The organism is Paenibacillus sp. NRS-1781 (assembly GCF_050467745.1).
Taxonomy (GTDB): domain Bacteria; phylum Bacillota; class Bacilli; order Paenibacillales; family Paenibacillaceae; genus Paenibacillus; species Paenibacillus terrae_A.
The window spans coordinates 1-57671 of sequence record NZ_JBITPI010000023.1 but is presented as its reverse complement, the minus strand read 5'-3'; the positions used below and the strand labels follow the sequence as shown (position 1 = coordinate 57671).

Here is a 57671-nt window from a genome sequence, read left to right as displayed (position 1 = left end):
GTGTAATATCATTTTGGGCAAGCATAGTGAGCTCGGCCACTGTAAATTCTGTAACTCCTGCCTGCTTGAAGGCTTCCTGTACAGCATGGAACTGGTCAGGCTCTGCATATACGATAACTGCTTCATCTTCTTCGATGATGTCACGTACCTCTACATCTGCCTCCATCAACAGCTCCAGCACTTCATCTGCGGTTTTACCTACCAGTCCAATAACCGCCGTTGAATCAAACATATAGGCTACAGATCCGCTTACACCCAGACTGCCGCCATTTTTAGTAAAAGCAGAGCGTACATCAGATGCCGTACGGTTTACGTTATTGGTGAGTGCATCTACAATGACCATGGAACCGTTCGGTCCGAAGCCTTCATAGCGAAGCTCAACATAGTTTTCATCCCCGGCACCTTTTGCTTTTTCAATCGCCCGGTCAATAATCGCTTTCGGTACATTGTACGTTTTTGCACGTTCTAGCACGACTCTGAGAACACGATTAGATTCAGGATCAGGCTCACCCTGTTTGGCTGCTACATAAATTTCTACGCCAAATTTAGCATATATGCGACTCGTATTAGCATCCTTGGATGCCTTTTTTTCTTTAATATTGTTCCATTTACGTCCCATAATATCCCGCTCTCTTTCTATATGAATATACACAACGGTATTCATTATATCCTTGTATATTATATCTCCTAAAGAACACTTCAACAAGTTCAAAGGATTTAGTTATGAAAAAATAAACAATTCCACCTCATTTAGGCTGCTTGAGGTGGATACTTTTACTCTCATGAATCTATGGACAACAGGCTCATAAATGTCTAATATGATGGTGGAGTATGACTTGAAGGAGATAGATCCATTGGATGTACTATATAAAAAATTGAGCAATAATCATGAAATAACGGTATACGACACCACAGAGCTGTATGGTGAAAAGGGATTATTCCGGGTGATGCAGTTTTCAAATGCAGCCGTGCAAGGCGCGGTGGATTTGAATCATCCGCAACGTATTCTGTTCGAATATCCGAGAGCCATCATCCATCTCATGGAGCTGAACGATCCGTCATTTGAAGACGTGTTTGTAATTGGGCATGGTATAGGTACGATTGCGGGGCATTTTACAGATAAACGCTTTAAGATTGCCGAGCTGGATGCACAAGTCGTGGAGTTCAGTCGAACATTCTTTGGATACAATAAGGACAATGTGACTGTTGGTGATGGACGCCGCATTTTGGAGAAGGAAGCGCCAGATGCATATGATTATATTATTTTAGACGCCTTCACAGATCAGGGAACGCCGCCGCATTTAATATCCCTGGAATTTTTCAGGATGGCCAAAAAAAAGCTGGATTCCGAAGGCTCCATGATTATGAACTTAATGGGCAAAAGTGAGCACGATCATCTAATGAATGCCATTCATACAACGTTGCGTGAGGTATTCGCTTATGTCACAGCTTTCTCCCTCCCCTCGGAAGGAGCTGCCGACATTCAAAATATTATTATGATAGGCAGGGACAAGCCCATCCGGTTTCAGGCACGCCATATGGCAGGCTTTGATGAGATTGCGCTTGGAGAAGGTCACATTCTACAAGACACAGTTACTTGATGATATATAGTAATTGTTGTTAAAGATACGCCCAAACGATTATAGTCCGGGCGTATTGGATTGGATATGGGGCTCCAGTCGCCTTTGACACTATATCTGAACTTGCTATTTCTAATTTTTCACTACCTAAAATATGTTTAACTTTCACTTCGTTGACCTCATGATCTCCCCTGACGACTACAGCAATGGATTAATACACTCCGGCTGCAAGTTGCCGGATAAACCCTGCACGCAACATAAGCTGATGGCTGATTACTTCGGCTTCTGCGGGCGATTCACGTAATGTTGTCAGTAATAATCGACTTTGGCGCATATGCGGCTGGCTCCCTTGTATGGACGATAAAATGTACGTAAAAAAACACATCCGTCAGGGACGAATGTGTCGTGGTACCACCCTTAGCTACAGCTCGCAAGGCAGGGAAACGTTCATTCGCGGCGAGAAACCTTTCAGCCCATGGATTTCTTCTCTGTACAGCGGTTATTGATCCTTGGTCTACACTATTCCTGTATATTACAATTTCCATTACTTTACACAAAATGGAAGCCGTGGTCAAGGAGATAATTATCTATCTGGGTTCATCCAGAGAAATGCATGATATTTTGATTTCAAAATAATTAAGCTTCGTTGGTTGCTATATTGCATAATGAATGGCCAAATTTTAGGACGTATACGCCTGCGAAAACCCAAAACAAAGCGGATAAAGCGAGGCGAAATGTCCCAAATACGAATCGCTTCCTGCTTTACTCCTTTGGGCAACTCATTGGAGAAAAGAAAACGGTTAAGTGATCGTGTAATAACTCCTGTTATCGCTTCAACCGTGCTGACATCCATCACAATGATCGTATCAGAGCACTGGAGCCGCTCCGTAAAATAATAATCATGATAATTCCCTTCGATAATCCATTCTTCCTTTTCGAGTACTTCGCCCAGCTGTTTGAAAAATTGTTCATCCGTGCTCCGCCTCCACTCCGGTCCCCAATACAAATCATCCAGAGAGATGTACGGCAAATGAGTCCACTTGGATAGACGTTTGGCAAAAAAGGTTTTGCCGCTCCCCGGCGAACCGATCACAATAATACGTTTGGCGTGCTGCACATCAAAAACTTCATCATTCACTCTCCGATGTAAGGGCAGCATTGTATAGATCAGTCGAAAAAGGGAACCTACCACGAAAGAACCTCCCTTTAAAAACATATACAGGAGGAACAGCGGCATAAAAACGATAGCGTATTTTACACTGTTCATCAAGCGACCTGCTCCCTTTACAGTTTCAGCAACAAAATGTAGGTTAGGCTCTCTTCTTTATTTATGTATCTTTCTCCTTAAAATACATTCCCTTAAAAAACACAAAATTTTGCGGATGCATGCCGTACAGCTCCTTGAACATGGAATGAAGATTATTTAGAGAAATAGTCTCTGAAACCGTCCGATCCGTTTGAACAGTTAAGGCGACACAGCTAATTCCGAATTGACACACTTGCTCCATAGGGTATCCTTGGATAATTCCATATATCATTCCGGCAATAAATGCATCATCTGCGCCCGTGACATCCATAACTTCCTGAACCGGGTGCATCAAAATTTGTCCATGAGATCCATCCTGCGAGGCAAACAAAACACGGTCTGCTCCCCGAATAAGAATTACATTTTGAACCCCGAGCTGATGAAAAATTCGGGTTCCGTCCAGCATTTTCTGATCATCCGTAAGCTCTATTCCCAAATAGGATTCAGCTTCTACCTGGTTACATACCAGCCAACTCACCCCATTCAAATTTCGAGGAAGCCGTCTCATTTTGGAAGCGGACACTGAAGAAACGACGAGCGGAATCCGATGTTCATGGCATAGCCGTATAATGGAAGCAATGACGTTCATAGAGAAATTCGTGTCCAGCAGCACCAGTCGGGATGAGGCGATCAAAGGAGTATTTTCAATGATTACTGAAGGACGGATCTGATCATAAATCTCCATCTCTGCTGTCGCTACAATCAGCTCCCCACGCTCATCCAGCAAGGCAGTGTAAACCCCGGTTGACGGTTCACCTTTGACTTGCAGAGGAATCACTTTCATATAACGTCTAGACTGCTCGACTATAAATTCACCTTCCGCATCATCCCCAACTGCGGTTAACAGACTGACCTGTTGGCTTAGCCTCCCCAAATTTTCGGCTACATTGCGAGCCACCCCACCGCATGATTGCTGTCTGGTGCTGCTCGGATTGGAGGTGTGAAGCTGAAATGTACCTTTAATCATAATTTTACGATCAAGATTAGCCCCCCCGATACATAGTATTTTTTGTCTAGAGGGCCAAGGCTCGTCCAGTTCATTTTTGTGAATCTGCTTTAATTTCATCATTTGACTCCTTTCGCAAGTCTATGGGCATTGGATGTTTTAAATTTGTACAGAAATAGGTACTATATCAAATTAACATGTTCCCAATGTCAAATGCTCAAGAATAATGTCGATTGCATTAAAAAATCACCTATTCGTATAAATACCAGCCTTTTACGAATAGGTGATTTGATTAAAAATACAGCCTAAATCCTTCGTTACAATATGCTATTTCAAAATAAATAGAGCAGCTCCATGAGGAGGTACCTCAGCGGACAGCTCTTGCTCTAAAGTACCCAGATTCACACGATTCCATAAGTCTCTGCCACTTGTCTGTCCTTCAATGCCCAGGTCTTGCAGCGATACACAGACACGCGAGGCTACGTCTCCAGCATTAAATAAAGCCACATATACATGACCTTCTACGTTATGCGAAGTCCAGACGATATGTTCACCCTTTCTGTACACCTGCCGGGCATCCAAACCGTTGCGGTGAGCATCCAGCACCTCTTCATTGGTCAGCAGAGAAAGTGTCCACGCATCGTTATCCCGCAGTTCTCCCCCAAACATTAGAGGGGATCGGAAAATACTCCACAAGGTCATCATGGTCAGTTGCTCATCCTTCGTAAAGCGTGTCCAGCGGTCATGGCTACCGGAATCTACAGTATCTACCGAGCGAATCCCCAGATGGCCCAATGGCAGCATGTCGCAATCCGGCCAATGGCCGGGACCCACGTGCTCTGCCCATTTCTCGCAGCGCTCAAACATGCCATGCAGCAAAGGCCATACATCCCAGAAATCGTCGGTCATTCGCCACATATTGGCGTTGGCGATTAATTCGGATGCATGCTCCAGCGGTGCCGGACCGGGCGACAAACTCAAAACCATCGGACGCCCGCATTGGGCGATGGCCTGCCTGATCAATTCAATTTCCGCCAAATGAGTACCATAGAGTCGGGAAGCTGCAATGTCATCCACTTTTACAAAATCAACACCCCATTCCGCATAGAGGTCAAACAGCGAATTATAATATTCCTGTGCGCCTTCCTTGGTAGCATCTACCCCATACATATCTGTATTCCAGGGACAAATGGAGTTGGGATGTGCAATCTGTCTCGCAGTTGCCTGGGTTCCCAAAATCGGCGTATCCTGATGTACCGCCTGTCTCGGAATGCCTCTCATAATATGTATACCGAATTTCAAGCCCAGACTGTGTACATATTCCGCAAGAGCCTGGAAGCCGCGTCCATCCGCTGCGGAAGGAAAACGATTCACTGCTGGAATGAGACGTGAAAATGAATCCGTTTCCAGCGGAACAAATGAGCGATATTGTGAAGAAACAGCTCCCGGCTCATACCACTGAATATCTACCACAACATATTCCCAACCGTACTCCTTCAAGTGCTCTGCCATATACTGCGCATTTCCCCGAACTTCTTCCTCGCGCACCGCTGCGCCGTAGCAATCCCAGCTATTCCACCCCATAGGTGATGTATGCGCTACCAAATGATGTTTCATTCCGATTCATCCTTTCATCATAAGAATACTCATCCTGCTGCCAAAATCCACCTCGTCACTTACGTATATTATTATAATGTAAACCCTTACTTTTGTCGCTCGTCACCAGCCTCTTTATTTTCCATTCCCACTTTCCATACAAATTAGTTGACTAACTTAAAGAATGTGGTAATATTTAAAATTGATTGTTAAAAAACTTTGACTTGAATCAGAGGGTGATTTTACGTGTGCGAGCATGCTTATCGAATTTTGTTGTTTTACAAATATGTCAATATTGAAGATCCTGCCACCTTTACGGCAGAACATCTGGCTTACTGCAAGGAGCTGGGCGTCAAGGGAAGAATTTTGATCGCTCAGGAAGGAATTAACGGAACACTGTCTGGTACGGTAGAGCAAACCGATCAATATATCCGTGATTTGCGCGACAATCCGAAATTCCACGATATCGTTATTAAAATAGATGAGTCTGACGGTCATGCGTTCAAGAAAATATTTGTACGCCATCGTCAGGAGTTGGTTACGCTGCGGCATGAGGATGAGCTGGACCCTAACGAAATCAGTGGCAAGCGTTTGTCACCGAAGGAGTTTTACGAGCAGCTTCAAGGTGAAGATGTGGTTGTGCTGGACGGACGCAACGACTATGAATATGACATCGGTCATTTCCGTGGCGCCATTCGTCCGGAAGTCGAATCTTTCCGTGAGTTTCCACAGTGGATTCGCGACAATATGAGTCAGTTCAAGGACAAGAAAATACTGACGTATTGTACGGGCGGAATCCGGTGCGAAAAGCTATCCGGTCTTCTGATCAAAGAAGGCTTCGATGATGTGGGCCAGCTGGATGGCGGCATTGTAACCTACAGCAAGGACCCGGAGGTCCAAGGTCGTTTGTTTGACGGTAAATGTTATGTGTTTGATGAACGCATCTCGATCCCGATCAACCATACGGATGAAGACGTCATTGTTGGCAATTGTTTCCATTGTGAGACACCAAGCGATCACTATATCAACTGTCTGGTGTGCAATCTCCAGTATATCGTATGTCCGGACTGCGAAGAGCAGCATCAACATTATTGCTCTGACGATTGCCGGACCAAAGCGGAAGCCGTTGCTTCTGCTTAGCTCAGCAGGACAATCTGTTTTCATCATAACAAAAGGGATGTTCCATCAGCCGTTCAACATGGCTGTGGACATCCCTTTTGTTGTACCTCGGTGCTTCATATAGAATAACTACCACAAGATTCATAGTATATGCCTATAACCTTGATCGTATTTTCATCTTGGACGGGCTCAAAAGCTGCGCCTTATAATGAAAAATGTCATTACAGAAAGGATTGGTGGATTTCATGATTCAAATCGTACTTTCAACCCTTCTATCCGTTATTGTTCCACTGTCCATTCCGGTGATCGCCGGATTTTTACTCGGCAAATTCATGAAGCTGGAAACGAAACCGCTCTCGACGTTATACTTATATTTTTTAAGTCCCGCGATGATTCTGGACACGCTGCTCAAGGCACAGCTTTCCTGGCATGATGTGGCCCAAACTGCCGCCTTTTCGATCTTGAATCTGCTGCTGTTATGGGGAATTGCTCAATTGGCAGGGAAAATGTTCAAGCTAAGCGCCCCTGAAACGGCCGGACTCACCTTGATCTCCACGCTGACCAATAGCGCAAATTATGGCCTCCCCCTTATTTTACTTGCCTTTGGACAGCTTGGGTTGGATAAAGCCTCTGTGTATGTTGTTATCCAGATCATTCTGGTCAATACCCTTGGAGTTTACTTTGCAGCCCGCTCTGAATTTTCCGTTCAAAGCGCAGTCAAGTCGGTATTCTCGCTGCCTGCGATCTATGCGGCATTACTCGCTCTGGGGCTTCGAGTGCTGGATTGGCATCTGCCCTCCGGCATACAAGCGGGCGTTTCGATGATTGCTGCCGCCTATTCACCAGTCGTGCTGGCAATCCTTGGCACCCAGATGGCTTATGTAAAAATATTCAAGCTGGAGCCGTCTATTAAAAAAGCCAGCTACGCAGGACTCATCATCCGGCTTCTGCTCTCTCCGCTTGCAGCCTGTCTTGCCATGCTGATCCTGGGGATATCGGGTCTTTTGTTCTCCGTGCTCTTTATTCTTGCTTCCATGCCGGTTGCTGTGAATGCTGTCATCTTGGCAGAAAAATTCAATGCATCGCCCAAGCTCGTGTCCACCTGTATCCTGTGGAGCACTTTAGCCTCATTCCTGATTTTGCCTATCCTCATTATGATCGTAGCAGGATAGCTAGAAAAAAAGGCTCTCTACTCCATAGAGAGCCATGCACGTTCCTGTCTCCACTCTACCTGCACCGGTGTTTCAAAAAAATCGCTAAGCGTTTCACTGCTCAGAATATCAGTCGTTTTGCCTTTGGCAAAAACAGTGCCACGGCGAATCAGAATGGTATGCGTGTACATGGGTAGAATTTCTTCGATATGATGTGTAACATACAGCAAATTCGGTGCACCAGGAGACTCGGACAGCTGACGGATGCTGGTTAGTAAAGCTTCCCTGGAAAAGAAGTCCAGTCCGTTACACGCCTCATCCAAAATCAGCAGCTTGGGTGAGGCCATCAGCGCGCGGGCAATAAGCACTTTTTGCTTTTCCCCCTGTGAGCATCCCTGATACAATCGGTCCACGAGGTGAGCACAGCCCAGTTGGGTCATGAGGAGTACGGCCTGCTCATAATCCGTATCCGTTGTTTGATCATAAAGTCCAATGGAGGCAAATTTGCCGCTAATGACAACATCCTGCGTACGCTGACTACCATTGATTCTTTCCTGTAAAGAGGAACTGACCCAGCCGATGGATTTGCGCAGCTCCCTCAGATCCACATCCCCGAAGGTATGACCCAGCACACCGACACTGCCTGTAGTTGGCCATATGTAACCATTAATCATGTTAAGCATCGTTGTTTTGCCTGATCCGTTCAGGCCGAGTACAGCCCAATGCTCTCCTTCGGCTACTTGCCAGTTAATTTGATCCAGTATGGTGCGATTGTCCCTTTTCCAGCTTACATTGTTAAGTTCAATGACAGAATTCATGTTTATCCTCCTATTGATCATATCATCTGATGTTTATGGGCATAGTAAAAAACACTTTTACTACGTTAATCTTCACTTTCGTATTAGAATAGCACAGGGTTGCAGGTTGTTCAATTCTAAATTCACTGTATAAAATTTTTAATGTAACTGAAACGAAACTATGACTAATAGCCCGCTTCTGGCTCCCCCATACATACAAGAACCAAAAGTGGGCTTTTTCGTTGTTTTATGATTTGGATTTTGGAGCGATAAATACCGATTTGTGCGGCAGTTTATTCGCTATTTCTCTAGGAAGGTGCAGATTCGTTGCTAATACATCAACAGGGTTCCCCGCCAGCCATTCACTCAAATCAATGGCTTCGTAATGACCGCTGTTAAAGCCAATCAAAATGCGGCATACCTCCGAACCGGTATTTTTAATATAATGTCCGGCTCCCATGGGTACATACCCCACATCTCCGGCTTCAAACTCCTCTGTCACTGCATTCCCTTCAGCGAGAAATACAGTCATTTCTGCATTACCATCCAAATAATATTGCCATTCATCCGCATTGGGATGCCAGTGCATTTCTCGTAATCCGCCCGGCTCCATCTCAATTACAGATCCTGCCATCGTCGAAGAAATCGGGAAATCTTCTACCGTAACCGTCCGCTGTGTCCCTCCGCCCGGTGCCAATCTGGGCTGTTTGGCCATTAAAGGATACCGATGTTTAGTGACTAGATCGGAAGAAACGCGAGGATATGCATGATGAGAATCGTTAGAAGGTACAGGTCCTTTTACAAAATAGGCTTCCTTATCTGGCAAAAGAGCCAGTTCGTCGGCTGCAAGTCCCAGATTCTGCATGACAACCTCCGCAGGAGTCTGAGCGATGAAATCCGTTATGCTAAACGTGTGGTCCTCCGAAAAATCTCCATTATCAAAAATCAGTATAAAATGACACTCTCCAGGACCAAGACCTTGAATGGAATGACCATAACCACGAGGAAAATACCAGACATCACCAGGATTGAAAATATCAACATATGAAGAACCGTCCGGATGGATAACCGTTGTCCGACAGGAGCCGCTAATCACATAGGCCCATTCAGCCGCATTGGCATGCCAGTGAAGCTCACGCATTCCACCCGGCTCCAAACGCATAGAAACCCCTGCTATTCCTTCCGATACAGGAAAATCATGGACTGAAGCCCCACGTGTAATACCTCCCGGTCCGGTTCTGGGTTCCTTTTTCTCCAAAGCATACTTAAATGATTTCATAGCCGATTCCTCCTCTAAATCATTTTATATGTCTATATTTACTTATTTGAACCTATCTATTATATACCTTAAATGTGAATAAAATCAAATCCATTCCTTCATTATCGTCTATGACTAATTCAATGGCAAAAGTATGTTCGGAATGTTTTCGATCAGCCATAAAACAGGTAAATCGAGTATGTAAAAAGGATGAATCGACAAGGCACTCATCCTTTTATTTCTCCATTCAGAGCTACAGTCACCGAAGTAATTCCTCGCTCATGAACTTTTTGCTTTTTTAGAGTCTATTTTTTTAGCCTTAGCCTCACTTTTATTTTTATCTTTATCCTTATCTTTGCTTGGAACTGTAGCCTTTCTCTTTTCATTGGCCAGTCGCCAATAGCTTAAAACTTTGCGGTACATCGACTTATCCTTTAATTGATTAAAAATGTATGGATCAGGCTTCGTATTCACCTCAATAATCCATGGGGTAAAGCTGCGATCCAGTCCAATGTCCACTCCAATTTGCCGGAAATTCGGATATGTTTTTTGCAGCTGTACGGCAATGGTAATGCCCAGGGCATTCAGCTTCTTTATCAGCTCAGCCTGTTTTCTTTGGGATAAATGGGACTTTAGCAGCTCCTCCAGTGCCATCGGTGTACCACCGCTATGATAGTTGGTTACGATTTTGCGGGGATGACCGAGCCGGCCAATAATTCCGGTAGATTCCCATGGCCCTTTTGCATTGCGCTGCACCATGACCCGGATATCAAAGTAACGCTTCTGATGGCGCAGTAAATGGATTCCTTTTTGAATGAGATAGCTTTTCTTCCCCGTTTTCTTCGACAGGCTGGCATATAGTGCCTCTACATTTTTGAACTCCACACGCTTTTCCTCATGTTGATAGGCAAACCGCTGACCTTCCTCCTGCTCTACTCTCATTACACCTTTACCGAATGTTCCTCGCTCGGGCTTTACATAGACCATACCGTACTTCTCCAGCATTGACTTCAAATTCGCTTTGGTATATCTTCGGGTATCCGGCACAAACGGCTTGATGCCGCGATGCGGGAGAAGCAATTGGGTTTTACGCCACTTGCTGAGCAAAGCTTGTGCTTGTGAAGAATTCACTTGCTCCTCTCCTCTCCAATCTCAGGGTAGAATGCTCCTGTAAAAAAAAGATCAATCCATCGTATGCAACAACTCCCTAGCCGAAAGCTACATCAGCCCTGTGCTGCTTAGAAATGGACGATTGGCCTTGCCCGGTCGAAGTTGCCTGTCCAGGCATACGATAGGATAAGACGCCGGATGCGTACATTTACTTATATAAGGAGTGAATAACATGTCAGTGCAATCGGATGGGTCACAGAAGGGTTCCCTTACCATCGATGTTCTGATTCCTGCAATTGATAAAGATATTGCCACATTACCACTGGTGATAGACAGTCTGCGCCGTCACGTACAGCATCGAATTGGAACGATTTATATTGTTTCACCGCAAAGCACTGGAATTCGTCGATTGTGTGCCAGCAAAAGCTGTACATTTGTAGACGAAAAGACGGTACTGCCCATTACAAAAAAACATATTCGTTATGGTACAGCGCGCTGGGATCGCTCAGGCTGGCTATATCAGCAATTGCTCAAAATGAACGGTGATAAAATTAGTAAAGCTCCTTTCTTTCTCGTCATGGATGCGGATACGATTTTGATTCGTCCACATGCGTTTCGGAAGGATGGAAAAACGATATTTTACTATCGGAGCTGGAGCCAGCCTGAGTATTTCCGCACCTACCGCAAGCTGATGGGCGTGAAGGCTCCCTCGCCAAAGTCTTTTGTTACTCACTATATGCTGTTTGAAAAAGCGCAGCTCACCCGGCTCAAGCAGGTTATTGAGGCCCGGCATGGGAAACCCTGGTACAACGCAATTATCCAAAGTATAGACCGAAAAAAACAGTTTGGTTTTTCCGAATATGAGACGTATGCCAACGATCTGTACAGTAAGCAGCCCTCTCGGATGATTTTACGCAAGTCACTTAATAAAGCGCTTCATTGTCGGGCTTCTTCCCTCTCGCAAAAACAATTGGATGCCTTTGCTAAGAGCCATCGTTCTTTATCCTTTCATCAACGTAAGGTTTATCAGATCATTAAAAAGCAACAAAATTCCGCAAAATGATTCGTTTCACAATGAATCTGTATCAAAGGAGGAAGTGCCTGTGCACATCGTATTGTTATGCGGTGGTGCTGGAAAACGGCTGTGGCCATTGTCCAACGATATCCGCTCGAAGCTGTTTCTAAGGCTGCTGCCTGCCCCTGACGGGCAAAAGGAATCCATGCTCAGTCGGGTGGTTCGACAGCTTACTGTAGCGGGGCTGGATTCCTCTGCCCTGCTGCTGGCTCATCAAAGCCAGGTAAATTTAGCCTTCCGTCACACGGAAGGTCGTCTGCCTGTACTAGGCGAGCCTGCCAAACGGGGAACCTTCACCGCAGCTGCACTGGCGGCCGCTCATTTTCACGCCAAAAGCGTGGGGCTGGACGAAATTGTTTGTATCGCTCCAGCGGATATGTTTGCGGGGGAGGATTTCTTCCACCATGTAGCGGCACTCTCCAGTCTGTTGCTTGATCGCGGAACCGATCTGGCCATGCTTGGGACAAGGCCCACTCATCCCTCCGACCAATACGGATATATCGTTCCGGGTCAGGAGAGGATCATGAAAGGAAACATCTCCTATGCGTCAGTTGCCCGCTTCACAGAAAAGCCGGATCATCTGGGGGCGCAACAGCTTATCAGCCAAGGTGCGCTCTGGAACTGCGGCATTTACGCTTTTAAGCTAGGATATATGCTGGCCTGCATGGAGCGTAGTCATTTGCCGCTGGATGACAAGGCATTATGCGCGATGTATGACTGCCTCCCTGTTCGCAGCTTCGACGAGGAGATCGCGGAGCGTGCCGAACATGCTGTCGTGCTGCCCTACGAGGGTGAATGGCGTGACATCGGCAGCTGGCAAGCATTAACGGAGCAGCTCGGCAACCGAGTGATTGGACGCGGACAGATCAGTGGCCCCGCTCATGGTACGCATATCGTCAATGAGCTGCCCTATCCGCTTCATGTCATTGGCGTGGAGGATATTATTGCTGCTGCCAGCCCCGACGGCATCCTCATTGCTGCCAAAAGTCATGCCCACGCGATCAAGGAGAAGCTGGGAACTCTTCAGCTACACCCTATGCATGGTGAAACCTCCTGGGGCAGCTACCGGGTGCTGGACGAATATGATCATCGGAGCTTGAATGATATTCTTGCCATACGCTTAACGGTGCTGCCAGACCATCGCTTAAACGGCCATTGTCACGGCAGCGGGCTAAAGGTGTGGACGATCGTTTCCGGCCGGGGTGAGGTCATGCTAAACGGAGAACGCTTTGCAGCGGCAAGCGGTTCAGTCTTTCGTATTCCGGTTGATATGTATCACACGATCCGTGCCGATCTGGATACACCCTTGGAGCTGATCGAGGTTCGTCTGGGAGAAAGTTTGGTGAGCGCCTTCTTTAAGTCCGAAGCCTGACTCATATAGATGCCACTAATTATGTATCCATTTATGCACCAAAATTACAATTAAAAAATCGCTTTTGAGTATGGGAAATGAGAATCCCTTGCTCAAGAAGCGATTTTTATTTTGTAATGTTACATTTTCATTAATACACGCCCTAGGTAACAGCTCTAACCTTGGCAGATAGATATACCTCGTTGGCTTTGATTATCCCGGCTTCTCTTAAAAAATGCCGCACGATCTCCAATTGGTACTTGATACGTACATTCTTGGGCAGACTCCAGCCTGTTTCCACAGTGACCGCGCGTGCGCCTAAGATACGGGCGGCCGCTGTACGGGAGGAACCTGGAAGCTCATGCAACCGAAGATTAAAATGGCGGCCTTTGTCCTTGATGGAACGGTTCATTCGCTTTATAGTTCGACGCACCGCAGGGACTACCGGATTTCCTTTATTGGAAATTAGTGTTTGGCCCAGTACCTTGGCATCCTTTTGTGACAATCCGTTGGCTTCATGCAGGTCAAGATACCACTCGGGTTGATGTCTTTGTGTTAATTGGAATACCGCAGCGGAAAGTGGATTGGATGCCGCCTGCTTTTTTGTGCGTGGAAAGGTTCGGTTGAGATCCGGTAAGCCCCTGATTCGTTGGCGGTAAGCCGCCTGGCTCACAATGGGTACGATAATCAGCTTGCCTTGACTAATTTGCAGCTTCTGCTGCTTCAACTGCTCCACCAGCTTCTCAGCCGCGCGGATGCTTGCGATTTCCTTGCCGTGGATGCCCGCGACCACCATCACATGCGGACCGCGCTGTTCCCCAGTGGCTATATAATAAGGAGTCGCCCAAGAATAACCCTTTCCAAGCATATGCTTTGTTACCTTCATTCCCTTCACCTCCGTTTAGGCTCAGGCTTTTGATGCCCTCTTCTCATCTCCTTGCCGTCGGATCATTTCACGATATAGCTTCACGTATTTGTCGGTCATCTGTTTGTTAGTAAATCTGTGCGTGACATACAGGCGAAGCTTGGCTGGTGTCGGGTAATTTTTTTGCTGTACCTTTCGTGCCATTTGACCGACAGAATTGCAAATCAGCTCTGGAAAGCCTGAAAGCACCTCGGGAACGGAACCATTTTTTAATGCCAGTACGGGTGTTCCACAAGCCATCGCCTCTACCATCACAAGTCCGAAGGGCTCTTCCCACAATGTCGGGAACAACAGACACTCCGCATGCTTAAGCAATTTCTGCTTCTGATTACCTCCCACCGCCCCAACATAGCGAATTTTGGGATTAAGCTGAATTCGCTTTTGAATCTCTGTGCGAAAAAATAAGGGTGCTTTGATCGGACCAGCTATAAGCAATCTTTTTCCTGTTTGTTCTGCAACCTGAATGGCTTGCAAAACGCCTTTATTACGTATAATCCTGCCCATGAACAGCAAATAGCCACGCTTCTCGCTGCTGAACTCGTATTCATGTGTGTTGATACCATTATAGACATAAAATCCTTTGCCCCCGCCCATAACCTGGCGTGCCCGTTTACTGACAAATACCGGGTTTTTACCATGTTTCTTCACAGGAAGATGAACTGTACATACTGATGGACAAGGCAGCTTCCTGCGTCCCAGAGCAGAGCGGAAGGTATGATCATGAATGATTTGTGTGCCAGGAGGCATCTGCTGAAGGACGTACTTGGGGATCTGATCGTGCTTTAATCCCTTGGGATAGGTAATCAGCCTTGCACTGCTCTTGCTGCCACGGGCGGCAAACAAAGATACATGATGACCTCGTCTTACCAGTTCCTCCGTTAGTTCATACACGACCTTTTCCGTTCCGCCCTTGATGGAGGGTACCGGCTGTGCATTGGGATAGTTGGAGATGACCTGAACAATGGTTAGACGTTGGCCTTTGGACGTTTTAATCTGCTTTGAAGCCATACGAATTCCCCTTCCTGAACAGAAATACGGTGTGATCTTCATGGTATGAACGGGAACCTTAGCTTACTCCCGTACAAGTTGTAAACTGTAGTATATAGGTATGTATATTTTTCGTGATTGCTTGTGCGAATCATCTCCAGGTCATTTTGTTGTCATAGGTACCCAGTGATAAGGGGGAACTGCATATTTTGTCAATCCAAAATGAAGGTGAAAATTCTCATCGTTTTCTAATAATAGGGGGAAAAGCATTGAGGTTACAGGACTGTAACCTTGAGTGGTAAATTCAGGATATTTTATTTGTGTTATTGTCATCTCAAGACATCACAACAAGATACAAAATACGAATTAATGGAGGAATATTATATGAAACATACTTCAAAAAAACTTTGGATGGGCGTTTGCTTTACGATGACTTTGGCATTTGGCGCAGGGAGTTTCGTTGTTGGACCAACCACCACTCATGCTGCTTCGGTAAATAAAGCTGATCAGATTATTTCCACAGGTTCCCAGTTTATGGGTGTACGCTATCAGCATGGAGCACCTGCAGGAAACACAAGCTCTTTTGATTGCTCTTCATTTACTCAATATGTTTTTGGACAAAACGGTATCAATCTGCCGCGCTCTTCCAGAGAGCAATCGACCGTCGGCACTTTTGTATCACGTAGTCAGCTACAAAAAGGAGATCTGGTCTTTTTCTATGCGCCCATTCACCATGTAGCGATTTATATGGGGGACGGCAAAATTTTACACACATTCGGTAAAGGCGGCGTAACGATTACGGATCTTAAATCAGGCTGGTGGAATTCCCATTACACTACAGCACGTCGTGTCCTCTAGGACAAATGTAGATGTATCTCGATCCATATGTAATCCCTTACAAAATATCAACAAATAAGGGCTGTTCCGCGAGTAGATATGTCTACTGAATGGACAGCCCTATATTCGAGGCAGTGTGACGGTCACCTCCGTACCTTCTCCTTCTACGCTTTCCATACCTATTGTCCCCTGATGGGTGTCTGTAATAGCCTTGGCAATTGGCAGCCCAAGCCCGGTTCCTCCGGTTTTACGATGTCGAGAGCTGTCTACCCGATAAAATCGTTCAAAAACTCGCTTGACCTCGCCCGCTGGTATCCCGATTCCATAATCCTTGACCCGGATGTACACATCCTTTTCATCAGTAGACAGCAATATTTCGATGGGAGCCGAGCTATACTTTAAAGCATTATCAAGCAAGATAACTAGTAGCTGGTTGATTTTTGCAAGGTTGGCATCAATCCAGATTTCTTTTTTATCTGTAAAAATAGTGATTTGACGATCATGTACAGGCTTGAAATGCGCTATTACCTGTTGACAGCAACCGATCAGCTCTATCCGTTCATACGGCTCGGGCTCTTTTTGCTGTGAGGAAGCCAAAGTCAGTAATTGCTGTGTCATCGTTCGCATGCGCTGAGTTTCTTCATAGATGGATTCAATGGATTCCTTATAGATGTCCTCATCACGCGTGCCCCACCGCCGCAGCATGTTAGCATAGCCCTCAATGATCATTAATGTCGTATTCAGCTCATGCGAAGCATCTGAGACGAATTGTTGCTGGCTTTGAAAGCTCTCTTCCAATCTGTCCATCATTCGATTAAAGGTCGCGGTCATTTGAGACAATTCATCTTGATTGTGAGTACGAGCCGGAATTTTTTTGAATTTAAGGCTTCTTTCAATTTCCTGCATTGTCTGTATACTGCTCGAAATCGGTAGCAATATCGCATTCGCTAATATCGTGCTGCCTACCAGACTAAGCAGCATAGCGCCTGTAGTTGAGGTGACCAAAATCGCATCTAAAATATTGAGATTATTTTCAAGCGCATCCCATTGTTCTACGATCTCCAGCGTTCCCTCCTGATTGCCTTCCGGTGAAAGCACTGGGAGATGAATGACTAAAATTTTATGCCCCTGTACATCTGTCAGATATGAGCTTTGAGAAGGGTTAAAACGTATATCGCCCAGCTTAAAGCGGGACTGACGACGTACTTCATACAGAAGACGGGATTGCTGGTCAAAAACCCTCAGGATTGTGTCTCCTGAAAGCTCATCCTTCAACTCGGGTCCCCATGCATTTTTTAGAATCATAGCAGAACCGGTTTCGTCAATGATTTCAGTCCACTTATTTTGCAGCACTTCTCTTTCATTGCGGGTGGCGATTTTGACAAATAACAGATGAACGGTGACGTCCACAAACAGGAGAATGGTCATCACCAGAACCGAGCTGAGCAGAGTAATTTGGGTCCGCAGCTTCAATGGTCTTCCTCCCTGATGCAATACCCTACGCCACGCACGGTTTTAATCAGCTTTTTTTTGTAGCCATGGTCGATTTTTTTACGAACATATCGGATATACACATCGACTACATTCGTATCGCCGACAAAATCAAACCCCCATACGTCCTGAATCATTTGATCTCGCTGCAATACTTGATTTTTGTGCTCCATGAGGTAGTGAAGCAGATCAAATTCTTTGGGCGTCAGTTCGATTCGCTTTCCTTCCCGCATCACAGAATGTGTCTTGGGTTCCAGCATCAAGCTATCGACCTGAAGATACGGCGGCTTGTTCTCTTCTTGTGAAGAGGTTGCTTTGGACTCCAATTGATGTCTCATACTGGCGCGCATCCGTGCTAATAACTCCTCAATTTCAAAAGGCTTCGTAATGTAATCATTTGCACCTTCATCCAGACCGGAAACCTTATCCGTCGTCGCGTTACGTGCAGTGACCATAATTACGGGCGTATGCTTGTCCACTTTTCGAATCTGCTTGAGCACCTCGACCCCGTTAATTTCCGGCAGCATCACATCCAAAATAATGATATTCCATGTGTGTGCCAAAGCCTTTTCTAATCCTTCTTTGCCCGTTTGAGCAATTTCAACTGCATATCCTTCGTGGGATAACTCCAATTGGAGTAATCTGGATATTTTCTCTTCATCATCAATGACCAGTACCGTTTTTTCCACCGCAAAACCACCTAATTTCTATAGAAAAACAAATGGAGTAATGGAGAAGACAGGCATTTTTTATTTGATTTTAAGCTTTTATTGTCGGGACGCTCTATAATGTAATTTTGTAAATCATTTTTTGATGTTATGGAGTAATTTATTCATGTTAATTACTGTAGACTATATTTTGTTTCACTGGATCAATGAACTGGCTAATATACGCTGATAAAACCAAATACAGGCCGCCATCCAGCAGCCACTCATAAAATAGCCACCTACAACGTCGCTCGGATAATGCACGCCCAAATAAATGCGGCTTGTCCCGATCGCTATAATCAGCAGGCTACTGAGCACAATAAGAAGGATACGGCCCAACCTCGAAGGAACATGCTTCCACACTAAAAACGTCAATGCCGCATACATACTAAAAGCGGTCATGGAATGTCCGCTCGGAAAGCTGTACCCATTCGCTTCAATAATACGGTTAATTTCGGGTCTCGCACGCTGAAATAACCATTTCAAAACCGCATTCAGCAGCGTCGATCCCAGCACAGCAATCGCCAAAAACAGCAGTTCTCTGCGATGTCCCAATACTCTGTGCAGCACAAACATAGCGATTAAAATAATAATCACAACCGGAATTCCGCTGCCGATCATAGTGAAAAATTTCATTAGACGGGTCATGGCAGGCGACTCCAACTGCTGAATATCCGTAATGATTTTCTGGTCAAAATGCCGCACTTGATGGTCGCTAACCCATAATGCGATTAAACCGAAACCAAGCGCACATACTACACATGTAAGCAGGGCTAAGGAAATGGGTAGCTTTGTTGATGTTTGTTTCATATCTTGTTGGTCCTCCGTAATATTCATTCGTGTCTTTACTTTACCCATAGGTTGAAGTTTTCAGAAAAAAAGGGTGCCTCTCAAGCCTTATAACAGCTCGAAGGGCATCCTGTTATTACATACTACAAACTATAAACACAATTCCCGTATTAAACTAACATCATCTTCTTTTTAGGTTGCCGTAGCTTCTCCAAGCTTAACCTTATCCTCTGCTTCCTCCGTTGGATAGCGTCTACGGAACCATAGTGACTGGAGCAGCAAAAAGGTGCCACTTACCGTCCAGTATAACGGCATGGCAGCAGGCGCATTAAAAGAAAAAACAGCCATCATAATGGGCGAAAGATATCCCATGATCGCAAACTGCTTGCGCTGGTCAGTCGTCATTTGAAGCTGGGATAGCTTAGCCTGTGCCAAATAAACGACTGCGACGATGATCGCCAAAATCCAGTCCGGCTGCCCCAGTCGGAACCACAGGAATGAATGAGACGCCAGCTCCGGGGTAAGCCGGATGGCTGTGTACATACCACTCAATATCGGAAGCTGAATAAGAATAGGCAGACAGCCAATATTGAGCGGATTAAATTGATGCTCTTTGTATAACGACATCATTTCCTGCTGCATACTCTGCTGGCTGGCAGTATCCTTCTTATTTTCGTATTTTTTCTTAATGCGGTCCAAATCAGGCTGCATAGCGCTCATTTTGCGCTTCATCCCCTGTTGGGCGCGCGTTTGTCGCATCATAAGAGGTAGTAACGCCAGACGGACGATTAACGTCAATGACATGATCGCCAGTCCAAAGCTTCCGCCAAACCATTGCGCTAGTTGCTGTATGAGCCAGGATAGCGGGAACACCACGTAATGATTAAAAAATCCGGGTGTCTGTGCATTAATTTCCGCAGCATTCGCACCGCAGCCGGAAAGCAGCATAACTACCGCCAGCGCTAATATGATTCCGAATATCCGTTCTTTTTTACCCCAAAAGGTGAATCCCTCGAATTGTTTCATATGTTCCTCCTCGTTGATTGGCTGTGCCAGCGTTCAACGAGAGGGAACAATCTGACGCGTCTTCATCCGGCGCTTCCTTTCGTCGGATATGACGCGCCAGCCGGACAGGCATGTCCTGCCCACGGGCAGTCAACGGCATCAGAGGAGAAGCAAGCGACCGCACGGCCCCGCCTTCTATCCAGCATTCAGGCACATTGCCATACAAATGAGCGAGATATGCGTAGGTTACCGTACACAGCAAGCCGATCGTAAATAAATAAGGGAGCAGGTCTTGTAGCTCAAACAAGGGATTCACCTCCTTCGGTTCGTCGCTACGATTATAGCATGAAACGAGGCAAGCGACTAATCTTTAAATAGAGATACAGGCTGGAAAAACCTTAACGAATAGCAAGCATACGGTTCAGGGCCAGCACAGCATCCTGTCTAACCTGATTGCTCACACGAATCACACCCACAGGCTCTCCACGGTCAATCTGCTCCATCGCCCACAGCAGATGTGGAAGATCAATCCGGTTCATCGTCAGGCAGGGACACATATCGGGATTGAGCGATTCAATCTGCTGTTCGGGGTACTGCTGCCGGATACGCTGCACGAGATTCATTTCCGTGCCAACGGCCCATTTTGTCCCCGGCTCTGCCGCATGGATCGTGTCGATGATGAATTTCGTGGAACCTGCGCAATCTGCAAGCTGAACAACCTCATGTGAACATTCAGGGTGAACGATGACCCGGATGTTTTCGTCACGCTCACGGATACGATGGATATTTTCGACTGTAAATTTTTCATGAACAGAGCAATGCCCTTTCCATAAAATAATTTTTACGGCTGCCGGGTCACGGTCCGTCTCCAGTTGATCGGTCATTGGATTCCACACCGCCATTTCATTCAGCGGAACTCCAAGATCGGAAGCTGTGTTGCGGCCCAAGTGCTGATCCGGCAAAAACAAAATGCGCTCCTTCTGCTTCAGCGCCCAATCCAGCACTTGCTTGGCATTCGAAGAGGTCACCGTAGCCCCGCCATGTCTCCCCACAAAAGCTTTAATTTCTGCCGTGGAATTCACATAGGTCAGTGGGATAATCGTGTCGCCTACCATCTTCTGCAAATGCTTCCAGGCACGCTCTGTCTGCTCCATATTCGCCATATCTGCCATCGAGCAGCCTGCGCGCATATCCGGCAGCACGACCGTTTGCCGATCCGTAGTCAGCATATCCGCTGTTTCTGCCATAAAATGTACTCCACAAAACACAATAAATTCTGCTTCCTGATTTTGTGCCGCCATTTGAGCAAGCTGAAGGGAATCCCCTGTTATATCTGCAAACCGAATAACCTCATCCTTCTGATAGTGATGGCCTGGAATAAGCAGCTTTTGTCCCCATTTTTGCTTCAATTGGGCGACACGCTGCTCCATATCAGCAACCGTCAGTGTCTTATAGTACTCTGGCATGAGTCCACGATTTCCTTGTAAAACGTCAAGTATAGACATTTGAATCCCTCCATTATCTCTGCGGCTTGTCTGCCCGTCTTCCCCCGAACAGACAAGCGCTATGTGTACATTTATATTTACAAGTGTCTTGACACTTATATTTACACATGCCTACAATAATCTCAAGGCTTTTTGGATGGAATTATTTTTAACAGGGGGAGATCCGCCATGATTTATCTGGACTATGCCGCTTCGACACCGATGTGTGACGAAGCTTTGAATATGTATAACACATTAAATAAGGAAATGTTCGGAAATGCGAGCAGCCTCCATGATGCGGGCGGTCACGCGGCTTATGCACTGGATTATAGCAGACAACGGATCGCAGACATGATTGGAGGTCAAAAGGAAGGGGTTTATTTTACAACAGGGGGAACGGAGTCTAACATGCTGGCTGTACAGTCCATCCTGAACGGACTGCCACAGCATAAAAAGCACTGGATTATAAGCGCTCTGGAGCATCATTCGATGTACAATCTGGCTGCTTTGCTGGAGCGGCAGGGCTATGAGCTGACCATTGTACAGCCGGACAAGGCAGGACGAATCACCCGTGATATTCTCTTACCTTATCTAAGAGAAGACACCGGGCTTGTATCCGTACAGCACGCCAACTCGGAAACCGGGCTTATTCAGGATCTTGCCGCCTTGTCTCCCCTGCTGCGAGATCGTGGTATTTTCCTGCACAGTGATGCAGTACAGACCTTTGGAAACATTCCTATTGATGTTGCCGCCTTGGGGGTGGACGCTATCTCTATATCAAGCCATAAAGTGTATGGTCCCAAGGGTGTGGGGGCGGTATATCTCAGGCCGGGAACGCCGTGGCGCCCTGTGTATCCTGATACACTGCATGAAAACGGGTTTCGCCCCGGAACGGTCAACGTTCCTGGCATTGCGGCGTTTGTTGCGGCAGCGGAAATGATGACCCAACAAATGGAGCTGCATCAGGAACGATATGCCGCACTGAGACAGTATTTTTTCAACAAAATTCAGCAAAGATCAATTCCATTGCGTTTGGCCGCACAGGAAAACAATATGATTGAGAGACTCAGTCATATACTGGGATGTTTTTTTCACGGTTATGAGGGACAATATGTTATGCTGGAATGTAACCGTAGCGGTGTCTGTATATCCACCGGAAGCGCCTGTTCTGCCGGACATCACGAGCCTTCTCCTGCCTTGCAAGCGCTTGGAGCATCCGGTCGTGAAGCATTGCAATTCATCCGTATTTCCTTCGGAAAAACGACAACCGCCGGGGATCTGGATGTGTTGGTGGATATTTTAACAGACCTGACAAGCAGACAAGAAAGGAGCTTATCCCGTTGACTGAACCTTTAAAACGGATGGGCACGGAACGCCGCGAACAGCTACTGCTGTGGCTTAAGAACGAGTCCCCGCTGACCGGGAGCGAGCTGGCACGCAGGGCTTCCGTCTCCAGACAAGTAATCGTACAGGATATTTCCCTGTTAAAAGCTAGCCAAGAGCCTATTCTTGCAACGAGCCAAGGATATATTTATATGGAGCCTGCAGGTCAGACCGCTCCCCCGGCCTCACGCATTATCGTATGCAAGCACCGACCTGAACAGACAGAAGAGGAACTAAAGCTGATCGTCGACTATGGCGTAAGTGTACAGGATGTTATTGTGGAGCATCCCGTATACGGTGATCTGACTGCTCCGATTCGGGTCGGAACCCGCAAGGAAGTGGACGATTTTATCCGCAAAATCAGCTCCACCCAAGCGACTTATCTGTCCCAGCTGACCGGAGGTATTCACCTTCATACCTTGCATGCCCCTGATGAAGCTAAAATGAATGAAGCCTGTGCCGCATTGGAGAACGCTGGTTTTCTAATGACGGACTAGCTTGCAGTGTTATAGCGGATACTATGTAACCCCTGTCTCACATGTGGAGCGCACCCTGCGCTCCGGTGGGACGGCTATAGGCTTAAAAATGTGCTCATAAAAAAGTAAAAATCCCGGCCCCCTCATAAAAGGGAATCGGGAACGGATTACGTCAGCTTAATTTCGAGCAGTTCGTATTTGATGACAGCCATGGGTGCATTCACATGAATGATACTGCCTACTTCTTTACCCAAAAGTTCCTTTCCCAGAGGGCTTTCGTAGGAAATTTTATTATCCAGCACGTCCGCCTCAGCAGGGCTTACAATTTTGTACTCCATCTTCTCAGAAAATTCGATGTCATTCAGAATGACTGTCGATCCGATACTAACGGATCTAAGATCCAAACTGCTCTCATCCACGACCCGAGCTTTGGTCAGCATCTTCTCCAATATGAGAATACGGGTTTCCATAAACGCTTGGTCGTCCTTGGCTGAGTGATACTCACTATTTTCTTTCAAATCGCCGTAGCTGATAGCTAGTTTAAGCCGTTCGGCGAGTTCCTTGCGTTTTACGGTCTTTAGTTCTTTAAGCTCATCCTCCAGCTTGGCCAATCCCTCTTTAGTCAACAAAACTTCTTCATTCGACATATTTTATCTACAACTCCTATTTCAGCATTTTTCATCATTCGATTACCAACGCATTTGGCTTTCTTTATTGTAGTTTACTCTATATTGAGCCAACATGCGAAAAGAAATTACAGGGTAATAGGAGTCGGGTTCACTCAGACAGGGTTATTCTTACAGTAACCAACGCTTTCTGGTTCGCATATCATATGAAAATAACGGCATTTTGAATGAGCACATGCAGTTCCGTTGTCCTTGTCCCGCAATGGCAAGGACAACATATGGCGGGAGGAAGATTCAATGACTTCCTTAGGAAAGAATGGAAACCAAAATCGCAATCAAAAATCCAAATCATCCCCTAACCCCAACGGACAAAAGAAAAATGGGTTAAATAGTAACTCGTCTATCTTCTCCGCCCTGCAAGGAAAAAATGTGGAGGTCATCGTAGCAGCCCTGTTATTAACAGGAAAGCTGCATGTCGATTCCGTTACTTTATACAGACAAGCAACGCTGCTTGTGGGATTAACGGGAAAATACAAAACATTAGCAGCAGACCCTTCCAACGTCGATAACATGGTGAAATTTTTAAATGATAACGGGAATATGACGCTGGATCAAGTAATACAAGCCTTTCAAAAGAAAATGCAAAAGTAATATGCCGATTACGAAAGGGGTTATTTGTGGTGAGTGAGCTTGCGCCAAGTGAGTTTGATGGAGAGCATTTTGCAGAGTTTGTTATCATTACAATTCTGATTGTTTTATTCTTCTTTGGCTCCACCGATATAGACAATCTCTCGGCTCAACCAACTCAATCTTAAATGGGCAGGTCCCCGTCTCCGGGGGCTTTTTTGTAATAATACCGATATACAATAGGAGAAACGATGGTCAGACATAGGAGCAACAGCCTGAATAAAAAAAAGGAGCATCTATTGACTCTGTAAAGTCCATAGATGCTCTTACGATTTAACGGTCCTTCACTTCGACGATTATCGTTTTGCCAAAAGTTTCTCCTGAGGCATTGACGAGCTCGGCCCGATACTCATAAGTGCCCGATTTGCGGCCTTGGATATCGGTGACTGCGCTTTGAACCTGCGGCGTTTGGTTTGGCAGCTCTTGCGTGTCGATCAGCTCGCCATTTTCATATAAATGGTATTGGGTCGCATTCGTTCCCCACCACATGTTCATAGCAACGGTGTAATTGCCGTCACCATCCCAGTTGTTGTGAGACAGCACTGGAATGCCGGGCAAAGCATCGATCACTTCGACGATTAACGGGTCACTCACCGTTTTACCGGAAGCATTGATCAGCTCGGCGGTGTACGTATAAGTGCCATTTGCCTTGCCCGTTACCGGGATGACAGCGTTCTGTGCCCCAGGGGAGGCGGATTTCAACGGTTGAGTCCCGATCAGCTCGCCGTTTTCATACAGCTTGAGTTCATCACCGTTCGTACCCCACCATAGATTCATGGTGATATTATAATTGCCGTCCTTCAATCCGGTATTCTGCCCGTTATCATGGGACAGTACAGGTTTGCCCGGCACTTCGCCTGTAATAGCTTTCTGGACTGTAACGGTTACTGGATTGGATACGATGGTTTTACCTTCAAGGGTTACGCTGGCCGTAATTTCGGCGCTCCCCTCTTTTTCTGCCTTAATTTGTCCATACGTATCGAGGGTAACAGACTCCTGACTGCTGGCATACTGAACGGAAGCATGACTTAAATCGGCTTGGCTGCCATCCGTGAGCGTACCACTGAGATGTGCTACTGCTGTATCTCCAACATTGAGAGTTGTTTGATCCAGTGAAAGCTTCACTTCTTGCAATGTCGCGCCTGTCTGAGCTGTAAAATCACCAAGACCACGCGGCTTTAACTGGTAATTCCCTTTGAAAATCGCTGAAATTCCCTTAATCTTCACTTGCTGTCCTTCTTGATATGGAAAAGAGGTCCGTGTTACGCCTGTACGTGCATCCACACGCACATGGTGGCTTACTTCGCCGGACACCGCATCAAATTCAAACGAACCGATGGGAGTCGCGTCTGCTACATTACGAATGATGGCCTGTGGAAGCTCGACCAACTGCCCGTGGTTAGCATCGCTTAGTTCGGTGATCTGTAGAGCTTCCGGAAGCTGTCCTTCTCCTGTTTTTTCAATAGCCACCGGATCGGTCAGCTCCAGCTCGCTGTTATACAGCGCCAAGGTTGCCGTAATCTTCACCTGATCGCCTTGGTGAAAACCGCTTTGGTTTTGATATACATAAATACCGCCGCTTTCATCCTGCATATAAAAGGCTTGACCGCCAAATGCACCCGGCTCGGTCGTCACCGTACCTGCCAGTGTAACCACTTTGCCAGCCGGGAGGCTCCGTGCTTCTGCAACACGGATACGAGCCGGAACAGTATTCCCTTCCTCTGGCAACGGCTGGGCCGGAACATCTGCCAGCACGACCGATTGGGTCAACAGGTTACTGCCGTTTTGTCTCAACCTAAGACTGGCCGAACCGCTGGTTCCCGGCTTAATCCTTACGGTGAGGTCTTTGTAGGCATGTCCCTTGCTGTCGGACTCCAGACTGAATGCTCCGCTATAGCCGTACGAGGTCGGCCAGGTGCCATCCTGGTTTTGAATCTGGGCAACCTGATTGCCGCCCGCTACATAAATGCCTGTGCTGAATCCACTAATCGTGGTATTCGGAGCCAGTTGGTCCGCAGTAATTCGAATTTGAAAAGGCTCTGCATTCGGTAGCTGATCCTGACGAACGATGCTGTACGCAGGCTGCGCACTGGCAGTAGGTCCGCCATAGGCTCCGGCTTTAAAAGTTTGCTGATCCCACCATTTGTAACCTGCTGCAGGAGCAGACCAAGGCTCGGCTTGTGGCTCCGTCGAAGCCTGCGGCTCCTCAAAAGGCAGCATTGCTGTCGGCTGATCAAGCTGCAAGCTTTTCACATCCGTCAGGCTGGTGTAGTTCTCCTTCTTGGATAACCAATCGACGATATTAACCAGCAACACGGCATCATCCTGCTCCTTAAAGCCGTCATACGTCGTCTTCTTGGTTCCTGTCTCTTCGCGCAGATATTTTGGCGTCGCATCTTCAACAGGAGATGAGTCCCCCAGAAAGGCAGCTTTACCGAGTCCTACTTTGGATACGGCTGCATAGGGTCCTTCTGGTATGCCGCCTCCGTTATAGACGCCCTGATCTACCGCGTTGCCCCAAGCCTGATTGGTTTTAGGGAGATATACGATCCCCTTGGCTTTCGCCGGGTCGATAATCGCCAGTGTTGAGCCTGCATGCATGGCGACATTGCTCACCCCAGTTGTAATGCCGAACGCCTGCGCTGGCTCGACAACTTGATTAGCGGTAATATCGCCTAATGCATTGTAGCGAAAACGTACACCAAACTGGCTACCCAGCCAATCCGAGCTGACTACACCCTGCATCGCTGCCGAGCTTCTTTCTTCCGCGCTCATTCCCTTGGCTGGATCTTCCCATGCTCCGCGACGGTAGCCGTTAATACTCTCCGATCCGTCCCAACGGTTCTTGTTGCGGTCCGCATTATAGTGATCTCCAATGAAGAAAATACTGTTGCCTGCTTTGACATACTGCTCCATCGCAACCTGTTCGCTTTGTTTGAAAGGAATATTCGGCTCTGCTGTCACAAATACATCATAATCCTTCAGATCATTGTAAGTAATCGGCATAGATTTGCGAAGCTCATGCACATCATAGCCGTTGCTTGCAAGGGCTTGGCCAAAGTCTGAAAATCCGCCATCAATCACCCAATCTGCCGCACCGGCTGTCTGTCCGTGTGTATTATCGAACAACACTTTTTTGCCAGCGTTTTCATTAACCACCTTGGCGGCGATAAAAGGGGCCGGATCAGCCGGACCTTCTGCCGATGCCGGTTGTATGCTGCTCACAGCACCAGCGTACAACGACAAAGCGAACACCATTGCAGTTGCGTATTTGAAGCTGCGGGATGTAAAAAGACGAATGATTCCCAATTCTTATTCCTCCTGTTTGTTAGTTTGCGTCCCCGGTTGATGGGGAACCAAGTATAAATTTTAGCATTCATTTATGTTCGGACATGCAATGTTTTGTAAATTATTTTCCATCTCTATATGGAAAATAGCTCTTGGATTCATGCAAAAAACTTTAAATGTTTATGAATAATGAACAGGGAGAAAATTCCAATAAAAAAGATATATAGTATGCAGCAATGTGAGTACTGCAAACAGGATTTTGCCTGTGGCTCTACCTCTCCTTTCCCCCGTAATCAGCTTTGCACCATTCACGATCAATACCCATTTAGCAATGAGCGCTGAAATCAGTGGGAGTGTGCATATCCCCCAGATATACCAGGCTGGATAGCCATATACAATCTGATTATTCCCATAGATAAACTGCACGCCGAGAAAAATCGTATTCAGTAGCGCGATGAATGCAAGGCTTGAAGAAATGTGGGTTTTATCTTTGCGCATAGATCTTATTGCATACCTTACGCCCCAAATCAGCAGGGTTGTGATGAAAAACAAGGAGGCAGCAGCGTAGTTGACAAGCAGCGTCCAGGTACGGTGCCAAAGTGCCGTCTGCTTCATGGTCTTGCTTTCCGGGGCGACCATCATCCATGTACCGTTTTGCGGATACAGCAAAATTTTAAGCTGGCCCCCCTTTTCCACAAACATCCCATCGCCTGCTGCTTGAAAAACTTTGTTCGTTGCTTCATTTTCATTCGGGTACACACCGTTAACCATTAACGTATGATCATCTTGAATCTGAACGGTGTATTTAATGCTTCCCAGCATCCGAATCCATTTCCCCCACCCATGAACGGGGTTCACATTCACCTGATATACGCCCTCGATCTCTGGCGAAAGCTTCACTTGCGTGGCAGAATGCGCCAAGGATTGAGGACCTGCCTGCGGCTCTGCGGGCAGCATTTGAGCTATCGCATGTATAACTTCTCCATGAAGCAGAGTGTCCGTTTCAGCCGTATTGATGATCACAAAAATACCCATCTTTTGAGACGGAATTAGTACCATTTCGGAAATAAAAGCATCAATTTCCCCGGTAGCCCATAGCATGGGTACGCCCGTCTCCAGTAGACCGCGGAAAAATCCGTAGCCCACACCATCCAGACGTGGATCTGCTGCAAATTGCTGTGTATGCATGGCTTTTACCGTTTGGGGCTGGAGTACCGCTTTTCCCTCATACATGCCTTCGTTTAAATGAGTGATTAGATAATGTGAAAATTCGTTGGGTGTGATGCTCAACGCTCCTGCTCCCGGCAGATTAATATACGAAAAAGGCTGTTTCAAATACGCTCCATGTTTCCACCGATACGATTGAGCCAGTGCCGGATTATTTAGCGGCAAATCCAGTGTCGCGCTCGGCATATTCATCGGCTGGAACAGATGTGTACGGAGGTATTCATTCAGTCCCTGACCGCTTACTTGCTCCATGATATTACCGATCAGACCGTAGGCGACATTACTGTAATCAAACTGAACTCCGGGCTCGCGAATGGGCGGCTGATTTTGAAAATAAGTATTGAGATACTGCTCTGTAGGCAAAGTGCCTGCCTTGGTCGAGCTGTTAATGCCGTACAGCGCTTCGTCCAATCCCGAGGTATGTGTCAAAAGCTGATGCAGATTAAAAGGCTTATTTTGGTATTGCGAAGCTTTATAGCTGTAGAGATAGCTGTTCACGTCTTCATTCAAATCGAGCTTGTTTCGCTCGACCATCTGCATAGCGGCGCTTGCACTAAAAGATTTGGTTAGAGAGCCGACACGAACAATGGTCTTCGCCGGGTCGAAAGCTATTTTTCGCTCCAGATCTGCATATCCATACCCTTTACTAAAAAGTATTTGGTCTTCCTGGGTCACGACGACGGCAGCCCCCGGAATATGCAATTTTTCCAATTTTGTGTTCATGATGTGATCCACTGCTTTTTCCAATGAATTCGGCGTTATGCTGCCTGCTGCCCCTGCCGGAGCAATGAGCAGATTCCAGAGAAATAACGATACTATGAATGCGGATAGACAACAAATCCCTTTATTATCCATGTGAAGTACCATCCTTACGTATGAAGTTGGCTTCTCGATTGAACGGTGCGGTGATTGCATAGCGGAGCAGATGTTTTTACTCGGATTCGGAGCCACCAGCATGGCGCTATGGAATCATCGCACTTCCCATAGGGAGGAGGGTGCGGATGATAGAGCGAATCCTGATCGAATCGCGTAAGCAGTAGGCCTCTTACATGTTCGATCAGGATTCATGGGTTACAGACTAAAAATTAGTGAAATCCAGTTAAATCATCAACCGTAGATTTTCAAGAATTATGATGTGCCAAACCTTGTGTGATGTCTTTGTCCATGTTCCGGGCTATGTTTTGTATTGCGACACGGATACTTTTTACATTTTCCTCGATAAATCCGGGTTCGAGCAGTTCATAATGGCTGCCAATCAAGCTATGCTCTTCATAGCTTCCTTGTGTAGCGTCTTTCCATAAAAGTCGATTGTCTCCGATTCCCCTAACTGTTTCCGATCCGACAGCAACAAAGCCGTGAATATTGGCCTGAACCCTCTCTGTATTCACAAGCTGGTTGCCATACACTGCGTAAGCGATCATTTTACGCTGGTACGTTTCATTCAACAGCTCACGGTAGGATTCGGGAACCTGTTCCAGCATGGCATGAATTTCGTGCTCTGTTTCTTCGACTGTGAAGGGCAGGGCTTCCTTCCTTTTGACCGAATCGAGCATCAAAATGTCGGATACAGCATGACCTTGACGCTCGAGTGTGTCGGCAACCTTATGCGCCAGATTACCGCCTATGGAATAACCAAGCAGCACATACGGACCTTGCGCTTGCGTGCTGACGATCAAATCAACATACCGTGCCAGCATTTCCTGCTCATCCGCGGCATCATTTACGAACTCCAATCCATACACGACTGCGTCCTGATCCAGTTGTTTCGCAAGCTCCGCGAACGACAGACCGTATCCAAGCATAGGCGGAAAGCAGAAGATGGAGACAGGACCGTGTTCATTCAACCGAATGATTGGACTATCTGCCTTGGATTGCAAATCCGATTTTAATAATGCGAGCGCCTGCTCTTCTATGGTCGGGAACTCCAGAACACTGCGGATTGGAAGCTCAATGTCTGTGGCAAGATGAATTTTGCGTACAAGCTCCAGCAATTTCAAGGAATGCCCCCCCAACGTGAAAAAGTCATCGTGGATGCCCACTTGCTGGATTTCGAGCACTTCCTGCCAAATAGCTGCCAGCAACTGCTCCACATCAGTTCGCGGTGCGACATATTCTATGCCCGTGTGCAGCGCTTTGTCCGGCACAGGTAAAGCTTTGCGGTCGATTTTGCCGTTGGTCGTCAGCGGAAACCGATCCAGCTGTACAAATGCGGATGGAATCATATAGCTCGGCAGACTGGCCGACATCATAGCTCGAATCTCACGGATGGTCAGCTGTTCATCGGCAGTGAAGTAAGCACATAATTGCTGCTGGCCTGTTCCATCCCGTAAAGCGATAACAACGCTATCCCGCACGGATGGTACACTTGCCAGCCGCGCCTCCACCTCGCCCAGCTCAATCCGGTAACCGCGAATTTTAACCTGTTGATCCATCCGTCCAGCGTATTCCAGCATGCCATCTTCACGCCAGCGAACAAGGTCTCCCGTACAGTACAGGCGATCTCCATCCACCCACGGGTTAGCAAGAAATCTCTCAGCCGTTAGCTCAGGACGGTTCAGATAACCGCGTGCAACTCCGTCTCCGCCGACAACCAGTTCACCCCAGGCTCCGACCGGCTGCAGGTTAAATGACGAATCCACAACATACGCCGTTGAATTGCCGATAGGACGTCCGATCGGCACAGAATCCAGCTGTTCTTCCGTAATGTGGTACGTCGTCGAAAAGGTTGTATTTTCCGTTGGCCCATAGCCGTTAATGATGTTCATGTTCGGATTGTCACGCAGGACCCGGTTAATATGGGGCGCAGACAAAACATCACCACCAACCAGCAAATACTTCACTTCGCCGAACAATTGACTGTCCTGCTGCGAAAGCTGATTAAATAACGGAGTGGTCAGCCACATCATGTTGACGCGATGATCCCGTATTGTCTCTTTAAGCTTGGCCGCGTCCAAAAGATCATCCTTATGCACGAGTACAAGCTGACCGCCGTTCAGCAGCGCACCCCAAATTTCAAACGTAGATACATCGAATACAAACGCGCAAGTCTGCAGCATGCAGGTCGATTCATCAAATGGCACATAATCCGTATTGCGGACCAGGCGCACAACACTTTGATGCTCAACAACAACGCCCTTTGGCTTGCCTGTCGAGCCTGAGGTATAAATGACATAAGCAGCATGATGACCCGCTCCATCCATCCCCAGATTGGAATAATCCGTACTGTAGGACGTTTCATCATCCAGATTGACAATCTGTCCGTCAAAATAGCAACGATCCAGTAAATCCTGCTGAGCCAGCAGCAGCTTGGCTCCCGAGTCCTCCAGCATATAACGGATACGGTCCTCCGGATATTGAGGGTCTACCGGCACATACGCGCCTCCAGCCTTTAAAATAGCGAGTGTTCCAGTAATCATATCCAGCGAGCGCTCCGTCAGAATGCCAACCGGTTCATCGGGCTTCACCCCTGCATCCCGCAGCGTATGCGATAATCGGTTGGCTGTCTCATTGAGCTCCCGATAGGTCAATGATTGATGACCCAAAGCTACGGCAATATGATCCGGCGTGCGCTCAGCCTGCTCCTCAAACAGTTTTTGGATCGTCTGATTCCGTGGATATGCAGAGGCAGTGTCATTAAACTCTCCTGTAATCTGTTGTTTTTCCGCCGCTGTAACCAGTTCCAGCTCTTCTACGCAAACACTCGGGTTACGCAAAATTTGCTCCAGCAGATTCACAAAATGTCCATGCAGACGCTCAATGTCTGTTTGATCAAAGCTTAACGCGTTATACATAAAACGAATCTTTATGCATTCTCCCGGCATAACGACAAGGTTCAGATCGTAGTTGGTCTGCTCTGCAGCCACCACGTTGGAGATCGGGAATGCATCTTGTCCGTCACTTCCCAGCTCCTCGACTTGCTCCTCCACCGGATAATTTTCAAACACCATAATATGGTTAATTAAATCCTGCTTCTGGTCGGTCAATGCCTGAATTTCAAACAGTGGATACGTATCATACGCATGAGAAGCCAGCGCCTGCTCCTGCATTTTTTTCATCACTTCTTCAAAAGATTCCCCTGCCTCGCAGCGAATGCGCACGGGAATGGTATTAATGAACAAGCCAATAATATCCTCGACCCCGATAATATCCGATGGACGACCTGAGACAACACTGCCAAATACGACATCACTGTGGTTGTTATACTTTTGAAGCACAATCCCCCATGCGGTTTGTAATAACGTATTCATGGTCACCTGATACCGCTTAGCCGTCTCCTCCACCCGGAGGGTCAGCTCACGCTCCAAATCCGTCGTCCAATCGCTGGCCGTGTAGCCTTCACTCTTGCGACCAAATTTTATAGCTGGTAGTGCTGTTTGCTGCTCATACCCGGATAAATAGCTGCTCCAGTAGTCGGCTGCCGCCTTGCCATCCTGTGCTTCCAGCCATTCAATAAAGCTGCTGTACGGCACTGCCGGTGCCAGCTCTGGCACTCTGCCCTCCTGAAGTGCTGCATAGCTTTCAAACACTTCTTTATTTATAAGGGACAAACACCAGCCGTCCATGACGATATGATGGAAGCTCCATACAAAATGATAGCTGTCTTCTCCAGTACGTAAAATCGCTACACGCAGCAGGACATCCCGACGCAGATCAAAGCCCCGTGCTTTATCTTCCAACTCGAAGTTTTTCACCCAGGTATCCCTTGTATCCACATCCAGCTTGTGTAAATCTTCATATTGAAAGCCGCAATCCCGACTTCGATACACTACCTGCAACGGTTCCGTATCCCGACCAAAATAAAAATGTGTACGCAGCGCCTCATGTCGCCGAACCAGAATATTCAGGCTTTCTGCAAAAGCCTTAATGTCCATCCGACCTCGCATATCATAAGAAACCTGCTCAAAATACGCGTCATTCGCGGCTGCTTGACTATTCAGCTGGCTGTGAAACAGCATCCCTTTTTGCATCGGAGTCAGTGCATATACATTGTCGACCTTACCCGCAGCACCCATTTCAGATAACAGGCTGTCCAAGCCCTCCACACTCATTCCTTTATAGGAAATATCACTTGGGGTCAGCTCAGGGTGTTCTTTATGGATGCAATGAGTCAGAATTTCACGTAGACTCGATTCCAGTAATTTCGCCAACCGTTCTATCGTCTCTGGTCGATAGCTGGTACGGCTATAGCTAATCGTCAGACCCAGCTGACCTCCCGAAATGATCCCGCCAAAATCCAGCGTATACGTGCGAGCCATGGTCGGGCTCAGAGGCATGCCCCCACTATAAGGGGATGACTCCAGATCATTTCCCTTCATATCCTGATCGAATTGTCCCAAATAGTTAAAGCTGATTTCGGGATCTGTCGTAAATAGGGCTGGAGATGCCTCTGGTGCCTGTATCTGGCGGTCGGCTACATATTTCAGTACACCGTAGCCGATCCCCTTTTTCGGGATGCCGCGCAGCCCTTCCTTCACATGCTTAATCCGTTGCGAAAGAGCAATTCCCTCCGGCATATTAAGCAAAACAGGATATTGGCTTGTAAACCACCCTATGGTTCGGGTAATGTCTACCTCAGGTAAAATAGCTTCGCGTCCATGCCCCTCCAGATGTATCAGGAAGCGCTCATATCCGCTCCACGCTTGCAATGCCATCCCCACCGCTGTCAGCAACAGATCGTTAACCTCCGTGTGGTAGGCACGATTGGCCTGCTTGAGCAGTTGCTCTGTCTCCGCACTTGTCCATACAGCGGTAACCGACTCACCGTCACCAATCAACGGATTTTTGTGTTCATGATGCCCGTAATCCTGCGGCAAGGGAGCCAGTTCGGCTTGTGCAAGCTCCTCCCAGTACGAGCGCTCCCGTTCCATGGCTGGGCTATTGGCATAAGCGTACAGCTGCTGGGCCCACGTTTGGAACGAATCCGTTTTATGAGGCAACTGAATTACCGGTTCTCCCTTAGAGGCCTGATCATAAGCAGTCGCCAAATCCTCGAATAAAATGCGCCAGGATACCCCGTCCACCACCAAATGGTGAATCGCGACCAGCAGATGATCTCCATCCGGGCAACGGAACAGCCCCAGCCTCATGAGCGGCCCTTCGCTTAGGGAAATACCGGATTGAATTTCATTGCAATTGGTTTCAACCATCTTCGCCAAATCGCCCTCGTTTACATCGCTGTCCCTATAATCAAAGATTTCCAGTTGGTATGGTTCGCCTTCCTCTATACGACGATTCCATGCTGTATACCCGTTCTCCGACGAACGAAAAACCATACGCAATGCATCATGGTGCGATGTAATCTGATTAAGCGCCTGACGAAGTGCCAGTTCATCGTAGCCTTCTTGTCGATAAAGCATGACAGATTGGTTAAAATAGTGCGGCTCTGCCGTTGACTGTTCAAAAAACCAACGCTGAATTGGTGTAAGCAAAACAGAACCTATAACCTCTCCCTGCTCTGCTATACGGTTAACAGGCTGAATGAATTTACTTAGTCCCGCAATCGTCGGATATTTGAACAAGTCCTTCATTTCCAGCTTGTATCCAGCCTGAAACAATCGGGACGATACTTGAATGGCCTTGATGGAGTCTCCACCCAGATGGAAAAAGTTATCCTGTATGCCTACTCGCTGAATCCCAAGGATTGCCCCCCAGGCGGTAGCCAGTGCTTGCTGAACGTCCGTCTCGGGTGCCACATAATCCATGCCTGTATCGACGTTTTGCTCCGGTGCAGGTAGGGCTCTGCGGTCTACTTTTCCATTCAACGTCAAAGGCAGTCTGGAAAGCTTCACAAAGTAGGAAGGCACCATATAGCTAGGCAGATCCTGCGACAAAACGTTACGTAAGTCGCTGGCGCTCAACTCGCTGTCTGTTACAAAATAGGCACACAGCTGTTTTTGCCCATCATCGTCCTGCTGTACGATAACAATCGATTCCTTCACTCCTGCAATCGTGGACAAACGGGTTTCTATTTCACCCAGCTCAATGCGGTAGCCGCGAATTTTGACCTGCTCATCCATTCTTCCTTTATACTCCAACACGCCATCTGCACGCCAACGTACTAAATCGCCTGTACGATAGCAGTGCTCCCCGGGCCGGAACGGACTTTCTATAAACTTTTCAGCCGTAAGCTCCGGCCGATTCAGATATCCACGTCCCACACCGTCACCACCGACGATCAGTTCCCCCCAGGCTCCGATTGGCTGCAGTTTCAATGAAGGATTGACCACATATGTGGTTGAATGATCAATCGGACGCCCAATGGGAATAGCTTGGGTTTGCGGTTCTGTAATGTCATAGATGGTGGAAAAGGTGGTGTTCTCTGTCGGCCCATAAATATTGGCCAAACGAAGCTGCGGGTGCTCCTTCAGCACACGATTGACATGTGGTATGGACAACACATCACCACCCACAAGCAATTCCTTCAGGGAGGAAAACACTCCAATAGCTTGCTGTGAATGCTGATTGAATAAAGCCGTGGTCATGAACATGGTGTTAATACGATACTTGTCAATCGCCTGTTTGAGCTTGTCGGCGTCCAAAATAGTGTCATGACTTACCACATACAGTTGACCCCCGTTCAGCAGCGTTCCCCAGATTTCAAAAGTGGAGGCATCGAACACAACTGCACCCATTTGCAGCATACGCGTATGTTCGTCAAGCGAGGCATAGCTTTTGTTTTTCACCAAACGCACGACATTGCGGTGATCGATCATCACGCCCTTCGGCTTGCCTGTCGTACCAGAGGTATAGATCACATACGCAAGATCCGAGGAAGATCCCTCCATTGAAATAGCAGCAGATTCATCCACATGAGCGTAAAGTTCAGATTCGCTACTCCATCGTTGTTCATCACTCAAATCTATGATCGGAATGCTTGGTTCAAAAGGAACCTGCTCACGTCGCTGTGAAAGTAACAGCCTAGCACTGGAATCCTCCAGTAAATAACGGATACGCTCCTCAGGATATTCGGGATCAATGGGAACGTACGCCCCCCCGGCTTTTAAAATCGCCAGCATGCCGACGATCATTTCAATGGACCGCTCCGCCATAATCCCTACTCGCTGTATCTCTGGCTCGGAGCCTCTCCGTATCCCATGGGAAGCGAGTATACGTGCCAGACGGTCGGAGCGTTCCTTCAGTTCGCGGTAGGTGAGTTGTGTGTCGGCAAAGGTGACGGCCAGCCGATCTGGTGATTGTGCTGCCTGTTCATCGAACAGCACATGCAGCACTTGATCACGTGGATACGGATAGTCTGCTAGTGTATCGTTGAATTGCATTACAATCTGCTCTTTTTCTTGGGACGAAACCATTTCAATAGCCGAAAGAGCGATATCCGGCTGTTCTATCACCGCACGGATAAGCTGCTGCAAGTGTACAGCCAGTCGTTCGATGGTTTCCCGTTTGTACAGCCGGGTTCCGTATTGAAGACCGCAGGCAATTTGCTCCCCATCCTCCATCGCGAACAGACTCAAATCAAATTTCGCGGTATTTTGTTCACTCGGATAGGGTGCCAATTGCAAACCTTCCAGTTGCTGATCCTTTTGCTCCAAATTTTGTAGAGCAAACATGGTATCAAATAACGGATTACGGCTTAAATCTCGATCCACGTCCAGCTTGTCCACCAGCTCTTCAAACGGATAATCCTGATGTTCAAAAGCTTTCAATGCGTTTTCCTTGACCTCTAATACGTAATCGCGGAAGGTCTTACCACCTTCCGGATAATTGCGGATTGCCAGCGTATTCACAAACATCCCGATCAGGCTACCAAGATCAGCATGGGGCCGCCCCGCAATCGGCGAACCGACAATAATATCCTCCTGCCCGCTGTAGTGGCTAAGCAAAGACGTATAAGCTGCCAATAGCACCATATATAATGTCGATTCCGTCTGTACCGCAATGCTTTTTAAACCTTCGCTCTGCCGTTGATCGAGCGTAAATTCCAGCAAATCTCCTTCAAAGCTTCTCGTCGCCGGACGTGGATAATCGGTTGGTATATCCAGCACAGGCAGCTCTCCTGCGAAGGTATTTAGCCAGTAGCTTTCCTGCTGCCGATAGCGTTCACTTTGCTGCTGCTCCTGTTGCCAAGCAGCGTAGTCCTTATACTGAATGCGCAATGGTGGCAGTGTGTCACCTGTATATAAATGGATGAAGTCCTGAATCATCACATTTATAGAGGTACCGTCCGAAATGATGTGATGCATATCCAGTAGTAAAATATGATGCTCTGGATCTGTTTCAATCAAACCGACTCGGAAAAGCGGAGCCTGTCCAAGATCGAACGGCTGGACAAAGTCGCGTACTAGTTCGTCCGTCTCCTTTGGGTCAGCTCCATGGGCATGAATCAACTCCATACGAAAAGAAACTTCGTCATGTACTCGCTGGACAGGTTCACCGTTCATGGTCTCAAAGCTGGTACGCAATATTTCATGGCGGTCAATAAGCTGGCGGAACGCATTGTCCAGTGCATTATGATCAAATGAACCTGTCAGTGTCAGAGCGCCAGGAATGTTATAGCTAATTCCCGCTCCATCAAGCTGATTGAGAATATACATCCGTTTTTGTGCCGAGGACACCGCATAAAATGGCTTATTCTCCGTAACAGGTATGGATTCATAGGCGGTTTGCTCCAGCGCTTCAATCACCTGCGCAAGCTGTTCAATCGTCGGGTGCTGAAACAGGTCCTTTAGCTGCACATTTTTATGCAATTCCTTATGAATAAGCGATATGACATGTGTCGCTCGCAGGGAGTGCCCCCCTGCTTCAAAAAAGTTATCCTTAATCCCAATGCGCTCAAGCTCCAGCACATCTTTCCAGATACTCGCCAGTTGTACTTGTAATTGATTTTGAGGAGCTACATATTCTGCGCCTGAGCTTATACTTCCCTCCGGCTGCGGCAACGCCCGGCGATCCACCTTGCCGTTCGGTGTCAGTGGCAATTGCTCCAGCTGTACAAAATATGACGGCACCATGTAGCCCGGTAATTCTTGGCTCAAAGCGCTGCGCAACTCACTTGCTGTTACTTCCTCATGGGTCACCACATAAGCGCAGAGCTGCTTTTGCCCCTGCTCATCCTCATGTGCAATAACGACGGATTCTTGCACCGCCTCCAGCTTCAACAGCTGCGCTTCCACCTCGCCCAGCTCGATCCGGTAGCCCCGAATTTTCACCTGGGCGTCGATCCGTCCCTTGTATTCCAGCGCCCCGTCCGCCTTCCAGCGTACCAGGTCGCCTGTGCGATAGCAGCGTTCTCCGCTGCGGAACGGACTGTCGATGAACTTTTCAGCCGTCAGGTCCGGACGGTTGCGGTAGCCACGTGCTACCCCGTCACCGCCGACGATCAACTCACCCCACGCCCCGATAGGCTGGAGCTGCATCGAGCGATCCACGACATACGCCGTTGAGTTAGTGATTGGGCGGCCAATTGGCACCGATTCGGATTGCACACCGGCGATCGCATGCATGGTGGAAAAGGTCGTATTTTCGGTTGGGCCATAGATGTTACTGATCCGCAGGGAAGGATGAGCCTCCAGCACCCGGTTCATATGTGGAACGGACATCACATCTCCGCCGACCAGCAGCTCCCGTATCCCCTCGAACAGCGCCAGATCCTGCTGGGACAACTGGTTAAAGAGCGGTGTGGTCAGAAACATCGTGGTAATGCCGTGGCTGCGGACCGCTTCCTTGAGCTTCGGCGCGTCCAGAATGACATCCTGACTCACCAGCACCAGCTGTCCACCGTTCAATAGCGCACCCCAAATTTCAAAGGTGGACGCGTCAAAGACAACGGCCCCGGTCTGCAAAATACGCGTATCGGCATTCAATTGCGCGTAGTTTGTATTTTTCACTAGACGGACGACATTGCGGTGTTCCACCATAACCCCTTTCGGCTGGCCAGTTGTTCCAGAGGTGTACATGATATAGGCCAAGCGATCAGCAGCGGTTGCCTCCACTTGTTCTGATTGCGTAACTTCTGGTTGTATAATTTCTGGTTGTGTGGTTGTAGTAGAAGCAAGCTCAGGACTAGCGGAAATGGAGTAGAGCGGGTTTAAGCAATCTACATATCCGATGCCAGCTACGTCAGCATACGTCTCGTTATCGTTCCGCAAAACCGGATCGAAACGATCAGCATCATTCGTTCCATAAATTGCGGAATCGCTTAGGTCGAGCACAGTTCCCTTAAAATCAACGGGCCGATGCTCCATTCGCTGTACGAGCAGTATGTTAGCACCAGAATCCTCCAGCAAATAGCGTACGCGCTCATTCGGGTATTCGGAGTCAATCGGGACATATGCTCCGCCTGCCTTGAGAATTGCAAGCATACCGACGATCATCTCAATCGAGCGTTCAGCCACAATGCCGACAGTCTGCTCGGTGCAGATCCCTTGCTTACGTAATGTATGAGCTAGACGGTTGGCCTTTTCATTCAATTCTCCATAGGTTAGGCTATCTTTTCCGAATACTACCGCCACCTGCTGTGGGACCTGCTTCACCTGTTTCTGGAACAATTCATGAATGGACGCATGACGTGGATAATCCACAGCTGTATCGTTGAAGGTATGAAGCAGCTGCTCCACTTCTTGCTCTGACAGCAGTTGTGCTGCGGAAATCTCCAGTTCTGGCTGATGCAGAACAACGCTGTACAAGCGCAACAGTTGCTCAACAAAGCGTTCAATCGTCGCCTCGTTATAACGGTCGCTACTGTACTTCACGTTCAGAGAAACCGCTGCATTTTCCCACTGAAATTGCAAATCAAGCTCAGATTGTACATAATTCAAAAAATCAGGAATATGAATATTTTGCATAGACGACGTGGTGTAAATCAGAGGCTTTTCATCCTCGTTACGTGGAATTTCAAGCCCCTCGGTATAGTTCCAAAAAGGTATATTTTGGTGCTCAATCGCTTCGCTGACAGAGGTTTTGATTTGAGACAGCAAGGCTTTGAAGGTCGTTGTGGAATCCAGTGTGTTTTTCAGTATAAGCAGATGATTGATCGGCTTTGTAGCACCGTTGCCAGACTTGGCTACCGGAATACCCAGCAGCACACGTTCCTCACCTGTGTACTTATGTAACAGACTTTCTACTCCAGCAAGCAGAACCATAAACACTGCCCATGGAGCGCCACCTGTTATAGACAATATTCGCTCGGAAATTTCAGATGGAAATGTGAGCGTGTACGTAAGGGAATTTAAATTCGTTACAATTGCATCCTTGGACACGTTGTTGGTGTATGGAAGGCAGATGATATGATCCTCGGATTCCAGCTTATGACTCCAGTAATTTTTTTCCTTCTCAAATAAGGCTTTCAATGACATCCCTCCTGCTTTTTGGGGTCTGTACCCCGGTTGGAATGGTGCGTTGTTACGTAGATGAGCGTTGTGTCGGAAAAATAATACTTTGCAGGCAAGGGCAGTCGGACAAGCCGCCGCCCTCTGCACAGCAAAGTGAAATCATTGCATTTTAGAAAATGATTTAGAAAACAAAGTCGATGGAATCCGGTGAAAAGCCTTCCGGCTTCTCGTCGGTGGAGGTTACCTGAATTTCGCTTAACAGCAAATTCGGGTTTGCCCCAACCTGTGACAGAATCGCTATCAAATCTTCCGTTAATCGTTCAATCGCGTCTGCACCAAACAGCTTCGTGCAATATTCAAAGGAACCCTTGATCACCCCGTCTTCATCGCTCATGGACAAGGTCAAATCAAATTTGGAGATGCGATGCTCCCGAACATACGGACTGAAGGACAGGGTCTCAAGCTTCGCTTCTTGCGACTCCGTATTTTCCAGTGCAAACATGGTGTCAAACAATGGGTTACGGCTTGTATCCCGTGCTACATCCAGCTTTTCCACTAACTCTTCCAGTGGATAATCCTGATGCTCGAAGGCTTGCAGCGTACGATCTCTGGCTTCCAGCAAGTAGTTGTGGAACGTTTGGTTGCCCTTCGGCTGATGCCGGATGGCTAGCGTATTGACGAACATTCCGATCAGTGGCTCCAACTCAGGCAACAAGCGGCCTGCTACCGGAGTACCGATGATCAAATCGTCCTGACCGCTGTATTTGGACAGCAGAACGGTGTAGGCGCTCAATAGCACCATGTACAACGTACTTCCGGTCTGTGCCGCCATTCGGTGCAGTTGTTCGGATACATTCGGGTCAACTGTAAATTCATACAGCACACCCTCGAAGCTGCGAACAGCAGGTCTTGGATAAGCAATCGGCAAATCCAGTACCGGTAATTCTCCGGCTAAATGCTCCAGCCAGAAGTGTTCCCGGCGTTGGTATGACTCACGCTGCATTTCCTGCTGCTGCCACACGGCATAGTCCTTGTATTGAATCGGCAGCGGCTCCAATTCCTGCTCCTCGTACAGCTGTACCAGCTCCTGCACGATATTGTTAGACGATACACCGTCTGAAATAATATGGTGCATGTCGTACATCAGGAAATGGCGCTCTGGTCCGGTTTGAATGATCTGGACACGCAGCAGTGGTGCCTGCCGAAGATCAAAGCTGCGTACAAAGGATTCGATATACGCTTCGGCTTCAGATTCACTAACCTGCAGGCGCTCTACTGCAAACTCAACCTGATCGTAAACCCGCTGAACAACCTCGCCTTCCACCATTTCAAAGGAAGTCCGCAACGTTTCATGGCGGGCTATTAACTGACGGAATGCTTCCTCCAGTCGATCTGCCTGAAGCGGTCCTTCCACCGTTAGCACATCCGGCATGTTGTAGCTGACATCCCCACCTTCCAGATGGCTCAAAATGTACAGACGTTTTTGAGCCGAGGAAACCGGGTAGTAGGCCTGTTTCGCCGCCGCAGGGATCACCGTATAGGTGTCTGTGCCGTGCGTAGCTATGAGCTGGGCTTGCTGCTCAATCGTAATGTGCTGGAACACCTCACGCAGTGTAATCCGGCTGTCCAGTTCCTGATGGATTTTGGCCACCAGCGTTGTTGCTCGCAGGGAGTGTCCACCCATGTCGAAGAATGAGTCGGTGACTCCTACGCTGGACAGCTTCAATACATCCTGCCAGATTTGAGCAAGCTTGACTTCCAGCGGTGTCCGCGGCGCAACATACTCCATGCCACCTTCGAGGCGCGTTTCCGGCGCAGGCAACGCCTTGCGGTCAATTTTTCCGCTTGGGGTCAGCTGGAAACGATCCAGTTGTACAACATATGTCGGGATCATGTAATCCGGCAGCTTCGGCTGCAGCGCATTGCGCAGCTCCGGCAGACTCAGCGGTGCCGTGGCTACAATATAGGCACACAGGTCCTTATGTCCGTCTTCGCTTTCCCATGCCGTGACCACGGCTTTCTGAATGCCGTCTACGGTCAGCAGCTGTGCTTCCACCTCGCCCAGCTCGATCCGGTACCCCCTGATTTTCACCTGGTGGTCGATCCGGCCTAAATACTCGATGCTTCCATCTGGCAGCCATCGTGCCAGGTCGCCCGTCCGATACATCCGGTGGATGTGGGCATCTGGAGCTTGTTCAGCTTCCACTGAAGCTGAGGCAAACGGATTAGGTATGAACTTCTCTGCCGTCAGTTCCGGCAGGTTCAGGTATCCTCGTCCTACACCTGCACCTCCAATATAGAGCTCACCTGCGATACCGATCGGCACCAGCTGCTGCTGGCTGTTCAGGATGTACACAGACTGGTTCGCTATCGGCGTTCCTATGGATACCGTGTGCTCTCCTTTTTCCAGCAGCACGTTCAGGGATTCCACATCTTCAATTGTATAAGCGGTCGCATCTACTGTTGTTTCGGTCGGACCATACACGTTAGTAATTACGGGACGATACCCGAACCACTTATGCAGGAACACATTGACCAGTTGCACAGACAATGCTTCGCCACCGATCAGGTAATGCTTTACATCCGGCGCTTCCGTCACGTTGACGCTTTCGTTCAAAATATGCAGATGCGCAGGTGTGCCGTCCGACAAATCAATTCGGTGCGTTCGGTAGTAGGCGATCAAATGCTCCCCACTCAGGCTGACGTCACGGGATACCACATGCAAGGTGTGGCCTAACAACAAGCTAGCAAAGATTTGCTTCACCGAAGCGTCAAATACAAATGCCGACAGCCATGCGACTTGAAGCGGCTGTTCATAACGGCTATATACTCGCTCAAATAAAGCATCTACCAGATTGCTGACACTGCCCTGCTCGATCATGACACCTTTCGGCTGACCGGTTGTGCCTGACGTGTAAATCATATAGGCCAGGTTATGCGGGCGGGCCACAGGGATTAGGTTGCTTGCATCCTGTGCTCCCAGTTGAGCTTGAACGTTCTCATCGTCAAGAACTACTGCTCGAACTGTGGATGGCAAGCTGAGTGTGAGATTGGCGACTCTGCTTGTAATCACGACCTTTGCCCCGCTGTCTTGGAGCATGTAGTCGATACGTTCCTGTGGATACATGGTATCCATCGGCACATACGCACCTCCGGCCTTAAGTACCCCTAGAATGCTCACCAGGATATCGGCAGAACGTTCCAGTAATACGCCTACCGGTTGATCTGCATCGACCCCTTCCGCTCGTAACACACGGGCCAATCGGTTCGCACGCTCGTTCAGCTCGACGTAGGTCAGCGCCGTGTCCCCAGACACGACCGCTACCCGATCAGGTCTGCGCTTCGCTTGCTCTTCAAATCGTTCGCTGAGCGAGCGACCTTGTGCTGTTCCACGCACGCTATGCGCGTTCGGGTCATTGAACACCTTCAGAATCCGCTCGGTTTCTTCCGCTGTAATCAGCTCCAGCTCACCCAACTTCGCATCCGGGTTCGCTGCCACGGCTTCGGCCAAACGAATGAAGTGACGTGTCATCCGTTCTACGGTTTCCCGTTGATACAACGCGGTTGCATACTGCAATCCAAACTGGATGCCTACCTCTTCCTCTCTGGCTTCCAGCATCAAATCAAACTTGACTGGCGTTTGTTCCAAGCCGTATGGACGGAAGCTTAGGTCTGCCAGCTGCAATTCGCTTTCCTCGGTGGTTTGCAGCGTAAACATCGTATCGAACAGCGGATGGCGGCTCATATCCCGCTTCACGTTCAGCTTTTCCACCAGTTCCTCAAATGGATAGTCCTGATGTTCGTATGCTTGCAGGGCACGATCTTTCACTTCTTCCACGTAGCTGCGGAAGGTATGCTCCGCCGTCGGATAGTTTCGCAATGCCAACGTACCGACGAACATCCCAAGGATCGACTCCAGATCTGCATGCGGTCGTCCTGCAATCGGCGTGCCGACCACAATATCCTCTTGTCCGCTGTATTGATGCAAGAGCGCAGTGTATGCCGCCAGCAGCACCATGTACAATGTTGAGCCTGTGTGCGCCGCCAGTTCTTTCAGGCGTTCGCTAACTTCATGCTCCAGTCCGAACACGACCGTATCCCCTGCCGTACTTCGTACCGCTGGACGGGCAAAATCCGTAGGTAGATCCAGCACAGGCAGCTCACCCCGGAAGGTGTCGAGCCAGTACGCTTCCTGACGCTGCATCCACTCCTGATGGGCTTCGCTTTGCTGCCATACCGCATAATCCTTGTACTGAATCCGCAATGTCGACAAGGCTTCTCCACCATACAAGCGGACAAATTCATCGGCCAGTACCCCCATGGACACACCATCCGAGACGATATGGTGCATGTCGAGCATAAGCAAATGCTGTTGTTCTTGTTCCACTCCTTGTACGCCCAGGTCCACCAAGCCTACCCGCAGCAGCGGCGCAGCTTGCAGAACGAACGGACGGACAAAGCGCCGTACCAGTTCTTGCGTTTCCTTGCTGACCAACATGTCCGTATCCGTAGTCGCACCCTCTGCCTGTACCTTTGCATATTCCACCTCGAACGGCACGATGTCCTCAATCCATTGCATCGGTTCACTGTCCACCAGTTCAAAGCGGGTTCGCAAGGTTGCATGGCGGGCGATCAGTTGACGGAACGCGTCTTCTACTCGTTTCACATCCAGCGGACCGCTCACTTGCAGCACCGACGGCATGTTGTAGTTCACATCATTCGGGTCGAACTGATGCAGCACATACAGTCGTTTTTGCGCCGAGGATAACGGGTAGAATGCACAGGCTTCCGTCACCGGAATGGACGCATAGTTCACTTGATCCAGCTGTTCCAGAACGGCTGCCAGTTGTTCAATCGTTGGTGCTTCAAAAATACTGCGTAGTGGAAGCGGCTTATTCAGCTCCTTGTGAATCTTCGAGGCCAGGGTGGTCGCCCGCAGCGAATGCCCGCCAATCTCGAAGAAGTTTTCCTTCACGCCGACCTGTGCCAAGCCCAGTACATCCTGCCAAATTTGCGCCAGCTTCACTTCCACCCACGTCCGCGGTGCAACATAATCCGCTCCGCTTTGCAGGCTGACCTCTGGTGCTGGTAGTGCTTTGCGGTCGATTTTACCGTTTGGTGTCAGCGGCACCTGCTCCAAGTGGATGAAATATGACGGCACCATGTAGGCTGGCAGCTCCTGGCTTAAAGCGCTGCGTAGCTCACTGGCCACAACTTCCTCATCGGTGACCACATAAGCGCAGAGCTGCTTCTGCCCTTGCTCATCTTCTCGTGCGATGACCACAGCTTCTCGCACCGCCTCCAGCTTCAGCAGCTGCGTTTCTACCTCGCCAAGCTCGATCCGGTAGCCGCGAATTTTCACCTGTGCGTCGATCCGTCCCTTATATTCCAGGGTCCCGTCCACATTCAAGCGTACTAGGTCGCCTGTGCGATAGCAGCGTTCTCCGCTGCGGAACGGGCTGTCGATGAACTTTTCGACCGTCAGATCCGGACGGTTCCGGTATCCACGTGCCACCCCGTCACCGCCCACGATCAGTTCTCCCCATACCCCAATAGGCTGGAGCCGCATCGAACGGTCCACGACATACGCCGTCGAGTTATGGATCGGTCTGCCAATTGGTACCGATCCTGATTGCACGCCAGTAATCGCATGTGTTGTGGAGAAGGTCGTATTTTCGGTCGGGCCGTAGCCGTTAATAATCTGCAGGTTCGGATGGGCTATCATTACCCGGTTAATATGCGGTACAGACAGCACATCACCACCGACCAACAGCTCCCGTACCCCCTCAAACAGATCGAGATCCTGCTGGGACAGCTGGTTAAAGAGCGGCGCGGTCAGCCACATCGTGGTAATGCCATGATTGCGAACAGCTTCCTTAAGCTTGGGCCCGTCCAAAATGACATCCTGACTTACCAGCACCAGCTGTCCACCATTCAATAGCGCACCCCAAATTTCAAAGGTGGATGCGTCGAAGACAATAGCCCCTGTCTGCAAAATGCGCGTGTCGGCATCCAATTGCGCATAGTTAGTATTTTTCACCAAACGTACAACATTACGGTGTTCTACCATGACGCCCTTTGGCTGGCCCGTCGTACCCGACGTATAAATCACATACGCAAGGTCGTTTGGACCGGACAACGGCTCCAGATTGGAACCATCCTCGTGATACACACCCTGTGCCCCATCCAACACCAGTACGTTGCCATTAAAAGCAGCTTTGTCCAGCAGATGGCTTTGCGTCAACAACAGCTCTGCCCCCGAGTCATTCAGCATGTAGCGGATACGCTCCTCTGGATACGTCGGATCAATCGGAACATATGCACCCCCGGCTTTCAAAATGCCTAAGATACCCACGATCAAGTCTACCGAACGCTCGGTCATCAATCCCACCAGGCGATCCTTCGTCACGCCTTGATTGCGCAGAGTACGAGCCAGACGAGTCGCGCGTTCATTCAGCTCGCGATAGGTCAACTGCTCTCCCTCGAAGAACAACGCTGCCTGCTCCGGTGTCTGCGCTGCTTGTGTTTCGAACAAGCCATGGATCGTTTGCTCCCTTGGATACTTGACGGCTGTATCTCCCCATACGCCCAGAATTTGCTCGCGCTCCTGCTCACTTAAAACATCCAACTCATGCACTTGAATGTCTGGCTTCGCTGTCACTTGCTCCAGCAGCTGCACCAGATGGCTCTGAGTCCGTTCAACGGCTTCACGATCATAGAGCTTCGCATTGTATTCAAATCGGATTTTCATCGCTTCCAGCGGAATGACGAGCAAATTGAAATCATAGTTGGTTTGTTCAATCATACCTGCGTTGCTAATTTCAAAATCCGATTCTGCACCTTCGCCAAGTTGCTCGACCTGCTCCTCCACCGGATAGTTTTCGAACACGATAATGTGGTTGATCAAGTCTTGCTTTTGCTCGCTTAAGGCTTGAATTTCATATAGCGGATACGTTTCATAAGCTTGAGAAGCCAGCGCCTGCTTCTGATTTGCTCTGATCATGTCGGCAAATGTATCCTCAGCCCCACTGCGGATACGTACTGGAATGGTGTTAATGAACAAGCCCACCATATTTTCGATACCCGAAATATCAGCCGGACGACCAGACACTACACCGCCAAAAACAGCGTCATCACTACCGTTGTACTTTTGAAGCAGCAAGCCCCATGCCGTTTGCAATAATGTATTCGTGGTCACGTAGTGCTGCTTGGCAACCATTTCAATGCGGCCTGTCAAATCCTTGCCCAGATCGCACAGCACATGCTCAAATTGCGCACCGTCCGCTTTCACGCCTACTTTTCCGGTCGGAATCGAAGTTTGCTGATCATAGTCGAGCAAATAATCCTTCCAGTATGAAGATGCAGCCTCTACATCCTGTGCTTCAAGCCACTCAATATACTGACTATATGGAGTAACTGGGGCAAGCTTCGGTTCTCTATGCTCGACGGCTGCAAAATAAGCCTCAAACACCTCATCCGTTACCAACGCCACACACCAGCCATCCATCAAGATGTGATGAGAGCTCCACACAAAATAATAATCCTCATCACCTGTTCGTAAAATCGCCACGCGCATCAATGCATCCTGGGACAAATCGAATCCGACTGCCTTGTCTTTGCGAATAAATTCCTTCACATACGTGTCACGCTCCTGCTCAGCCAAATGACGCAGATCCTCATATTTGAAACCTATATCCTTGCGGCGGAAAATGACCTGCACCGGCTCATCCTGCCAACCGCTGTAGAAATTAGCTCTAAAAATCTCATGCCGCTGCGCCAAATGATTCAAGCTATCTTGGAAAATATCCGCTTGGAAGCGTCCGCGCAAATCAAATGTCGTTTGTTCAAAATAAGCACCTGACTTTGCATCCATCAGATTATGGAACAGCATACCTTTTTGCATCGGCGTTAACGCATATACATTTTCCAGTTCGCCAATGTCACAAGTCCGCTCTACCAATTGATCCAGCTCGGCCATGGTTACATTTTTAAGCATTACATCGCTTGGAGTTAGCTCCTGCTGCTTCCGGCCTGCACAATGCGCAATGATTTCCCGCAAGCTGGTTCTGAACTCCTCTGCTAGCTGCTCCATCGTTTCTCGGCGATATTCCTGATTGCTGTAGCTGATCGTCAATTGCAGTTCGCCTTCCGAAATCATTCCATTAATATCTAGCGTGTGCGATCTGGCTGCATGTGCGCTAAGCTCTTCACCGCTGGAGTAATGAGATACGTCAATGGATTGATTTTGCATATCTTGATCAAATTGTCCTAAATAGTTAAAGCTGATTTCAGGTTCGGTTACAAAATGCTCTTGCTCACGTGCGGCGGACAGGTATCTCAAAATACCGTAGCCAATACCCTTTTGCGGAATGCGACGCAGCCCTTCCTTCACATGTTTGATGCACTGTGAAAGGTCTTGCCCCACGCTCATATCCAGCACAACCGGGAATTGAGTCGTGAACCAGCCAACGGTGCGAGTAATATCCAGCTCTGGCAAAATGGACTCCCGTCCATGACCTTCCAGGTTGACGAGCACTCGTCCAATGCCAGCCCAGCGATGAATCGTCATTCCCAATGCCGTAAGCAGCAAATCATTCATATCCGTGTTGTAGGCACGATGCGCCTGTTTTAACAGCTGCTCCGTTTCCTGAGCTGTCCACGTGGCAGTAACGATATCGCTGTCTCTATTTAAGGAATAGGACTGTGGCTGGTCTTTTGGAAGCGGCTCATACATTCCCTGTTCAATTTCTTGCCAGAATGCGAGTTCTGCTGCAATTTCTGAACCGTTCGCATATTGAGATTGTCCATCAGCCCAGGTGCGGAACGAATCCGTTTTGTACGGAAGACGAGTCGCTTGTCCGTTCAATGCCTGCTCATAGGCTGTCGTAATATCCTCGAACAAAATGCGCCAGGATACAGTGTCCACCACTAAGTGATGAATCGCAATCAACAAATGGTCTCCATCTGGGCAATGGAACAGCCCCAGCTTCACCAGCGGTCCTTCACTCAAATCAATTCCAGCTTGAATTTCATTCGCCTTGGCCTCGATGGCCGCAGACACCTCAGTCTCATTGCTGAAGTCCGTCTGTTCCAGCGTGTACAGCTTACCCTCACCAATCGCACGGTTCCATGCTTCGTATCCGTGATCGGTAGGACGGAAAATGGTACGCAACGCGTCGTGATGGCTAACCATTTGATCCATCGCTGTACGCAGTGCCTTTTCATCAAAACCGTCCTTGCTATGCAACATGATGGACTGATTATGATGATGAGCATCCGTCAGGTTTTGCTCAAAGAACCATTGTTGAACTGGTGTCAGCTTCACAGCGCCCACCACTTCGCTCTGATCTGCCAATCTTGTCACAGATTGGACTTTCAGCGCCAATGCAGACACCGTTGGATTGCTGAACAGGTCTTTCATGTTCAGTCGATAGCCTGTTTGCAGCAATCGGGATGATACCTGCAGCGCCTTGATCGAATCGCCGCCCAGCTCGAAGAAGTTATCCTGCGTGCCTACCGTTTCCACGCCCAGCACTCCGGCCCATACCGAAGCCAGCACTTGCTCGACCGTTGTACGTGGCGCCACATAGGCTGCACCTGTATGGATACTTCCTTCTGGCTCTGGCAAGGCCTTGCGGTCGATTTTGCCGTTGCTCGTCAGTGGTATCGTCTCCAGACGCATTAAGCGTGCTGGCACCATGTGCGCTGGCAGTCCTGCTTCCAGCTGGACCTGTACCTCCTCGATCCGCAGCTCCGCTTCTCCCGTGATATAGCCGCACAAATACTTGTGCCCACGCTCATCTGTCCGGTCGATCACGACCGCTTGACGCACACCCGGTACCCGCTGGATCACGGTTTCGATCTCGCCCAGTTCAATCCGGTAGCCCCGGATTTTGACCTGATAGTCCATCCGGCCGATAAAGTCCACGTTCCCGTCCGGCATCCACCGTGCCAGGTCACCCGTGCGATACAGCCGTTCACCCGGCACGTACGGATTCGCCACGAATTTCTCGGCCGTCAGGTCCGCACGGTTCAGATACCCACGCGCTACCCCGGCTCCGCCAATGCATAGCTCGCCCAGTACGCCGATAGGTACCGGATTCAATTGGCTGTCCACGATATAAAAACGTGCATTCAGCCACGCCTGACCAATCGGCACACTGCCGCTGCTTGGCAGCTTCGACAGCTCTTCGTCGTAGAAGCTGGAGTCAATCGCCGCTTCTGTTACGCCGTAGCTGTTAATGATACGAATGTCTGCACCAAACCGTTCTTGCAGCACCCGGTAATCCGTCACACTACAGCTATCCGAGCTGGTGATGAGTAGCTCCAGACTGCTCATGTCCAGTCCGTGTTCATGCACATGCTGCATGAACGGTACGATTAGGGCCGGTGTCGATTCGAACACCGTAACCTGATAGTCACGAATCCAGCCGTACAGACGGCTCGGATCAATCCGGTCGTCTTTCGGGCAGATGACCATCGTTCCGCCGTTATAGAGCGCCCGTGCGATATCCCCGACGAATACGTCGAAGGAGAAGCTTGCCAGTTGCAGCAATCGTACCGGGAATTGGTTCAGACGGTAATCCCGGCGATATGCCGCAGCCGTATTCACCAAGCTGCGATGCTCAATCATGACTCCCTTCGGACGTCCCGTAGTTCCGGAGGTGTAGATCACATACGCCAGATCCTGCGGCTCGTTGATATGCTCGATATCCGCAGTATCCCCGGTGTACAGCGACTCATCGTCCAACGCCAGTACGGTATGCAGACGCAGTCCTGTTGCTGGTTCGGATGTTGCTTTGTTTTCCTCCAACCATCCCTGCGCACGCTCCTGCAAGCCTGTTTGAGTCAATAGTACCGTCGCACCGCTGTCCTCCAGCATGAAACGAATACGTTCTGACGGATAGTCTGCATCCAGCGGCACATACGCGCCTCCTGCCTTCCACACCGCCAGTACGCCGACAAGCATGTCTACCGAGCGTTCGCTCAAGATGCCGACAATCGACTCGCGTCCAATGCCTTCATTTCGCAATCTACGAGCCAATTGGTTCGCACGCTCGTTCAATTTGCGGTACGTAAGCTGTTGCTCCTCGTACACAACCGCCACGTGATCCGGTACAAGCTGCGCCTGTTCCTCCACAATGGCATGGAACAAGGCTCCTGCTTCAACGGCAGCAACATCCGATACCCCCACATCTCCAAAACCGTAGATGATTTGTGCTTTTTCCTCGACGGTTACCATATCCAAAGCTGCCAGTGGCTGCTGTGGATGAAGTGTAATGGCACGAACAAGTTCGGTAAAATGCTTGGCCAATCGCGCGATGGTTTCAGGCTTGTACAGCGCCGTGCTGTATTCCAGACTGCACAGAATACCTTCCGGCTGCTCCACTGCATCCAGAGTCAAATCAAATTTGGCAGTATTATTTTCCGTCGGATACGGCTTTAAGGTCAGACCTTCCAGCTCCAACTCCTGCTGCTCAAATGTTTTCAACTCAAACATCGTGTCAAACAGCGCATTTCGGCTCGTATCCCGTGTCAAATTCAGCTTTTCAACCAGCTCTTCAAAAGGATAGTCTTGATGCTCATAAGCACTGAGCGCATGCTCTTTGACCTCTCGCAGATGATCAAGGAACGTTTTGTCGCCAGATGGATAATTGCGGATCGCCAGCGTGTTAAGGAATACGCCTATCAGGCCCCCCAACTCCGCATGTGGTCTTCCGGCAATCGGCGTTCCGACGATAATGTCCTCCTGCCCCGAATATTTATGCAAGAGTGTGCTATACGCTGCAAGCAACACCATGTACAAGGTTGATCCGGTTTGAGCGGCCAGCTGCTTCAACTGCTCGCTGTCCTCCATGCTGATTGCAAAATCCAAACGAGTTCCTTCCAGACGCTGTACGGCTGGTCTTGCAAAATCTGTTGGCATATCCAGCGCCGGAATTTCACCAGCCATGGTTTTCAGCCAATAGCTTTCTTGCTCATGAAGACGTTCACTTTGCATATCTGCATGCTGCCAAACGGCATAGTCCTTGTACTGAATGCGAAGTGGCGGCAGCTCCTTGCCTGCATACAATTGAGAAAGCTCCTGCACGATTATTCCCTCAGTAACGCCATCCGAAATAATATGGTGCATGTCATAGAGCATAACGTGACGTTGCGGTCCGTTTTCTACCAACTGAACCCGCAGCAACGGTGCTTGCGCGAGATCAAATGCACGTACAAAGTCCAGTGCATACTGCTGTGTCTCTTCTTCGCTTGCCAGCACATACTCCACGTTGAAATCGACATTTGGTTCAATACGTTGAACAACCTCGCCATCCACCATATCGAATCTGGTTCGCAGGGTTTCATGACGGGCAATCAGCTGACGGAAGGCTTGCTCCAGTCGCGTTTTATCCAGGGAACCTTCAATAATCAAAGCTTCCGGCATGTTGTAGCTAACCTCTCCACCTTCCAGATGACTCAAAACATACATCCGTTTTTGCGCCGAGGAAACTGGATAATATGCGCGCTCCTCCACAACAGGTATGGATACATACGTGTGCTGTGTCTGATGTTCACCCATCACCTGCACCAATTGCTCAATCGTTGGATATTGGAAAATATCTCGCAGCGCCAGCTTGTGATGCAGCTCCTGATGAATTTTCGCCACCAGTGTTGTAGCACGCAGAGAATGTCCTCCCACTTCAAAGAAGTTATCCTTAATGCCTATCTGCGAATGATTCAGTACACCTTGCCAGATACGTACAAGCTGCTCTTCCAGCAATGTCCGCGGTGCAGCGTACTCCGTGCCTCCCAAGCGTGCTTCCGGCGCAGGCAACGCTTTGCGGTCGATTTTTCCGTTAGGTGTCAGCGGGAAATGATCCAGTTGTACGACATACGTCGGGATCATATAGCCCGGCAACTTTGGCTGCAGCGCTTTGCGTAGCTCCGGCAAGCTCAGTGCCTCTGAGGCTACGAGATACGCACACAGGTCCTTGTTGCCGTCTTCGTTTTCCCAAGCGGTGACCATCGCTTTTTGAATGCCATCCACGGTCAGCAGCTGCGCTTCCACCTCGCCCAGTTCAATCCGGTAGCCCCGGATTTTGACTTGATAGTCCATCCGGCCGATAAAGTCCACATTTCCGTCCGACATCCACCGCGCCAAATCGCCTGTGCGGTACAATCGTTCACCCGGCACATACGGATTCGCGACGAATTTCTCGGCCGTCAGGTCCGCACGGTTCAGGTACCCACGCGCTACCCCGGCTCCGCCAATGCATAGCTCGCCCAGTACGCCGATAGGTACTGGATTCAATTGGCTGTCCACGATATAAAAACGTGCATTCAGCCACGCCTGACCAATCGGCACACTGCCGCTGCTTGGCAGCTTCGACAGCTCTTCGTCGTAGAAGCTGGAGTCAATCGCCGCTTCCGTTACGCCGTAGCTGTTAATGATCCGAGTAGCTGCGCCAAACCGCTCTTGCAGCACTCGGTAATCCGCCACGTTGCAGCTATCCGAGCTGGTGATGAGTAGCTCCAGACTGCTCATGTCCAGTCCCTGTTCATGCACATGCTGCATGAACGGTACGATCAGAGCTGGTGTCGATTCAAACACCGTAACCTGATAATCGTGAATCCAGTCGTACAGACGGCTGAGATCAATCCGGTCGTCTTTCGGACAAATCACCATCGTTCCGCCGTTATAGAGCGCCCGTGCGATATCCCCGACGAATACGTCGAAGGAGAAGCTCGCCAGTTGCAGCAACCGTACCGGGAACTGGTTCAGGCGGTAATCCCGGCGATACGCCGCAGCTGTATTCACCAAGCTGTGATGCTCGATCATGACTCCCTTCGGACGTCCCGTTGTACCGGAGGTGTAGATCACATACGCCAGATCCTGCGGTTCGTTGATAGGTTCGATATCCGTGGTGTCTCCGGTGTACAGTGACTCATCATCCAACGCCAGCATTGTCTGCAAGCACAGTCCAGTTGCTGGTTCGGATGTTGCTTTACTGTCAGATGGCCAGTCTAATGTTAAATTCAGGTCTCCATGGAGGGTACCTGATTCCACCGTCTCAGCGCTAACCGCCGTTTCCAGTTGGCCCTCAGACTTCCGCCCGGTCAAGACCCCTCGGCTTTCCTCCAGCCATACCTGCGCACGCTCCTGCAAGCCTATTTGGGTCAGCAGCACCGTAGCACCACTGTCCTCCAGCATAAAACGAATACGTTCCGACGGATAATCTGCATCCAGCGGCACATACGCGCCTCCAGACTTCCACACTGCTAGTACGCCGACCAGCATGTCTACCGAGCGTTCGCTCAAGATGCCGACAATCGACTCGCGTCCAATGCCTTCATTCCGCAATCTACGAGCCAATTGGTTCGCACGCTCGTTCAGTTTGCGGTACGTAAGTTGTTGCTCGTCATACACAACCGCCACGTGATCCGGTACAAGCTGCGCCTGTTCTTCCACAAAGGTATGGAACAGGGCTCCTGCTTCAACAGCAGCGACATCCGATACCCCCACATCTCCAAAACCGTAGATGATTTGTGCTTTTTCCTCGACAGTTACCATATCCAAAGCTGCCAGTGGCTGCTGCGGATCAAGTGTAATCGCACGAACAAGTTCGGTAAAATGCTTGGCCAATCGCGCGATGGTTTCAGGCTTGTACAGCGCCGTGCTGTATTCCAGACTGCACAGAATACCTTCCGGCTGCTCCACTGCATCCAAAGTCAAATCAAATTTGGCAGTATTATTTTCCATCGGATACGAATTTAGAGTCAGACCTTCCAGCTGCAACTCCTGCTGCTCCAATGTTTTCAACTCAAACATCGTGTCAAACAGCGCATTTCGACTTGTATCCCGCGTTAAATTCAGCTTCTCAACCAGCTCTTCAAAAGGATAGTCTTGATGCTCATAGGCACTGAGCGCATGCTCTTTGACCTCTCGCAGATGATCAAGGAACGATTTGTCGCCAGACGGATAATTGCGGATCGCCAACGTGTTGATGAATACACCTACCAGGCTCTCCAGTTCCGCATGCGGTCTTCCCGCAATCGGCGTTCCAACTACGATGTCCTCTTGGCCCGTGTACTTATGCAAGAGCGCGGTGTATGCCGCCAGCAGCACCATATACAGCGTGGAGCCTGTTTGTGCCGCCAGTTCTTTCAGACGTTCGCTAACTGCACGCTCCAGTCCGAATTCGATCGTATTCCCTGCTGTACTCTGCATCGCCGGACGGGCAAAGTCGGTTGCCAGATCCAGCACAGGCAGCTCACCCCGGAAGGTGTCGAGCCAGTACGCTTCCTGACGCTGCATCCACTCCTGATGGGCTTCGCTTTGCTGCCATGCCGCATAATCCTTGTACTGAATCCGCAATGGCGACAGTTCTTCACCGTCATACAAGCGGACAAATTCATCGGTCAGTACCTCCATAGACACACCATCCGAAACGATATGATGCATGTCGAGCATGAGCAAATGCTGCGATTCTTGCTCCACTCCTTGTACGCCCAGGTCCACCAAGCCTACCCGCAGCAGCGGCGCAGCTTGCAGATTGAACGGACGGACAAAGCGCCGCACCCGCTCTTGCGCTTCCTTGCTAACCATCGTATCCGTGGTCGTCGCACCCTCTGCCTGTACCTTTGCATATTCCACCTCGAACGGCACGATGTCCTCAATCCATTGCATTGGCTCACTGTCCACCAGTTCAAAGCGGGTACGCAAGGTCGCATGGCGGGCGATCAGCTGACGGAACACGTCCTCTACTCGTTTCACATCCAGCGGGCCGCTCACTTGCAGCACCGACGGCATGTTGTAGTTCACATCATTCGGGTCAAACTGATGCAGCACATACAGTCGTTTTTGCGCCGAGGATAACGGATAGAAGCCACAGGCTTCCGTCACCGGAATGGACGCATACTCCACTTGATCCAGACTTTCCAGAACCGCTGCCAGTTGTTCAATCGTTGGCGCTTCAAAAATACTGCGTAATGGAAGCGGCTTGTTCAGCTCCTTGTGAATCTTCGAGGCCAGGGTGGTCGCCCGCAGCGAATGTCCGCCAATCTCGAAGAAGTTTTCCTTCACGCCGACCTGCGCCAAGCCCAGCACATCCTGCCAAATTTGCGCCAGCTTCACTTCCACCCACGTCCGCGGTGCGACATAATCCGCCCCGCTTTGCAGGCTGCCTTCTGGTGCTGG

32 protein-coding genes (1 of these 32 running past the window's edge) are annotated in these 57671 nt (G+C 48.9%); 10 read left to right on the top strand and 22 right to left on the bottom strand.

The features are described from left to right. A protein-coding gene (locus tag ACIFO6_RS08680) for a YebC/PmpR family DNA-binding transcriptional regulator (RefSeq protein ID WP_430040012.1) crosses the window boundary here: on the bottom strand, positions 1-619 show its 5' portion. The gene continues 101 nt to the left of window position 1, outside the view; the window shows 619 of its 720 coding nt (coding positions 1-619); the start codon lies at positions 617-619; its stop codon lies beyond the left edge, outside the window. Between the two features lie 217 nt (positions 620-836). Here ACIFO6_RS08680 and ACIFO6_RS08675 point away from each other — a divergent pair, with 217 nt between their 5' ends. Further along, a complete protein-coding gene (locus ACIFO6_RS08675; protein WP_430040125.1) occupies positions 837-1601 on the top strand; it encodes a spermidine synthase in 765 nt (254 codons plus the stop codon). Positions 1602-1620: 19 nt separating this feature from the next. Here ACIFO6_RS08675 and ACIFO6_RS08670 read toward each other — a convergent pair whose 3' ends face one another. From ACIFO6_RS08670 to ACIFO6_RS08650, 5 genes are all read right to left on the bottom strand, one after another. Then, positions 1621-1788 (bottom strand): YbaK/EbsC family protein, encoded by a 168-nt coding sequence (locus ACIFO6_RS08670; RefSeq protein ID WP_430040123.1) that lies wholly within the window; start codon positions 1786-1788, stop codon positions 1621-1623. Positions 1789-1791: 3 nt separating this feature from the next. Further along, positions 1792-1914, bottom strand: a complete 123-nt coding sequence (locus tag ACIFO6_RS08665) for a hypothetical protein (protein ID WP_430040153.1) — start codon at positions 1912-1914, stop codon at positions 1792-1794. Positions 1915-2163: 249 nt separating this feature from the next. After that, positions 2164-2847 carry an adenylate kinase gene (locus ACIFO6_RS08660; RefSeq protein WP_430040010.1) on the bottom strand — a complete coding sequence of 228 codons (684 nt, stop codon included), beginning with the start codon at positions 2845-2847 and terminating at the stop codon, positions 2164-2166. Between the two features lie 61 nt (positions 2848-2908). After that, positions 2909-3952, bottom strand: a complete 1044-nt coding sequence (locus ACIFO6_RS08655) for a carbohydrate kinase family protein (protein WP_430040008.1) — start codon at positions 3950-3952, stop codon at positions 2909-2911. Between the two features lie 207 nt (positions 3953-4159). Then, a complete protein-coding gene (locus ACIFO6_RS08650; RefSeq protein ID WP_430040006.1) occupies positions 4160-5449 on the bottom strand; it encodes a glycoside hydrolase family 27 protein in 1290 nt (429 codons plus the stop codon). 225 nt (positions 5450-5674) lie between these two features. On the opposite strand from ACIFO6_RS08650, the gene ACIFO6_RS08645 reads away from it, so the two are divergent. Together ACIFO6_RS08645 and ACIFO6_RS08640 are read left to right on the top strand one after the other, a co-directional pair. Then, on the top strand, positions 5675-6568 hold the full coding sequence (locus tag ACIFO6_RS08645; RefSeq protein ID WP_430040004.1) for a rhodanese-related sulfurtransferase: 894 nt from the start codon (positions 5675-5677) through the stop codon (positions 6566-6568). A gap of 224 nt (positions 6569-6792) precedes the next feature. Then, positions 6793-7719 carry an AEC family transporter gene (locus tag ACIFO6_RS08640; RefSeq protein WP_430040121.1) on the top strand — a complete coding sequence of 309 codons (927 nt, stop codon included), beginning with the start codon at positions 6793-6795 and terminating at the stop codon, positions 7717-7719. 17 nt (positions 7720-7736) lie between these two features. Here the strand turns inward: ACIFO6_RS08640 and ACIFO6_RS08635 are convergent, their stop codons facing one another. The 3 genes from ACIFO6_RS08635 to ACIFO6_RS08625 form a co-directional block, all read right to left on the bottom strand. Next, positions 7737-8516 carry an ABC transporter ATP-binding protein gene (locus ACIFO6_RS08635; protein WP_430040002.1) on the bottom strand — a complete coding sequence of 260 codons (780 nt, stop codon included), beginning with the start codon at positions 8514-8516 and terminating at the stop codon, positions 7737-7739. A gap of 226 nt (positions 8517-8742) precedes the next feature. Continuing rightward, positions 8743-9774: a cupin domain-containing protein gene (locus tag ACIFO6_RS08630; RefSeq protein WP_430040000.1), complete on the bottom strand. Its 1032-nt coding sequence runs from the start codon at positions 9772-9774 to the stop codon at positions 8743-8745. Positions 9775-10032: 258 nt separating this feature from the next. Continuing rightward, entirely contained in the window at positions 10033-10884 is an 852-nt protein-coding gene (locus ACIFO6_RS08625) for a YheC/YheD family protein (protein ID WP_430039998.1), read from the bottom strand. A gap of 211 nt (positions 10885-11095) precedes the next feature. Between ACIFO6_RS08625 and ACIFO6_RS08620 the strand changes: the two genes are divergently transcribed. Both ACIFO6_RS08620 and ACIFO6_RS08615 read left to right on the top strand, forming a co-directional pair. Continuing rightward, entirely contained in the window at positions 11096-11926 is an 831-nt protein-coding gene (locus ACIFO6_RS08620; RefSeq protein WP_430039996.1) for a DUF6492 family protein, read from the top strand. Between the two features lie 40 nt (positions 11927-11966). Then, the gene (locus tag ACIFO6_RS08615; RefSeq protein WP_430039994.1) at positions 11967-13310 is read left to right on the top strand and encodes a sugar phosphate nucleotidyltransferase; all 1344 of its coding nucleotides are present in this window, start codon (positions 11967-11969) and stop codon (positions 13308-13310) included. Between the two features lie 142 nt (positions 13311-13452). Here ACIFO6_RS08615 and ACIFO6_RS08610 read toward each other — a convergent pair whose 3' ends face one another. Together ACIFO6_RS08610 and ACIFO6_RS08605 are read right to left on the bottom strand one after the other, a co-directional pair. Further along, complete coding sequence (locus ACIFO6_RS08610) at positions 13453-14175, bottom strand: succinylglutamate desuccinylase/aspartoacylase family protein (protein ID WP_430039992.1); 723 nt, start codon at positions 14173-14175, stop codon at positions 13453-13455. Between the two features lie 21 nt (positions 14176-14196). Next, a complete protein-coding gene (locus tag ACIFO6_RS08605) occupies positions 14197-15222 on the bottom strand; it encodes a glycosyltransferase (RefSeq protein WP_430039990.1) in 1026 nt (341 codons plus the stop codon). Positions 15223-15585: 363 nt separating this feature from the next. On the opposite strand from ACIFO6_RS08605, the gene ACIFO6_RS08600 reads away from it, so the two are divergent. Further along, complete coding sequence (locus ACIFO6_RS08600; RefSeq protein ID WP_430039988.1) at positions 15586-16059, top strand: C40 family peptidase; 474 nt, start codon at positions 15586-15588, stop codon at positions 16057-16059. Between the two features lie 99 nt (positions 16060-16158). Here ACIFO6_RS08600 and ACIFO6_RS08595 read toward each other — a convergent pair whose 3' ends face one another. The 6 genes from ACIFO6_RS08595 to nadA all read right to left on the bottom strand — a co-directional run bounded on the left by ACIFO6_RS08595 (position 16159) and on the right by nadA (position 21535). After that, positions 16159-17511 carry a sensor histidine kinase gene (locus ACIFO6_RS08595; protein WP_430039986.1) on the bottom strand — a complete coding sequence of 451 codons (1353 nt, stop codon included), beginning with the start codon at positions 17509-17511 and terminating at the stop codon, positions 16159-16161. Beyond that, a complete protein-coding gene (locus ACIFO6_RS08590) occupies positions 17508-18218 on the bottom strand; it encodes a response regulator transcription factor (protein ID WP_430039984.1) in 711 nt (236 codons plus the stop codon). The genes ACIFO6_RS08595 and ACIFO6_RS08590 overlap by 4 nt, the downstream gene beginning before the upstream one ends. Positions 18219-18392: 174 nt before the next feature. Further along, on the bottom strand, positions 18393-19046 hold the full coding sequence (locus ACIFO6_RS08585; RefSeq protein ID WP_430039982.1) for a phosphatase PAP2 family protein: 654 nt from the start codon (positions 19044-19046) through the stop codon (positions 18393-18395). Positions 19047-19217: 171 nt separating this feature from the next. Continuing rightward, the gene (gene yidC, locus ACIFO6_RS08580) at positions 19218-20051 is read right to left on the bottom strand and encodes a membrane protein insertase YidC (RefSeq protein ID WP_430039981.1); all 834 of its coding nucleotides are present in this window, start codon (positions 20049-20051) and stop codon (positions 19218-19220) included. Next, positions 20017-20346 (bottom strand): hypothetical protein, encoded by a 330-nt coding sequence (locus ACIFO6_RS08575; RefSeq protein WP_430039979.1) that lies wholly within the window; start codon positions 20344-20346, stop codon positions 20017-20019. Before ACIFO6_RS08575 ends, yidC begins: the two co-directional genes overlap by 35 nt. 82 nt (positions 20347-20428) lie before the next feature. Further along, positions 20429-21535 (bottom strand): quinolinate synthase NadA, encoded by a 1107-nt coding sequence (gene nadA, locus ACIFO6_RS08570; RefSeq protein ID WP_430039977.1) that lies wholly within the window; start codon positions 21533-21535, stop codon positions 20429-20431. A gap of 168 nt (positions 21536-21703) precedes the next feature. On the opposite strand from nadA, the gene ACIFO6_RS08565 reads away from it, so the two are divergent. Both ACIFO6_RS08565 and ACIFO6_RS08560 read left to right on the top strand, forming a co-directional pair. After that, positions 21704-22858 carry an IscS subfamily cysteine desulfurase gene (locus ACIFO6_RS08565; protein WP_430039975.1) on the top strand — a complete coding sequence of 385 codons (1155 nt, stop codon included), beginning with the start codon at positions 21704-21706 and terminating at the stop codon, positions 22856-22858. Continuing rightward, positions 22855-23394 (top strand): transcription repressor NadR, encoded by a 540-nt coding sequence (locus tag ACIFO6_RS08560; RefSeq protein ID WP_430039973.1) that lies wholly within the window; start codon positions 22855-22857, stop codon positions 23392-23394. The genes ACIFO6_RS08565 and ACIFO6_RS08560 overlap by 4 nt, the downstream gene beginning before the upstream one ends. A gap of 146 nt (positions 23395-23540) precedes the next feature. On the opposite strand, the gene greA is transcribed toward ACIFO6_RS08560, so the two are convergent. Next, positions 23541-24020: a transcription elongation factor GreA gene (gene greA / locus ACIFO6_RS08555; protein ID WP_430039971.1), complete on the bottom strand. Its 480-nt coding sequence runs from the start codon at positions 24018-24020 to the stop codon at positions 23541-23543. A gap of 276 nt (positions 24021-24296) precedes the next feature. Between greA and ACIFO6_RS08550 the strand changes: the two genes are divergently transcribed. Both ACIFO6_RS08550 and ACIFO6_RS08545 read left to right on the top strand, forming a co-directional pair. Then, positions 24297-24650 carry a hypothetical protein gene (locus ACIFO6_RS08550; RefSeq protein ID WP_430039969.1) on the top strand — a complete coding sequence of 118 codons (354 nt, stop codon included), beginning with the start codon at positions 24297-24299 and terminating at the stop codon, positions 24648-24650. A 29-nt stretch (positions 24651-24679) separates the two neighbouring features. After that, positions 24680-24814, top strand: a complete 135-nt coding sequence (locus tag ACIFO6_RS08545) for a hypothetical protein (RefSeq protein WP_430039967.1) — start codon at positions 24680-24682, stop codon at positions 24812-24814. A 145-nt stretch (positions 24815-24959) separates the two neighbouring features. On the opposite strand, the gene ACIFO6_RS08540 is transcribed toward ACIFO6_RS08545, so the two are convergent. The 4 genes from ACIFO6_RS08540 to ACIFO6_RS08525 form a co-directional block, all read right to left on the bottom strand. Further along, positions 24960-27995 (bottom strand): endonuclease, encoded by a 3036-nt coding sequence (locus ACIFO6_RS08540; RefSeq protein ID WP_430039965.1) that lies wholly within the window; start codon positions 27993-27995, stop codon positions 24960-24962. A gap of 159 nt (positions 27996-28154) precedes the next feature. Continuing rightward, positions 28155-30056: a serine hydrolase domain-containing protein gene (locus tag ACIFO6_RS08535; RefSeq protein WP_430039963.1), complete on the bottom strand. Its 1902-nt coding sequence runs from the start codon at positions 30054-30056 to the stop codon at positions 28155-28157. 266 nt (positions 30057-30322) lie between these two features. Continuing rightward, entirely contained in the window at positions 30323-41506 is an 11184-nt protein-coding gene (locus tag ACIFO6_RS08530; RefSeq protein ID WP_430039961.1) for an amino acid adenylation domain-containing protein, read from the bottom strand. A 163-nt stretch (positions 41507-41669) separates the two neighbouring features. Beyond that, positions 41670-57671: non-ribosomal peptide synthase/polyketide synthase (locus ACIFO6_RS08525; protein ID WP_430039959.1), on the bottom strand; the 16002-nt coding region annotated here is incomplete at its 5' end.

Excerpts from the sequence above, each read along its gene's own strand:
- ACIFO6_RS08665 (WP_430040153.1), bottom strand. The coding sequence starts at position 1,914 with ATGCGCCAAAGTCGATTATTACTGACAACATTACGTGAATCGCCCGCA.
- ACIFO6_RS08660 (WP_430040010.1), bottom strand. The coding sequence starts at position 2,847 with ATGAACAGTGTAAAATACGCTATCGTTTTTATGCCGCTGTTCCTCCTG.
- ACIFO6_RS08655 (WP_430040008.1), bottom strand. The coding sequence starts at position 3,952 with ATGAAATTAAAGCAGATTCACAAAAATGAACTGGACGAGCCTTGGCCC.
- ACIFO6_RS08650 (WP_430040006.1), bottom strand. The coding sequence starts at position 5,449 with ATGAAACATCATTTGGTAGCGCATACATCACCTATGGGGTGGAATAGC.
- ACIFO6_RS08640 (WP_430040121.1), top strand. The coding sequence starts at position 6,793 with ATGATTCAAATCGTACTTTCAACCCTTCTATCCGTTATTGTTCCACTG.
- ACIFO6_RS08635 (WP_430040002.1), bottom strand. The coding sequence starts at position 8,516 with ATGAATTCTGTCATTGAACTTAACAATGTAAGCTGGAAAAGGGACAAT.
- ACIFO6_RS08630 (WP_430040000.1), bottom strand. The coding sequence starts at position 9,774 with ATGAAATCATTTAAGTATGCTTTGGAGAAAAAGGAACCCAGAACCGGA.
- ACIFO6_RS08620 (WP_430039996.1), top strand. The coding sequence starts at position 11,096 with ATGTCAGTGCAATCGGATGGGTCACAGAAGGGTTCCCTTACCATCGAT.
- ACIFO6_RS08610 (WP_430039992.1), bottom strand. The coding sequence starts at position 14,175 with ATGAAGGTAACAAAGCATATGCTTGGAAAGGGTTATTCTTGGGCGACT.
- ACIFO6_RS08605 (WP_430039990.1), bottom strand. The coding sequence starts at position 15,222 with ATGGCTTCAAAGCAGATTAAAACGTCCAAAGGCCAACGTCTAACCATT.
- ACIFO6_RS08600 (WP_430039988.1), top strand. The coding sequence starts at position 15,586 with ATGAAACATACTTCAAAAAAACTTTGGATGGGCGTTTGCTTTACGATG.
- ACIFO6_RS08585 (WP_430039982.1), bottom strand. The coding sequence starts at position 19,046 with ATGAAACAAACATCAACAAAGCTACCCATTTCCTTAGCCCTGCTTACA.
- yidC (WP_430039981.1), bottom strand. The coding sequence starts at position 20,051 with ATGAAACAATTCGAGGGATTCACCTTTTGGGGTAAAAAAGAACGGATA.
- nadA (WP_430039977.1), bottom strand. The coding sequence starts at position 21,535 with ATGTCTATACTTGACGTTTTACAAGGAAATCGTGGACTCATGCCAGAG.
- ACIFO6_RS08565 (WP_430039975.1), top strand. The coding sequence starts at position 21,704 with ATGATTTATCTGGACTATGCCGCTTCGACACCGATGTGTGACGAAGCT.
- greA (WP_430039971.1), bottom strand. The coding sequence starts at position 24,020 with ATGTCGAATGAAGAAGTTTTGTTGACTAAAGAGGGATTGGCCAAGCTG.
- ACIFO6_RS08550 (WP_430039969.1), top strand. The coding sequence starts at position 24,297 with ATGACTTCCTTAGGAAAGAATGGAAACCAAAATCGCAATCAAAAATCC.
- ACIFO6_RS08535 (WP_430039963.1), bottom strand. The coding sequence starts at position 30,056 with ATGGATAATAAAGGGATTTGTTGTCTATCCGCATTCATAGTATCGTTA.